The organism is Psychrobacter sp. UBA3068, assembly GCF_002366815.1.
Lineage (GTDB): Bacteria > Pseudomonadota > Gammaproteobacteria > Pseudomonadales > Moraxellaceae > Psychrobacter > Psychrobacter namhaensis.
In genome coordinates, this window is the sequence record NZ_DFBY01000042.1 from 1 (window position 1) to 57,671 (window position 57,671).

Here is a 57,671-nt window from a genome sequence, read left to right on the forward strand (position 1 = left end):
AGGGTTGTTCTTTAAGCCAGCAATTTTATTAACGAGGTTGGTGGCATTGATAAATTCATTTTTAGCAAACATCTCAAATGAGATTGCTAGCATGTGATTCCAAACAAAACGCGCTGAGCCGACAAGATTATTTAGAATAACCGCCTGCTCTGCATTAGGCTCAAGCCTACATTTATACGCTTTGTTGATTTTCATAATGCCAATTCATTTTGTTTTTTTAATATAAGTTCTAAAATTTAGTATAGCTTACTTCAGTACATAATTTGTATGAATATATAATAAACGCTAGGCGAAATTCACCTCCACCCTAATATCGGGTGGAGTCCTCTTTCGCGGTTTTGATAGTGGGCCTTAACACAGAAAAACCGCCAACCAGTCAAAAATCTACTACAGTAAGCAAATCTTAAGAAAGCTGGCGTAAAGTTTAGCAAGATGGATGGTATAAAGAAAGTGAAAAGACGGTCCGGTAAGCCGTTTAAAAAGGCTAGCTGGGTGTTAGACGCTTGACTGGCTATCAGCTAGCCTGCCAAGTCATTCATATTTACAATCGGTAGCATCACTGCCATCACGATAATCATCACCACTACCCCCATCAACACGAGCATCAAGGGCTCAAGTAATGACAGCAACGTACTGATAAAGTTGGTCGCTTCCGCTTCCTGCATGTTGGCGGCTCGGCTGAGCATATTTTCAAGCTCCCCTGAGTTCTCGCCACTTTTAATCATTTGTACCATCATTGGTGGAAAATAGGTCGATTTTTCAAGTTGACTGGACAAACTAGCGCCTTCAGTCACCCTATCAGCGGCGGTAATGATGGTTTGCTTAATGTGCAAATTGGTTGTCACCGCAGCACCTATGTGCAAGGCCTCAATCAAGGGCACACCTGAGCGCACCAATATGGCAAGCGTGCTAGCAAAGCGAGCGGCATTCAATCCTTTCGATAACCGCGCCAATATCGGCAACTTAAGTACCATACTGTCTATGGCCAGTTTACCCGCTTTGGTCTGAGCAAAACGATAGAATAAAAATGCCACCCCTGCTAACACCAATAGCATCAGCCACCACCACTGGGTAATGATGTTTGATAAGGTCAGGACAACTTGGGTAATCAGCGGTAGCGCTTGCTCAGACTGCTCGAAAACCTTGACGATTTTGGGCACCACAAAGCTCATCAAACCCATAATCACCCCGACTGCCATCACCATCAATACAATGGGATAAACCATCGCGCCTTGTATTTTTTTTTGTAAGGCAAAGCGGTTTTCGGTGTAATCTGCCAACTGATTGAGGATTAGATCTAAATGACCGGACTTCTCCCCTGCCGCGATAGTAGCGATATAAAGGGGCGGGAAGCTGGCGGCTTGCTGTAAAGCACGGGCAAGGCTTAGCCCCTCTAAGACATGAGAGCGCACGGCCAGCATTAAGGACTTAATATGGGTCTTTGGGGATTGTTTGGCGACGGCTGCCAACGTTTCTTCAAGTGGAATACCCGCCGCGAGTAAGACAGATAACTGGCGTGTGAGCAGTGCCAACTCATAAGCTGAGGGTTTTTTATAGCGGCTTTTACTTTGACTTTGGCGATCATTAACGGCGCTGACTTCTACTGGTGTCCAGTGCTTATCACGCAGCTGCTGACGCACTTGCCGCGCAGAATCGCCTTCGAGCAAGCCTTTTTGGACACTGCCGCGATCGTCGAGCGCTTTAAAATGATAAGCGGGCATAGCAGCAGATATCCCAAGGTGATCAAAGGTAAAGAGTTAGAAACCAGTGCTTAAAACAATGCTTAAATCAGTGCTTAAAAAAGCGGCGTAGAATCACTACTATCAGGCATTAAACCGTTTAATAACAAAACATCGAGATGCTGCTGCTGTAGTTTTTTATCAAAATCGTTCACCTCGGCGATCAGCATTCTCTCGATACGTTTATCGCTGGCAAAGACACTCAAGCGGGCACAGATAACCGCCAGTTGATAAACACGTTTTTTGCAGTAGCTGTCCAAGCCTTGTAGTAACCTCACCATATGCGGGGTTTCAAGACTGGCGTACTCATAATCAGCAACGGTCTGTTGCCCAAGGGCCGTGACGCCATAGCTGATAGACAGGTGCGCGCAAAAATAACAACTGAATAAATAACCAACCACATGACCGATGTAATAGCCACGATCATAGGTAAAGCTGCTCACACCGAAGTGCCCTAAGACATAGCTATTGAGACTGCCTTGGTCACGAATGAGTTTGCCATGTTTTAGCTTACCCACAGTGGCAAAGCAAAGTGGGTTTCGTCCATCCTGAGTGGTTAGTTGCCACCCTGCTGGCTGCTGCGCTGGCATATGACGCACGATATCTGCGATGATATCATCGACCACATGCAGCTGCTGCCAGAGGCGTTCTAGCCCATCCGTGTCCATCAGGCCGCGCTTATCGAGCTGCTGTGCAAGTTGATATTGCTGATACTCTGCAAACTGAGATTTGAGCGTTTGTACCAAATAAGTGGGACGGGTCTCGGCAGAGGCCACGTACAACAGCCGAGTACGCTCATACTGAGCGTGATAAATTGCCACACGCTGCTCGGCAATACTAGGCCCGCTATTAGTAGTCGCCACACTGTCATCGGTTGAAGCAGCAGACGACGCGTCAGCCGCACCTTTCAACGCCACTTCTTCATCTACAGGATCTTCAGAGGCTAACGTAAATAGGGCCAACAACGCTGCCTTGTCCAGTGTCTCAGGCACCTTATTTTGCTCGTTTTCTACAAGGCGAGGGCTATCTTTGGCGTTGCCTTTAGCACTATTTCCCTTGCTCTTACTTTGTTTTTTAACAGACGCAGCAGAGCCTTGTTGGCTATTGGCTTGTGCGCTTGGCTTTGCAGTCGGTTCAGTCATAACATACCATCAGCAGCAAAAATAAACATCTTCTAGGACATACTATATGGCTAGCATACCGTGAAAAACAATGCGCTATAAATAAGCGTTTGCGCCTAGACGACTCATTATTCCATAGTACCTGAACACAAGCACATTGTCAGCTGTGCATCATCAAAATACCGTCAGTCGAGTGCTGTCAGTAACCCGCTATCGAAGTGCCCTGTTTCCGAGTTAAAAACAAAAAAAGCGTTAAGGACACGATGGTAACCTTAACGCTTTCGACAAAAAGAGTGCCACAACCATAAGCTAAGCGAGATTGTCTTTTTGATATTGTTGGCGGTACGCTTTTGGTGACACGCCATAAACGCGCTTGAACGCCTGACTGAAGGTGGAGTCCGAAGCATAACCCACCAGCTCACTGATTCGGCTGATACTATTTTGCTGCAGGCGTAAATACCGCGCTGCCAAACGCAAGCGGTAATCAATAAGATAGGTCAATGGCGGCATACCCACTGTGTCCTTGAAGCGCTGCGCAAAGCTCGAGCGCGACATTCCTGCTGTCTCAGCGAGCTTATGAATGGTCCAATTTTGGCTTGGTGCTTCGTGCATCGCGGCTAGTGCTTTGGTCAAAAACGGGTCTTTCATGGCTTTTAGCCAATTGTCTGTGGCCTCGGGCAAGCTTTCAATATAAACACGCAAGCACTCAATCATCATAATACTGGCCCAATGATTGATAACCGCTGTTTTGCCCATGCGCTCACGCTCCGCTTCTAACGTCAGCAGCTTAATCTCAACGTCAATAACCTCAAACCTACCATCATCTTCATCGTTGATTTCAGGCAGTATTGATGGCAACACAGACAACAGAGGACGAATCATCTCTTTGTCATACTTGCACTCGATCAATATTAAAGACGAATTGGGATCGCCATTACCATCAATATCCAGCGTATGCTCTTTGCATGTCATCAGCATCTCATCGAGCGGTCTGGCGTCCTCGCCATTATGATCCAGCGCGTAGCTGACATGCCTATATGCATTGGGAATCATAATCATATCGCCAGCGTGTGCCTGTCGCAGACCATCACCAACATCAATACAAAAACTACCAGACATCACTAAGTAAAATAAAATGGTGTCTTTTCGAGTGATTGAATAAGACCAATTTCCAGCACCATTTAAACGATAATACTTGGTTTCAAACAAATAAACGTTTTGTAACAATACGCTTAGTGCGTCCATCAAACACTTCCTCAATAGGCAAAGTCAGTAGCAGCAAATTCCCTTAAAAAATCACACACGTCCCTATTACAGCCTTAGACTGACTGAATATATTCAATCATTATTTTGACTAACTTAAGAATTACCAATCTTCTATTTATAGCTGATGGCTTAAGTGTCAGATAACATCCATAAACTGGCGTTACACGGTACATACTATAAAACAAAAACCCAAAAAGGCTAGCCGTAGGGCAAAAAATAAATGTCCAACACGTTCAAATGGATGGGCACAAACTAGCGCGCTTTTAAGCGTTTAACTATAGTCAACAATTAATAAAATGGAGACACGATACGATACTACGTGACTGGTACAAATTTTTCTTGCTTGCCATGGCTACGCCGATAAGGCGACAAAAATTTATCTCAGCCCTGCTGACTCTCTTTTACATTGAAATAACTATAACAAAATAAGATCATATAACTAAACAGGCAGGCACAAAAAAATGCCAAAATCGGCAAGTATATTATTTATATAAGCTTTTTATAACAAATAGGATGTATAAAGACTAAAGGAAGAGAATGCAGAATAAAATGGGGCGACTGATGGGACTCGAACCCACGACAACCGAGATCACAACCCGGGGCTCTACCAACTGAGCTACAACCGCCATAACTGCTGCCAAGGACTGGCAAAATATGCAGGCTAAATGGTGCGCCTGGCAGGGTTCGAACCTGCGACCACCTACTTAGAAGGCAGGTGCTCTATCCAACTGAGCTACAGGCGCTCTTAGGGGCTTTTTATATATCCAGTCTCGTTTAAAATATAAATATATCAGAAACTAAACCATTATACATAAAAAAAAGCCTGTAAGGCTCTTAAAAAATAGATGGTCGGAGTGATAGGATTCGAACCTACGACCCTCTGGTCCCAAACCAGATGCGCTACCAAACTGCGCCACACTCCGAAATTCTCTATTATCACGATAGCTTGTTAACTACTTCGTTAGTGGCGATGCCGCTAACTTGTTAATGTTCCTCGCTATCGAGGTGCACATATTAAGGGGTAAAGCCGATTCTGTCAACACCTATTTTTGATTAATTTAAAATAATTGCTAACTTATTTCAAAAAGCCCGTATTTCTTATAAAAACAACGGTGACAAAACCTCTTACCAACCTTGATACGTAATACGTAATCACTAGCGGGGTCATTATACTACATTCACTGCTGGAAGCAAGCCACTGTTTATCGTACCGGTAAGGACGTTAAATGGCATCAGCCATAGCGGCGCATGACCTGTTTGATTGTCGGTATGCTCATTATCATAATCATAGCCTCGTTGCTTGAGTGCCACCGGCTGCCTGTCACTGCCTTGTACCGGATAGACCAACCAGACCTGCCCTGCTTGGTAAGCCTGCGCATAACTGACCAATTGATAAGCGTCACTCGCACTGATGGCCGCCGTTTGGGATAAATGCTTCCATTTCATATCGATGACATGACTATACGTTCCTGAAGTGCTCACTTGCGAGGTTTCTTTCGTATTATCCTGATCATGGTGACAATTTTTGTCAGTAGTCACTTTATATATGAGTAAATCAGGGCGTATCGACAAACACGCTTGCCCTTCTGTATCACTTAGCCAAACACGCTGCGTTTGATACAAGGGACGATAGCTTTCGCTCATTTGGGTAAACATTGATGCGATGCGCTGACTTGCCCATTGCTCAAAAGCTTGATTCATATCAATCAACAGGCACAAACGCAGTTGGGAGAGGCTTTGTTTCAATGCGCGGTTTGAGTCAATGCCATTACCCGTTGCTACGTTTGACTGCTGCAATAGCCAATAAGCGCGATCGACTAATTGCTGGCCAGCTTGTAACTGCTGCGCTCGAAGCGGCTGCACCGCTAGCTGACGTTTGGCTTGACCATATATCACCTCTAGCTGAATCATTTCATGCCGAGTCAGCGTGGGCACTGGCTGCCATGCTTGGAGGGTGTTACAGATACTTGACTTAGAGACTAGCGGGGTCAGCAAAACCAGAGCACTCTTAATCAAGCGGTTGCCCAGCATATCCCGGCTTAACATACTGCTCTCACAGACAAATTTATGCGGCTGCATACTGTTGTGGCGCAGCTGCTCTTTGATGAGTAGCCGACCTTGTAGCGAGGCTTGATTGTGAGTTTGCGCCTGATAGTGCTTGGTCGGCTGATAATGAACCAGCCACTGCAAAAACTGCGCAATCAGCCAATCTGATAATGGTAGTGTGGGCAGTGCGGCTGCTGGTAGCGATGCCAGCTGATGACTGAATTGACCTAAGTTTTTTGTATGCGGCAGTTTATGACGGGTACTGCCACCGCTGTTGGTCAAGTCAGACAGCATATGTTGCACCCATTGACGGGTTTGGCTGACGTCATTGTTTTGAGCGGCTTTATGGGATTGCTGTTGACGCTGAGAGCGTGGGTTTTCAGGATTTGCACCCAGCTTTGGTAGTATCTCAAGCGTCATGCCACTCGGCAGTAAAATGATCCCAATATAATGTCCGACCTTTAGCTGCCACTGGCCCTGCTTGCGTTTAAGGGTAAACACCGAAAACTCTTGCGCCAGCAGCCAGTGAAAATCAGCGACGTGCACAAAGTCTTGCGCCGTTAAGCGTTGATGCTCAAACACAGTGATAACGTTCGCATCACGCGCGGCAACATGGCTGCTATCCGTATGACTCAAGACATTGCTCTGATTTTTCTCTTGGCTATTTATCACCGCTTAGCGACCTTATTCATATAAACGTTGATAAACGAAGGGTTTGATAAACTCGCCCGTCTTGGCAATAAGGTCCGTGTTAATCCTATAACTGCCTGCGTTCATAGCCTGCCCGAGAAACGCGCCATGCCCTGAGAACATTTGATTTTGGCCTGCGATGTTATTTTGATTATCCATCTGACTGCTTGGATCGTTATTTATCAGCGCTTGGTTATCGTGGATAAATTGGGCACACATTGGCTGCGACTCATCGTTAAAAATATACTGCAAGACTGCCACTTGTCCGCCAGCCGCTTGCGCTAATTGGGGAATGATTTGTTCAACCAGCACGGACTGCAATTGCTCAAGACTATTAACTGACCAGAAAAACGCATGGCCCAATTGCACATCCGCCCCTAGCGATTGCGTAATACGATGATTTAACCCCATTAGCAATTTGGCCAAATCTATCGTTGCTGCTGTCGCGTCTGCTGCATTGCCAGTGTCTGTCTCTTTGCTAAGACTGATAGTCGGTAACAACTCAGGCTGTGGCGGACAGTCGACAAAGCGAAAACGCCGACGTAATGCCATATCCAGTGGTGCTAACGAATGATCTTGGGTGTTCATGGTCGCATAAATATCGACATTAGCAGGCACACTAAAAGGCCGGCCAGAATACGCCAAATTTACTGTCATCGCGTTTGCCATACCAGCCCGTTTGTCCGGCTCAATCAAACTCAATAACTCACCAAACACGCGTGAGACATTAGCACGATTGATCTCATCAATCAGCATTGCATAACGCTGTTCAGGGTTATTGGCCGCGCGCTGACACAAGGTCAAAAATGCACCGTCTTGAATGGCGTAACTCATCTGAGACGGACTGCTATTGATGTGGCTATTATTGGTTTGCGCGTGGTTGGGTTGGCCATGGTTGGCATGAGTAGAGGCTGCCAGCACAGGGCGAATCCCTTCAACAAACTCTTCATAGCCATAGGCTTGATGAAAGCTGACCATACTAAAGCGCTGCTGGCTTACGCCTTGGTCTAGGCTAGCATTGTTATCACGCTGTGCCTGCTGAAACTCTGCTAGCTGCTGTGATAGCTCATTCAATAGCGATATGCTTTGGGGCAATAAATACCATGCCCCACTAGGATCTTTATCAAAATAGGCTTGGCTGGCACGATTTTTATACGAAACGGTTGTTGAGCTGGCAGGGCTGTGTATTTGCAGCACAGACCATGCCGTATTGCTTAAATTACTGTCACGCGCGTTTTGCGCCGCTTTTGCGAGAAAAAACGCATGATTGACCACTTCAGGCACTTTTACCAAGTCTTGCTTGTTGGCTTGAAAGTCTAAAAATATCAAACACACGACTTCGCGCCAGCTCAAATCGTATAACAACTGGCCCAGCAAATCTTCATCATTCGCTTTAGGCAGATAATCGGTATACTCTTGCGCAATTTGTAGCAAACGGTAGGTTTTACCCGTACCAGCGACACCCGTATAGATGATATTGATCGGCTTGTGAGGAGACATATCCGGCATAGCGTTATCCAGCGTTAAACAGTCGCGTAAAAAATAAATAAATCACGCTACACTCTTATTATAGCGTGGTTCACTCCATAGCATCCAGTAATGCCATCACCTAACCTACAGGCCATTAGACAATGCTTGGTGATCGTCTCCATCACATCATTACGTTACTGTTATTTTATAAGCGCAGCAGTTCATGGTAATAATAGTAGGGACACGTCAGTTAATGTACCATAGGTAAAATAGTGACTAGGGTAAACTAACGGCTAGGATACAGTGGGGGTGTTACTCACGCTTGGAATGATTTTTAGTGGGCAATCACTTGCCAACACCGCTTCTCAATCCTTCATCCTCATGTCATTATCACTGTAAAAACCATCCAACTTAAGGAATTTTGTATGTCAGGATTATTAAAAAAATTGCCTATCAAACTGACCAGCAAATTGCCAGCCAACGTATCTGACAATACCAGACCACCAGTTGAAAAACCGAACAGCACCCTTAAGCCCATTAGCAATCAGTTTACCAAGCTCTTGTCAGTCACCAAGTACTTGCCTGCCAGTGCACGCTCAAGTATTTTATCCAAAGCGTTTGGTAAGGTGGTGCCATACGTGGGCACGACAGGTGTCTATTATGAGACCGTCGAACCCAATCAAGTGGTGGTCAGTTTAAACAACCATAAATCCGTGCAAAACCATATCGGCACTATCCATGCCGTGGCTATTACCTTGCTTGCTGAGACCGCTACGGGCTTTATTTTGGGTTTAAACCTGCCGTCTGATCGTGTGCTACTGATTAAATCTTATTCGGTGAACTTTCATCGTCCGATTAAAAAAGGACAAGTGGCTGCCATAGCGAGCTTAACGGATGAACAGCGCTTAGATATTTTGAATACTCCAAAAGGCGAAATGGTGATTCCTTGTGTCATTCATGACCGTGAGTCTGACAGCGAGCGCGCCCCTATCGTGGTTGAGATGACGTGGGCGTGGATACCCAAATCTGAATTAGAAGCGCGTCGTCAAGGCAAAACCAGCGAAACCACAACAACAACCGAAGCGGCCACTGACCTCAGTGCTGACACTGAATCTAAGCCACACACTGAAACTGAGTCGGACCAGCAAGCAGTGGCTAAAGCTGATACAGTAGAAACCAAATAGCCAGTTGAAAGCTCGTAAGAATCCATGGGCAGTCTACTTTGAAGGCTCGTACGTGTTTGGTCAGATTGGGGTTAGAGACGGAAAATCGATCAAAAATGCCATGAAATCGGATAGACACGTACCATTAGCTAACAATAGCGTCATCAGTCAGGGCGCTTTCTTTGGTCACCCGCAGCACCTCCTCTAACGTCGTCCGCCCCTCTATGACCTTGCGTAGACCATCAGCACGAATTGAGGGTGTCTGCTGGCGGGCGTACTCTTCTAGCTCGTACTCAGCGGTATTACTGTGAATCATGCGGCGTAAGGCGTCATCAATGGGCACTACTTCGTATATCGCTGTACGTCCTTTAAAACCTGATTGATTACACTTATCACAGCCGATAGGTTTGGGCAATTGAATAGATGTTCCTGCCCCCTTCTCCTGAGCCTCAGACCCTGCTTCAATACCAATTTCGGTGAACAGTTTGGCTTGTTGGGTATCCGCTGTCTGCCAGCCATGACAGTGTGAGCAAAGCGTGCGAACCAAACGCTGCGCCACCACGCCAATGAGCGAAGACGATAACAAAAATGGCTCCACACCCATGTCTTGTAAACGAGTGACTGCACCAATGGCCGTATTGGTATGCAGCGTGGATAATACCAAATGTCCTGTCAAAGACGCTTGTACAGCAATCTCGGCCGTCTCTAAATCCCGAATCTCACCAACCATCACCACGTCTGGGTCTTGTCGCAACATCGCGCGCAAGTTCTTGGCAAAGGTCATATCCACTTTGTTATTGACCTGCGTTTGTCCAATACCATCTAGCTGAAACTCAATCGGGTCTTCCGCAGTCAAGATGTTACGGGTTTGATCGTTTAAGTCTGTCAATGCCGAATACAGCGTGGTGGTTTTGCCCGAACCTGTCGGTCCTGTCACCAAAATGATGCCATGGGGACGATGAATCAAACGCTTAAGCTCACTATAGTCATTATCAGAGAGCCCAAGGTAGGTCATATTCAGACGACCCGCTTGTTTGTCCAATAAGCGCATAACGACTCGTTCACCAAAGCTCGATGGTAACGTAGATACCCGCACATCGACCTCACGCCCTGCCAATCTTAAGCTGATACGACCATCTTGCGGCACACGCTTTTCAGCGATATCCAATTTGGCCATGACTTTAATACGTGATACCAATAATGGCGCCAATTGGCGTTTGGGCGTGATGATTTCTTTTAATTCTCCATCGACGCGAAAGCGCACCACCAGGCGCTTCTCAAAAGTTTCAATATGTATATCTGAGGCATTTAAGCGTATCGCTTCAGACAACAGTGCATTGATCAGACGAATAATAGGCGCATCGTCTTGTTGATCCATCAAATCCTCAGTTTCAGGGACACTGTCCGCCAAACTATCAAGGTCGGGATGGTCTTCAAGCCCAGCGGCAATATGCTGCGACTCTCCTGTATTACCAGCGTAAGCCGCGTTCATACGTTTTTCAAAGTCGTCTGAGCTGATACTTTCATAAGTCGGGATAGCGCGCACGCCTTGCTGCTGTAAAAAACGCACCGCCTCATTAATGGCCGATAACGGGGTAGCTTTGGTCAATACCAAAGTCGGTGGCAGCTCAGGATCGATAGCAGGTATGATCAAGAGTTGATGGCGTTTCGCAAAACTGTACGGCAGTTGCAGCATATAGACGGCCTGATAAATAGAGATAACGTCAGAAATAAAATCATGCGAAAAGGTAGCAAACGCACTGTGCTGAGCGGGCTAACCCAAAAAGAGTGCAAGTAAGATTGCATGAGTTTGTTATAATAACATTTTGTTTTAAACGCGTATGATTTTATGTGAGCGACGTTGTAGGTCACTGTCACTATCACTGTCACTCCCATACTTTTTATCGTGTTCATAGTAAAGCGATAGTCAATTCACTATAAAAAAGTACCGTGCTGCTAGGTTAGTTTCTATCGCCTTTGTCGGCACAAGTTGTGAGCAGAGTGACAGAGTGTACTGTCATTGAGACTGCCAACGTAACAGATTTATAATGAATCGACTGTGTCATACGATTCTTATTTTACTGACAGTGCGTTACTATGACTTACTGCACGCGTTTTTATACCACTTGGACTGTTTATTACTATTTGTCTTTCACCTTGCCCGCTCGCTATTAGGATTTGCCGTTATGTCAGAGAACGCTAACACTACTACTCACCCCACTCCACTGTTGCAAGATACGTTTACCGTTGGTAGTCGTACCTTTTCCTCTCGGCTGTTGGTGGGTACAGGCAAGTATAAAGACATGGCTGAAACTGGTGAAGCTATTGCCGCCTCCGCCGCAGAGATTGTGACGGTTGCCATTCGTCGTACCAATATTGGACAAAACAGCAATGAGCCCAATCTGCTTGATGTGATTTCTCCTGACAAATACACCATCTTGCCCAACACAGCAGGCTGCTTTGATGCAGACACCGCGATTCGGACCTGCAAGCTTGCGCGTGAGCTGTTGGGTGGGCACAATTTGGTCAAGCTTGAAGTATTAGGTGATGAAAAAACCCTTTATCCCAATGTCACCGAAACGTTAAAAGCCGCCAAAGTCTTAATTGATGATGGGTTTGAAGTCATGGTTTATACATCAGATGATCCCATCGTCGCCCAAGAGTTAGAGAGCATGGGCTGCGTGGCAATCATGCCGCTTGGCAGCTTGATTGGTTCAGGTCTGGGGCTGCTCAATCGTCACACGCTCAGCTTAATTATCGAAAATGCCAAGGTGCCGGTATTGGTTGATGCCGGCGTTGGCACAGCCTCGGATGCAGCGCTGGCCATGGAGCTTGGTTGTGATGGCGTGCTGATGAACTCAGCGATTGCCAATGCCCAAGACCCAGTCATGATGGCACACGCCATGAAGCATGGCATTTGGGCAGGCCGTGCAGCATTTTTGGCAGGTCGTATGCCTATGCGCAAGATGGCCACGGCCAGCTCACCGCAAACTGGCTACTTTTTTCAGTAGGTTTACGACGCCACGGCCCTAGTAGGTTTACGACGCCACGGCCCTAAATGAAGAACCCGTTATAAAATAATCAGAAAAATATGATTTTTTATCCAATGTATCGTCATAAAAGGATTTATTATGCGACTTCTCACAGCTGTCGACCAGTTGTTTTTACTTCTTGAGACGCGTAAACAACCCATGCACGTGGGAGGATTGTTTTTATTTGAGTTGCCCGAGGCGGCGGAGAGCGATTTTGTCTATCAGTTGGTCAAGCAAATGCAAGACTCTGATGTGGCGCCAAGCTTCCCTTTTAACCAGGTTCTAGAGCATTTGGTGTTTTGGAAAAAAGACAAAAACTTTGATGTCGAACACCATCTTCACCATGTCGCTCTGCCAAAACCTGCCCGTATTCGCGAGCTGTTGATGTACGTCTCAAGAGAGCATGGCCGTCTGTTAGATCGCGCCATGCCGTTATGGGAATGCCACGTGATTGAAGGGATTCAGCCAGAAAACGAAGGTGGGCCGGAACGGTTTGCGTTGTATTTTAAGATTCATCATTCTTTGGTTGATGGCATTGCTGCCATGCGCCTTGTACAAAAATCTCTATCACAGTCACCAAATGAGCCCGTCACTCTGCCCATCTGGTCATTAATGACGCGTCATCGTAATCATGTCAATGCGTTACTGCCGGCTGAAAGGTCGGTCAGACGCATCATCAAAGAGCAAGTGTCTACCATCAAACCTGTCTTTACAGAGCTGCTAGATAATTTTAAAAATTATGGCGATGATGGGTATGTCGGTACGTTTGATGCGCCCATGAGTATTTTGAATAAACGCATTTCCGCCTCCCGGCGAATAGCGGCGCAGTCTTATGATATAAAACGGTTTAACGATATCGCTGAAAGACTAAAAATCAGCAGAAACGACGTCGTACTAGCCGTTTGTGCGGGCGCCATTCGTCAGTACTTAATATCGATGGACGCCCTGCCCAGCAAGCCATTAATAGCGTTTGTGCCCATGTCACTGCGTACCGACAACAGTATATCGGGCAATCAGTTGTCGTTTGTGCTGGCCAATCTAGGCACGCATTTAGATGACCCACTGCGTCGGCTTGAGCTGATTCATCGTAGTATGAATAATGGCAAACGCCGATTTCGCCGGATGAATCAAGCGCAAGTCATCAACTATAGCGTGATCGCCTATGCGTGGGAAGGTATCAATTTGGCCACTGGCTTATTCCCTAAGAAACAAGCTTTTAACCTTATCATCTCTAACGTTCCTGGGTCTGAAAAGCCGCTGTATTGGAATGGCGCACGGCTGCAATCCTTATACCCCGCCTCTATCGTGTTCAACGGCCAAGCGATGAATATAACCTTAGCCAGTTATTTGGACCGGATTGAGTTTTGTATCACTGCCTGTAGTAAAGCCCTACCCCACGTCCAAGACATGCTGATGCTTATAGAAGAGGAGTTAACGTTGTTGGAAACGACCAGTAAAGAGCTTGAGTTTAAAGGGATAACGGTCAAAGATAAAAACGTGAAAACCAAAAAAAAGCTGGCTCCATAATGGAACCAGCTTTTTTTATTTAAGGGTCTAAATGGAACTGCTTAAAAAACATCGCCCCAAGTTGGCACCACAACTTGCATCAACGGTTTTAACAGTTTGACATTACAAGCAAAGATAGAACCTGAGGTCATAGAGTTATGAGCGCCCGTGTGATCCACCACCACACCGCGTGCTTCGGTCACGATAAGCTCACCCGCTGCGATATCCCAAGGCTTAATAGACATCTCAAAGTAGCCATCAAAACGACCAGCCGCCACATAGCATAAATCAAGTGCCGCTGAACCCAAACGACGAACCTGACCGCCTGCCTCAGATATTTTCTGTAAGCTTTCAAAGTGCTGTTTAGCGTAAGAGATGACTTCACCATTGCGCTTGCGCTCAAGCGGATGACCTGTGGTAAATAAACCACCATCCAGCGTTTTGCGCTCGCTCACATTGATACGGCGCTGATTGAGTCGAGCACCTTTGCCTCGACTGGCAGAGAACATCTCATCACGGACTGGATCATAGATAACGCCGTGTTGGGTGACCCCTTTATGCTGTACCGCGATAGAAACACAGAACTGCGGCACACCATGAACGAAGTTTTTGGTACCATCTAGCGGATCGATAATCCAGCACCAGTCAGCATCTTCGCCACGGCCTTCTTGCATACCAAACTCTTCACCTAAGTATGAGTGATCTGGATAGCTGGCTTTTAGCGTTTCAATAGTAAGCTCTTCACTAAAACGATCAATACGGGTGACCAGTCCATCAAGTCCTTTAGATTCAATATCTAACTCGATTTTGTGGCGGTTTTGATGCGCATATAAAATCTCTTTACCAACTTTTTCAGCAGTACGCGCTGCGATGACGACCATGGGTTCCATAAATAACCTATTTGCTTGATGAATGAATATAAAAAATAGTAAGACCAAATCTGTGCCCACAACCTGCCAATCAGCCGCTGCATCACATCGTACCTACCACACACTGTTGCTATGCGATTTAAAAAACGCGCCTATTAAAACGTTCTTCATAAAATAAGAATCGCATTATACTAAAATTGTTCGAGAAAAACGCAAACCATTACGTACGCAAAACCCGCCACTGTTAAACCAACCGCTGTTTTGGTGGTCATCACAAACTGCCCAAGTTGTAAAAAAGTCAGCACCTACGGCTAGCAGGCGTTCGCTCTCGTCATCGAGCTTTATTTGTTCAAACCAATGCTCGATTTGAACGAGCATTATAACGCTTAAAACATTAAAAATATGGCTTACGACAACAGCTGCTGAAGCTGCATGACCACACCATCGATATCTAGACCACAGTCAGCCATTTGCTCTGCTTGCGAACCATGGGCGATAAATCGATCAGGGATACCAATATTACAGATAGCTGGGCGATTACGCTTGAAGGCAGTCGACTCATTGAGCAAATACTCATTCACCGCGCTACCCGCGCCGCCCATGATCATATGCTCCTCTAATGTCGCGATATGAGTGATGCCTTGCGCCAATAACCTTTCTAACAATGCCGTGTCTAAAGGCTTTACCCAGCGCATATTGACAACATGTACCTGACAACCTACCGCGTCATCATGAGTAAGACTTTCTGCCGCTTGCTGAGCCGTGGCCACCATTGTGCCAAACGCCAACAATGCAAGTTTTTTGGGAGCCGCATCACTACCTAAAATGGCTTCTACGGCTGCCTCACCGATTTTATAAGTGTGGGCAGGCTGCTCAATCACTGCCCCTGTACCAACACCGCGCGGATACCGGACCGCTGTGCAACCTTGATATTCATAGCAAGTATTAAGCAGATGGTAGCACTCGTTCTCATCTTTTGGCGCCGCAATCAGCATGTTGGGCACACAGCGCAAAAATGCAAAATCAAATACGCCAGCGTGGGTGGCGCCGTCTTCACCGACCAAACCTGCGCGATCAATCGCAAACATCACGTCAAGATTTTGTAGTGCCACATCGTGGATTAGTTGGTCGTACCCCCGCTGCAAAAACGTCGAATAAATCGCTACAATCGGCTTAACACCTTGCGTTGCCATGCCAGCTGCCAGCGTGACCGCATGTTGCTCAGCGATGGCCACATCAAAAAAGCGCTCTGGAAAATGACGCGCAAAGTCGGTCATCCCTGAGCCTTCTTCCATGGCAGGAGTAATCGCCAGTAGCTTCTCGTCGTGAGCTGCTTTATCGCATAAAAACTGCCCGAACACTTGTGAGTACTTTAAGGCAGGCTTGCTGCTTGACTGTGACGTTTCTTTGTTCGTACTTTGAGTGTCACACTTAATGTCTACTGGTAATTTGCTGATCGCATGATAGCCGACTGGATCTAACTCTGCGGGCGCAAAGCCTTTGCCTTTTGTGGTATAAATATGGACCAAAACAGGGCCTTTTAGACGCTTAGCAAGGGATAGTACACGCAGTAACTCAGGGATATTATGACCGTCAAATGGACCGAAATAGGTAAAGCCAATCGCTTTGAATAAATTGTCTTCTAGCTGCGGGACATCACGCATCTCTTTATGACGTTTACGGCGATCAAAAGCTTGCATATCTGGGCGATGACACAGAATAGGTTCCCCTTTATCAGAGATATCCACCTGATAACCTGATTCCCAAAGCATGGCTAAATGACGGGAGAAACCACCAATAGAACACGATATCGACATATCATTGTCATTTAAAATGACCAGCAGATCAGCATCTTGCTGCACTGCGTCATTCATGGCTTCAAATGCCATGCCGCCTGTCATCGCACCATCACCAATGATACAAGCAACGGTTTGCGCGCGACCCTGATAACGCAGCGCGAGACTCATGCCTAAACCAGCTGAGATTGAGGTCGATGAGTGGCCAACACCAAACGTATCGTAAACCGACTCTGCCCGCTCAGGAAACGCGGTCAAACCATCCTTAGAGCGGATAGTGCCTAACTGCTCGCGGCGACCTGTCAACACTTTATGCGCATACGCTTGATGTCCAACGTCCCAAACGATCTGGTCGTGCGGCGCCTCCAACAAGTAATGGAGCACAATGGTCAATTCCACCACGCCCAAGTTGGCACCAAAATGACCGCCACTTTGGCCTGCTGAATACAACAAAAAAAGCCGTAGCTCATCAGCCAACACAATCAGCTGAGCTGTTGTAAAGGTATTCAAATCCGCTGGTGCAGCAATACTATCAAGTAAAGGCGTCTGCGGACGCACGCGCGGGATCACAGTATAAGTCTGCTGTAAATTTGACAGCTGGGCAGCAGAATCAAAGGCTGACGCAGATACGGACTGAGGCTGTGGGGAATGAATTGACTGCTGCATAAACCGTACGATACCTACTATTCTGCTGACAAGACGTTGCCGGAGCGCGTAACGCTAACTAAGCCACGTCAATAATATCTACATCGTTATGGATGTAATGGATTATATAATAATTATTTAGACAACTTGTATACACATAGCTGCTATCTGCGCTGCGCCTAAGAGCAAATGTGCCGCCGTAATGGACAGCGAGGCTACAGTGCTCAGACGCTTTAATGCCAAGGGCTGATATTATGCCTTATTATCTTGCATCATTATCAGATGTTAGTGACGACATAGTAATGTAAGGACAAAGACTTGTCACTGTATCCGTCAAAATAGTATGGCATAATAGCATTTTTTTTTAATTATCGCTTCAATCATCGTGCGTCGTTTGTGAACTTTGTGTGTTTTTATCATAAAGACAATCAGCACGCTTGGTTTACGAACCGGTTATACTGACATCACCCTAACTCTAATAATATGGCTAGGATGACATGGCTGCTTTATCACAGCCATAACAGACTCTCTACCGCCACCATTATCGGCTTATGCAGGACATTAATGTCATATCAATTTATCACTAGCGCCAAACTACCGACTCGTCACGGCGAGTTTGATATTCATATCTTTGAAAACGATGCGGGTCAAGAGCATGTGATGCTGACCGTTGGTTTGTCTGTGGCTGAGCAAAATACAGATGCCGCGGCTATATCGAGCCAAAATGCGCCGCCGCTCCAAAAGGACGAGACGCTAGTGGAGCAACCAATCCCCTTGGTTCGTATTCACTCCGAGTGTCTCACTGGCGATGCGTTTAGCTCATTAAAATGCGATTGTGGGCCGCAGCTCAATACAGCGATGCAAGCGATACAAGAGACGGGCTATGGTGCTATTTTGTATTTGCGTCAAGAAGGTCGCGGTATTGGCCTGACCAATAAGATTCGCGCTTATGCCCTGCAAGATCAAGGTCATGATACCTTAGACGCCAACCTCATGTTAGGCTTGCCCGCTGATGCGCGCATTTATGATATGTGCGGGCCCATGCTCGCCCATGTTGGTGTTAAGGCGGTAAAGCTCATTACCAATAATCCTGATAAAGTGGCCTATCTGGCTGAAAATGGTATTGAGGTTGTCGAACGCGTGCCATTATTGGTTGGGGTAAACGATATGAATGCTGAGTATCTCGCAACCAAACGCGACCGTATGGGACATCTCTTGGACAAAAACATCAATACCGCCATACACCTTAATAAATAGATGAATATCTTATGAGTATTCCAAATATGGACAACAAACAAGATTTGCCAGCGGCAGATTCAGTAGCGACACCGACCAATACTGACATCACGCGTGTGCGTGAATTTTTAGTCGATTTGCAGGCGCGTATCTGCCAAGCTCTAGAAGCACAAGAGCGTGACGGTGGCGGTGATGCCAAATTTGTCCCTGATGACTGGGAACGCCCTGAAGGTGGCGGTGGCCGCTCCTGCGTGTTAGCAGACGGCAAAGTGGTGGAAAAAGCGGGCGTGATGTTCAGTCACATTCATGTCCACAACTTGCCTGCTTCAGCCACGGCGCGCCATCCCGATATCGCTGGCCGTAAAGCGCAAGCCATGGGGGTCTCACTGGTTGTCCATCCCAAAAACCCAAACGTTCCTACCAGCCATGCGAATGTGCGTTTGTTCGTAGCAGAAGCTGAGGGCGAAGACCCTATCTGGTGGTTTGGCGGTGGTTTTGATTTGACCCCGTTTTATCCGGTGCTCGAAGACTGTGTTCACTGGCATCAAGTCTGCCATGACCTTTGCGCGCCTTTTGGGGACACTGTTTATCCTGACTTTAAGCAATGGTGTGATGAGTATTTCTACCTGCGTCATCGCGATGAGCAGCGCGGTATTGGCGGCTTGTTTTATGATGATGTCAATACTGACAGTCGCGGCTGGGATTTTGAGACGTGCTTTGACTTTATGCAGGCGGTTGGTAACGGTTACCTTGACGGTATCATGCCAATTTTCGAGCAGCGTAAAGACACGCCTTATACCGAAGAGCAACGTGAATTTCAGCTGTATCGCCGTGGCCGCTATGTTGAATACAACCTTGTCTACGACCGTGGCACTTTATTTGGACTCCAAAGCAATGGCCGTATTGAGTCTATCCTCGTCAGTATGCCGCCGCTTGCCAGCTGGCACTATCGCTTTGAGCCTGCTGAAGGGACACCTGAGTTTGAATTGACTGCTTATTATCTAAAACCCCGTGATTGGTTAGCCCTATAGTTTTTTATACACCATAAAATCTATCATTTTTAGAGAATGCCTATTTAGAAAGTGCCTGTTTAGAGAATGCCTTTTTAGAGAATGCTCATAAGGTCAGCCATCGTAGCTGGCCTTATTTATGTCAGCCTTTTAATCTAAAATAGGGAGATCTGAAACGATACACCTTATCGTTACCTTAAATATTACGATGATATAACAACTATACTAACTACCTTGATGTAGATAACCGTTACAATAGAATTTATTTTTAGCAAAACCCGTTAGAAGCGAGTGCGCTTCCAAATGTTTGTTAGGCAGCGTTTTTTATAATAAGACTTTACCATTAGGCCAGCGTCTGCAAACGCCCCTACTATTAGCCAAATTTAAAGGAGTAATTCATATGGCACAGATCCACACCAACAAATCATTGAAATCTATCTTCGGCATCACCTTGATGGCCGCCGCCTTAGGGATGACAGCTTGTAGCAGCCCCACCGACCCTGACGTAAAAGCCCGTCAAGACAGCATGAAAAGCTGGGGTGATGCGATGGGCGTTATGGGTGATATGGCTAAAGCACCTGATACCTTTGATGCCGAAGTGTTTCAAGAGCAAGCTGCATTCTTAGCAGACGACGCCGCCACTCCTTGGAGTCATTTTGCCAACCAAGAAGCAGCCGGCAACGCCACTGAAGCCGTTTGGTCTAATGTCGATGGTTTCCGTGCTGAAGCAGAAAACTTCGAAAAAGTAACCGCTGAACTAAACGCCGCTGCACAAACAGCCACTAGTATTGAGGACGTCATGCCTGCCTTCAGTCAAGTTGGTGAAAGCTGCAAATCCTGTCACACAGAATTTAGAGTAAAGAATGACTAAATAGCCTTGTTTTTACTTTATAAAAAAACCGCCACGTCACTTGATATGGTGGTTTTTTAATCTTTGAGAAACGCTAAAGAACGAAAAGCCGCTTACTCTAGAAGCACTGCATGCGCTAAAGTATGATATCCCGTGACATGCGCAGCCTAGGTTTCATCCACGGCAAATAGGACATTGCGTACCACCGAGCGGGAATCTGCCGATCCGCCAAGCGAGCCTGACAGTATCCCAACGGACGCTAGAAAGGCGGCCAGCCGCATATATGGGCCGCGAAAGAGGCGCCATCCTTATCAGAGGTCCAGGTACTCATCAACGGATCTGGAAACACGAACACCACCACCCCGTACATCAGCACACCAAACATCAGAAACAGACAAATCAAGGTCAGCACCAGTGCTAGGTAAGTGGCCCCAGCCGTGACCACCGAGCTCTCCGATGTCTGTCCTCGCCGCGTCGAGATCAGCCGGAAGGAAAAAGCGCGGTAGAGCACAAAGGTGGCCGTCAGAAAACTGGCAAATACGAAGACTGCCAATTGGCCATAGGACACCGATGCCGCAAAATCCCAAGTCTCCCCGCCAAAGATAAGCACAATGATCACTGAGAGCGCCGTGGCAATCATGGTTGGCAGCTTGGTAGCAATGCGTGCCGGATTGGCCCGGATGGCACCGCGAAGAATACGGGGAAGGTTACCTAGGGTGTGTCGTCCAATAAAAGCGAGTTTGCTGCTCTCAGAATAGCGATCATTGGCTTCTCTCGGCAAGTTTTCAACCATTTTCTGATGTTGTAACTCGGTGAAATGCTGCATGGTGTCGAGGTCATCAGGCACCTGTACGCGGGCGAGATAGTTGGTCGAACCTTGCACGTAGTCTAGGTTCAGTAGGCGCCCGAAGCAATGTAGCATCAGGGTCGTCAGGCGCTTAGTACGGATTTCCTGCTGCGGAAGCTCGTCTTCTCCGTAGGCGATCAATCGGCGCGTGGAGATCACGGCCACATTCGTGAGCTGGGATGGCAGCGCGAGAAGATAGGACATCGACGCGGCGGCAATCTCCACGTCCGTAATGATGAGCAAAAAGGCCAGTTTGCGTTCGGTTTTCTCGTTGATGCCGATTTGTATAAAATCGAGAGCCTGATAGCCGTTCTCCTCGGCGGTCAGGCTGGGTCCTGCGAACGAAAACGACTCCACCTGAATGTCCAGCTTCTGCTGGATGATCTGGTTGAATTCGACCGTAGCAGCCTTGGTCAGAGCCTCCAAGGCACCATCACTTTTCTTTCCGGCTACGTCGAGTTGCATAATGCCAAGGGCAATATTTCTTTCGGGCATGGTCAAAGTGGCCTTAACGTAAGCAAACTATTCTGCTGATTGATTGACATCGACAGCGTGCTGTTCATTCAATTTTTTGACGATGGATTTTACCGAAGGATCACCAAGATCCAAAGTGCGTATAGGAAAGGGAATGTTAATGCCCGCCTCATCTAGCGCGTTTTTAATTTGTACCATCACTTCGTGGATAGAAGCGACTTTGTGCGCCTGCGTGCCATCATCAATAAACCAGCGCACCATCAAATCAATAGAAGAGTCACCAAACCCTGTGGCAATCACGCTGGGGGCTTGATGCGTAGACACCGTTGCCGCTTTGCCAAGCGCTGCGAGAATCTTCGATTTCGCTGTTTCAATATCATCTTCGTAGCCAATGCCTACCGCCACTTGCAGACGGCGCTGCTTATACGCCGTGTTGACAGTCAAGGCCGAGGTGTACAAGTCGGAGTTTGGAATGACCACTTGCCTGCCATCATAAGTTCTGATGGTGGTCGCGCGAATCTTGATGTCTTCAACTGTCCCTTCGTAGTCGCCTGAAATGATCTGATCGCCAATACGAAACGGTTCTGACAACAGGAGCAAAATACCAGAGAGCAAGTTTTGAAAAATATCTTTGAAAGCAAAACCAATGGCAACAGAACCAATGCCTAGCGCCCCAATCAGCTTAGCTGGCGTAAAACCCGGTATGGCAACCACCATCGCAATCATAAAGCCGATGAATAATATCAGGGCGCCGCCGACCCGCTGAAAGACCTTGACCAGATTTTGATGACGCACACGCGCGCCTAAAAATTTGTGCACGACTTTTTTAAATAAAAGGGACAACAGCCAAAAAATACCCAGCACAATGAGGGCTGCCACAAAATAAGGGATACGCTCGATAAAGCCACTCGCCAGATCCTGGGTGGTGTAGACCACTTGTTGATAAATGGTCATACCATCGGCTAACGTATTCGATAGGCGGCTCACGTCAGGGGTGGGCATAAACGAGGTACTCCTACAGCTAGGTTAGCGCGTGTTTATAAACAAAGGGCGTGATGGCTGAACAGGTGAGTGCTGAGCAGTTCATGAATAACCCGCCATTTAGCCCATCAAATCGGCTTGTACAATCTCAATCCAATAGCCATCAACGTCTTTGATGAATGCAATGTTTTTCATACTGCCATCTTCTGGACGTTTTTTAAACTCGACCTCGTTTTTGTCAAACCAAGCAACAGCCTCATCTAGGCTCGGCACACTAAAACAGATGTGACCAAAACCTTGGGGTTCTTGGTTGCCATCATGATAGCTAAAGTCCGCTTTTGTTTCGGTACCATAGTTATGCGTCAACTCCAAGATACCGCGCTGACGAAACGCAAAAATTTCCAAGTCATCACCAGCAGGCAGACTTTCACGCTCACTCTCGGTAAGCTTGGCTAAAAAGTATAAATCAAACCCCATATCAGGGAATTTTTTTACCGCCAGCAAAGTCATGCCAAGAACACCCGTATAAAACGCCAATGATTTGGCCGGATCTTTTACCCGTAGCATGGTGTGATTAAACGTAAAGCCTGTCGTCTGAGCTGAGATGGGCTGTACGCCATCTGTGTTTACGCTGCTCGCAGGCTGAGCTATATTTGAGTCATTATTGTTATGGTTAGATGATAAGTTAGACATAATTATCCTAATGTGTTTCAGAAAATAAAGTGGCAAACAGACGCCCCGCAGTGGTAGTGACGCGACTGCCCCTCTCATCATAATAAAAATTTGTGAAAGGATTGAGAGGTTTTTGTAAGAGCGTATGCGCCATTTAAAATACGAGTTAGCTGTCTAAAAACCTTACTTTTCCTGTCTCTAGATCATACTCTGCCCCAACGACGAGCAATTGACCACTATTGGTTAAGTCCTCTAACGCCCGTGAGCCATGCTTGAGCTGGCTCACTGACATGCGCACGTTGGCACGGATAGCGCGATCGACCAACTCGTCGGCATCGACGTCTTGACCATTGGCGGTCGCCAGCTCGTGCAAGTTATAAACGCTTGGGCGAATGCGGTCAACGATTGACTGCAAATTGGGAGAATAGTTTTGCTCAGGATTGATCAGTGTTTCGACGCAAGCCGTTACCGCACCGCAATGTGAATGTCCAAGCACGACCACCAGCTTGGTACCAAATGTTTCGGCGGCAAACTCAACTGAGCCAATCTGTGATGGCGCAACCACATTGCCCGCGACCCGAATGACAAACAAATCACCCAACCCTTGATCGAAGACAATCTCAACGGGGACCCGAGCATCTGAGCAGCCTAAAATAATGGCGAGTGGGTCTTGCTTACTGACCAATTCAGGGCGTTTTTGCATGAGCGGATCAGCATTGGTCAAGCTATCCACATATCGCTCATTGCCTTCTTTTAGCATGGCTAGGGCTTCTTGACCTGTTTTTGGGCGTTTATCATTGGGCATAGGACATCCTTTATCATCAATAATGTTAGAGTTATAAGCTGCTTTACATCTGTTTATTCAAATACAGGTTGGCTGCACAATTTGTGAGCCCCTATTCAGCGAGCCATTGTTCAGCCAGCAGACTCATGATCTTTGTCTGCCATAAAGGGATTGTATAGGAATAAAGGCGAAAAAATGATAAAAAATTTTGTTTTAATGTCGTTACACCAAGGCAATTATGACCAGCCGCACAAGTTTATAAAACGGCAAGCCATCATTAAAAATAGGTCTGTGCGCCCAAAACACGCATAGGCCACCAAAAATCACAAGCTAAGACTCATAGATAAATAGACCTTAGCAACTTAATGGAGCTGGACGCATAACATTAACGAAGTTGCACTGATTTGTAGCAAGGGTTTGTTATAATACGCGGCGACCAGACTAGGTTTACATTCAGAGCTTATACCCATACCAAGCCACCTTGATGACAGTGCCCCAGATAAATAACTGTACTGAGATGTTGGATGCTGAGGAACACATACTATGACCAATTCACCTCCAACTGCGCATAGAAACTCTGTGTCGCCTGACGATGACAAGGTGCTACTGCAACTGACTGGTCTAAAAAAAACCTATGATCAAACTGAAGTACTAAAAGACATCAACCTTGATATCAAGCATGGTGAATTTTTGACCCTGCTTGGCCCATCAGGCTGCGGTAAAACCACCTTACTGCGCTTAATCGCTGGCTTTGAGCAACCAAACGCGGGCGCCATATATTTAGATGGTGTGCAGATGGCAGGCTTGCCAGCCGATAAGCGTCCGGTCAATACGGTGTTTCAGCAGTATGCCCTGTTTCCACACATGACTGTCGCGCAAAACGTCGCTTACGGGTTGAAACTCAAAAAAGTGCCTAAAGACGAGATTAACACTCGCGTGCGCGAGATGCTCGCCATGGTGCAATTAGAGCATTTGGCCAATCGTAAGCCGCAAGATTTATCGGGTGGGCAGCAGCAGCGCGTGGCGATTGCACGCGCGGTGATTAATCGTCCTAAATTGTTATTGCTTGATGAGCCGCTATCGGCACTCGATCACAAACTGCGTTTGCAAATGCAATCAGAGCTTAAACGCCTGCAACGTGAGCTGGGCATTACTTTTGTCTTTGTCACTCATGACCAAGAAGAAGCGCTCTCCATGTCAGATCGCATTGCCGTGATGAAAGACGGCACGTTTCAACAAATCGGTACGCCGATTGAAATCTATGAAACCCCTGCCAATTTGTTTACCGCTAAATTCATCGGTGAGACCAACCTCTTTAAAGCAGAGGTTCAAGGTGTCTACCCTGAGCAGCCAGACCGTGATGGCAATGTAACCAATGGTCGTATCGAGGTTGAAGTCTGTGAAGCGCAAGCACAAGATGGCCCAACGGCCTTACGTAATTTGCGTCGCCCTAATTTTGCGAACGATGTGCAAGTTGGCGATATCGTCAATTTACTCCTCCGCCCTGAAGATTTGCGGATTTATGATCCCAAAGACACGGCTCATAGTGGCCTACTAGGCCGTGTCATCGAAAGCAACTATAAAGGCAGCACCTTAGATTCGATCATTGAGCTGGCCAACGGTCATGTGATCAAAGCCTCTGAATTCTTTGATGAGGATGATCCAAGCTTTGATTATAAATTGTATGAGGCGGTTAAAGTCGCTTGGGTTGATGGCTGGGAGTGGGTATTGCCCGAAGAAGACGGAGCGATAAAAAGTAGAACGGCGCAAAATGTGACGGCACAAAAGGATGGCAGCTGATGGCACGTAATAGCTTAGGCAGTAAAAGCCCTTTTCGTACTGCCACCCTTTGGCTGATTTGGGGTTGGTTGCTGATATTTGCGCTGTTGCCCAATATTTTGGTGATCGCTGTCAGTTTTTTGACCCCTGATAGCAGTGCTTTTATTAGCTTGCCTGTCAGCATTGATAGCTACGTGCGCATGCTTGACCCGCTGTATTTTGAGGTGTTTGTCCATTCGTTATGGATGGCAAGTATCACGACGGTTATTTGCTTGTTGCTTGGTTACCCTTTTGCTTGGCTAGTTTCCAAGGCAAAAGTGCGCTGGCAACCGCTGCTCATGATGCTTTTGATCCTACCATTTTGGACCAATTCTTTGGTACGAACTTATGCGCTCAAACTGCTGTTTGCCAATAATGGTTTGATCAATAAATCTTTGTTAGCGATCGGGGTGATCGATGCGCCTATAGATATTTTATATACTCAAGGGGCAGTGATTGCCGGACTCACCTATTTGCTGTTCCCTTTTATGGTACTGCCGTTGTATGCGGTGTTTACGGACTTGCGCAACGACATGCTGCTGGCCTCACAAGATTTGGGCGCTTCAAAGACGCAGACCTTTTGGCATGTGGTACTACCATTAACGACGCCTGGTATCATTTCAGGCGTACTTTTAGTGTTATTGCCAGCGATGGGCATGTTCTATGTGGCCGATATTTTAGGCGGTTCACGCAATCTGTTGGTGGGTAATATTATCAAAAACCAATTTTTGGATGCGCGCGATTGGCCGTTTGGGGCCGCCGCCAGCGTGTTACTGACACTGGCGATGGCCGTATTGTTACTCGCCTACCGTGCCAGTAGTCGCCGTATTGGCAAAACTGATTTTAACGAGGTGGCCTAATGTCCAATAATCCACTGAACCATTCCTTAAGTAGCGCCCCGACCAAACCTAAACGCACTATCAAGATTGGCAGTATCGCGGCTAAAGGCTATCTTGGCCTGATTTACGCCTTGCTCTACCTGCCCATCCTTGTCTTGGTGGTCATGTCATTTAATCAGTCAAAAATCGGCTACAACTGGGGCGGTTTTAGCTTAAAGTGGTATGAGTCGCTGTTTAACAACCAAGCCATGCTCGATGCGTTTTGGCATTCGATTGTATTGGGACTGGTCGCTGCGACCGTCTCAACCTTAATAGGGACGCTTACTGCGCTTGCCCTACATCGCTACAAGTTTCGCGGCAAAGGACTATTGAACGGATTGCTCTTTGTGTTGATGATGTCGCCTGAGATCGTCCTTGCTATCTCATTGTTGGCGTTATTTTTATTGATTGGTCTGCAACTAGGCTTTGTCTCGCTGCTATTGGCGCACATTACTTTTTGCCTACCCTTTGTGGTTATCACGGTCTTTGCACGCTTGAGTAGCTTAGATGAGCGTCTTTTGGAGGCCGCACGTGACTTGGGCGCCAATGAATCAACGATGGTACGTACGGTACTTATTCCCGTTATTTTGCCTGCGGTGATGGCAGGTTGGTTGCTCGCCTTTACCTTGTCGCTGGATGATGTGGTGGTTTCAACCTTTGTTACTGGTCCCAGTTATGAGATTTTACCCCTGCGTATTTACTCTATGGTCAGGGTCGGACTCAAACCCGAGGTCAACGCCATCGGTACGCTGCTACTAGTGGCTTCCTTGGTATTGGTCATCATCTCACAGCTCCTGTTACGTCGGCGCTAACTGTCTTTTGTTTATTAATCATAAGCTTTGAGTGAAAGTCAGCGCTATATTTATTATAATGAATTTTTCTCACTTTAGCGGTCAGGTAATACTATGCTCGAGCTCCGCCACCTCAATACTTTAACCGCGCTACGGGCGCACGGTTCATTAGCGGCAGCGGCTGATGAGCTACACGTCACGGCCTCTGCCGTCTCGCATCAGCTAAAAGAGCTGGAGAACTATTACGATATCAGCTTGGTAAACCGCCGCACCCGCCCGCTCACTTTTACGCCAGCGGGCAAAACGGTACTGGCCTTGGCGGATAGCATCATGCCGCAAGTTACCCGTACTAAATCTAATCTTAAACGCTTAGCGCATGGTCAAGCAGGCAGGTTACGCCTAGCTTCTGAGTGTCACAGTTGTTTTGATTGGCTGATGCCGATACTAAACCAGTATCGCCGTGAATGGTCAGATGTAGAGCTAGACTTTGCCACCGGTTTTGAACCCGAACCGCATCATTTATTAATGGAAGGTGATATTGATTTACTGATTACCACCAGTGACTTACCGATAGAGGGAATCAGTTACCAGCCGTTGTTTGAATATGAAAGCCGCTTAGTGCTGTCACCAACCCATGATTTAGCGGCGCAGGACTTTATTGCACCGAAGGACTTGTGTGATGAGACCTTGATTGCTTATCCAGTAGAAGCCAAGCGCCTTGATATTATTGCCAACTTTATGACACCAGCGCAGGTAAGCTTTGAGCGTGTGCGTACGACTGAGTTGACAGCGATGCTGATTCAGCTCGTCGCTAGTGAGCGCGGCGTGGCAGCACTACCTGATTGGGTGGTGGCTGAATATGAGAAAAAAGGCTGGGTGGTCTCACGTCCATTAGGTAGTGGCGTGTATTGTCAGCTGTATGCAGCGACGCGCACGTCTAGTCAAGAGACGGCTTATATGCAAGGATTTGCAAGTTTGTTAGAAGGGATTGTAAAGCCGTTGTAAGACAACATTTTTTAGCTAAGTAACGCTAAATACTTTCTTATACCATGGTTCCCTAGTGAGGACTTGAATCTTTGGCTGTGAGCTAATGGTATTAAGGTTTCAACTTGCTGAGATAGCCACAGTGTACTTCATGATGTACTTACCATAGATATTCTATCTATGATCGGTGCGCTAGTGAGGACTTGAAGAGACCATCCCAGATTCTGTGTAACTGACGTTTAGATTAAATACTTACACAAAATTTAGGAAGGTCTCAAAGCGCCAACTTATCCTTATATTCACACATACCTTTTAATGCATTATCGATTAACGTTTTCATCTTAGACAGTTCTGAAATTTTAATTTCTAGCTGTTTGTTTTTTTCTAGAAGCTTTTCACCCATTTGTGATTGCGTCAGGTTGTTTGAATACAATAGCTCTGTTAGCTCTCTAATCTCTTTTAAGGTGAAACCTAACTCCTTCGCCATAATAATCATATTGAGCTGTTCCACAATCCTGTTATCGTAATCTCTATAACCATTAGATTTTCTAGATGGTGACGAAATTAATCCTTCCCTTTCGTAAAAACGGATCGTATCTCTGCTTAGTCCGACTGTTTCAGTTAATTCTTTTATATTCATTATCGAGCACCCTCAATTAACGCTTGACTATGGAGTAATGTCCATAGTGTATAGTAGGCGTTAATTAACAACAAGTAGGTTCTTTTATGGATATAAATATTCTGACGGACGACAACGTCGAGCTGCGTGCAACCCTCTATAAAGCGAATAACCCTAAGGCCGTTGTTCTAATAAATCCAGGAACCGCTACTAAAACTTCTTATTATTTGCCGTTTGCTAAATACTTAAGAGAGCATGGTTTTCATGTCATTCTTTGGAACTATAGAGGTTTTTGCGATTCTAAAATAAGTCATCTAAAGGAGTGTCATTATCAGTATTCTGATATTGGGCGCTATGACATTCCAGCTGCCATCGATACAGCTAAGCGCCTATTTAAGGATTTACCCTTGTATTGTGTGGGTCATAGCGCTGGAGGTCAACAAGTTGGCCTTGCTCATAATGCTGATCAATTGGATGCTTTAATCGCAGTGGCTGTCTCAGCAGGATACTTTAGCTATATGCCGCTTCGCTATCGCCTTAAAGCCAATTTCTTTTTTCGTTTTTTAGCACCGCTTAGTAATAAAGTCTTTAATTATGTGCCGGCTAAAAGCTTCAAACTCATGGAAGATTTGCCAGCTGGTTTTACAGAGGAATGGGGTGCTTGGTGCCGAGAAAAAGAGCTGTTTTTCTCAGATAAATTCTATGGGAAAACCATTCCCCTTGGTACTTACAAAAATTTTAATGTGCCAACTTTCGTCTTCACTGCCGATGATGATGAAATCTGTACTGAACGCAACCTGCATAATTTTTGGAAAAATGTGACCAGCGATCGACCTATCACTTTTAAACGCTATAGCATTGGCAGGAGCTCAGACCAATCAGTTGGACATTTTGGCTACTTTAGAAGTAAAAACACTCATATTTGGCAAGATATTTTAGAGACGATCAACAAGGTACATCATGATAAACCGTTACAATCACTATAAAACCCTGATTTTCATTGTATTACTTAATGTGTTTTCGAGCATTTTACACTATGTTCATAATGTGATTCATTTCGATCACTATCCTGAGCCTGATTGGTTATCTCCTCAGCTTGTAGATGCCTTCTGGTTCGTCATGACACCAATTGGTATCTATGGCCTGATTGTGGCTGTCAAAAGCCAGATGACCAAAGGACGTTGGTGGCTTTATTTGTACGCCTTAATGGGGTTGTTGTCGTTACTGCACTACAACATAGAGACTGATAATATCATGACTGTTACCATGCACAGTCTTATCTGGTTTCAAGCAATTTGTGCCTTTTGGTTAATCGCCTATGTAACGATGTACTTTAAAAATAAAAGTGGGCATTAAGAGTACTAATTGGTGAAACTTTAGCCTTTATAAAAATAGCCTAACCTCTTATTTATCGTTTTAAGGAATTGAAAATGAATGTCGAAGAAACAATAGCAACATGGGAAGCAGAAGAAGCACGTATTAGAGAAAAGCTAGGTAACGCTGATGTTATTCCATTATCAGACTTAACCACTCGCAGTGGTATGGATATTTTTAATGCTATGTTTGCAGGAGAGCTGCCTCATCCTCCTATTGGTCTGACACTTGACTACACTCCTATCCATATGGAAAAAGGTATTGCCGTTTTTCAAGGGCGGCCAAAGCGTCATCATTACAACCCATTGGGTACAGTCCACGGCGGCTGGTTCTGCACGCTTTTAGATTCCGCTGTTGGCTGCGCTGTCCATACCCTTTTGCCAGCAGGAAAAACCTATACAACGTTAGAGATAAAAGTAAATATGGTGCGAGCTTTGACAGTGGCAACACCTTTAGTACGGGCTGAAGGCAAAGTCATTCATGCTGGTCGGAGAACAGCGACTGCTGAAGGCAAAATTGTAGGGCCTGATGGCAAATTATATGCCCATGCCACCACAACCTGCATCATTCTTGATGTTTAGATAAAATTTTTGATCGTTAATAGCTTTTAAACCAAAGAAAAATGCTAAGAATATAATGGATATTATATGGGTATACCCCAACGGAACCACCCAAACAGACCTAATAAAGCAAAAATAGACCACTTAAAATAGACTGCTACAATGGAACTACTTAAATCAGACTACTAAGTAAATAATTCTATCGAAGGCTAAAAAACCAGCTTAAAAAAGTAAAAACCAAGCGCTGTCGCCAGTAATGTCAGTCCAACATGCAGCCCTATCAGCGCTAACCCTGCCAGCAGTCGTCCATCATGAATAAAACCAAATACCTCTGCGCTGAACGTGCTAAAGGTGGTCAGTCCGCCCAAAAAACCGGTAATCACAAACACGCGTACATTGTCAGACAGACCACTTCCCATACGCTCAAACCACACCAATGCCAGTCCGATCAGTAGTCCACCCAACACATTAGCGCCCAAGGTACCAAGCGGTATCCAACTGTGCACAGGATTAAAACGTGATAGCCACGCGCGCAGGCAGGCACCAAACGCTGCTCCTAAACCGATGGCGAACCACTGCATAAACGATCCTTACGTTAGCAAGATATTAATGGACACATGTTCAAAAAAAACCATTACACCGCCGGCAGCTCAGTCATGGGCCAACGCGGCACGCAGCTGACCGCCAAATCATCAGCCTGTCCCGCTTGCAGGCGCTCATAACCGGCATAGGCAATCATCGCGCCATTATCGGTACATAAAGCAGGCGGCGCATAATGAACCGTGGCATTGATCTTGGCAAGCTCGGCTTCTAATGTTTCGCGCAAATGGGTGTTGGCACTAACGCCACCTGCAATCACCAGTCGGCTCATCTCTGCTTGCTTTAACGCTTTGACGCATTTTTTTACTAGCGTGTCGACCACAGCATGCTGAAAACTGGCGGCGATATCGGCGCGGACTTGTGGATTACTGTCGGAGCCACTCCCTGAACCTTCAGTGTCTTTAATCAGGTTATGCACGGCCGTTTTCATACCACTAAAGGAAAAATCCAAGCCGCGATGTAGCATCGGACGCGGCAAATCATAAGCGCTGGGATCACCATTTTCGGCCAATTTGGCAATGTTAGGGCCACCAGGATAGGGCAAGTTCAGCATTTTGGCGGCTTTGTCAAAGCACTCACCTGCAGCGTCATCTATCGATTCCCCCAGTATTTCATACTGCCCAACCCCGCGAGCGGCGATGAGCAATGTATGGCCACCTGACACCAATAACGAGACAAAAGGGAACGCTGGTGGATTGGCGCCCATCAGCGGTGCAAGCAGATGCCCTTCCATATGATGGACACCAATCGCTGGGATACCTAAGCCATAGGCCAAGCTGCGCCCAAACAATGCCCCTGTCATCAAGGCACCAATAAGGCCAGGGCCCTTGGTGTAAGCGACCGCATCAATCTCGTCCTTACTGATATCGCATTGTGCCAAAAGCTCATTAAATAAAGGCACAAGCTTACGAATGTGGTCGCGACTGGCAAGCTCAGGCACCACGCCACCATAAAGCGCATGCAGCTCTATTTGTGAGTACAGCACTTGCCCGAGCAGACCTTGATTGTCGCTGTCTATTTGCTCACTATCAAAAATCGCTAACCCTGTCTCATCACAAGATGTCTCTAAACCTAATACCTTCATACTGTTGCCTTTATATCGTTTTTTGCCGCGTTTTTTTGTTTTATACGTTTCAAGAAATGTCAGCAGCAGGAGCAAAAATGTCAGTTCGACACTTAGTGGGCTAAATGCGTTTGACTCAGCTCATCACATTTTTGAGATTGGTATCAATAAAAAACGGGCATAAAAAAACCGTCATTGTCAGTCACAATGACGGTCATTTTAGCAAATTTCAATGCCTGATATACTCTATATATACCGTCTCAGCTTACTGACGCTAGCATGTAGTCAACAGCGGCTTTTACTTGCGCTTCGCTGACACCATTTACGGCTTGTGCTGGCATTTTGTTAAAGCCTTTAGCCGAGTGCATGTACAGTGTCTCTTTGTCTTTGGTTAAACGAGCACTCCACGCCGCTGTGTCTCCATATTTTGGCGCATTAAGCAAACCGGCTTCGTGGCAGACCTTGCAGTTTGACTCATACAGTTTAGCGCCTGCATCAGCGGCCAAGACTTCAGGCTCAGCAGTCACTTCTTGCGCAGCCTTTGCGTCAGTAGCCGTTACCTCAGTATCAGTTATCTCAGTAGATTCTGCCTCAGCGATAGGCTCAGGCGTAACCACTTCAACCTCAGCTACGGGCACCTCTTCTACCACAGCGGTGGTTTCGGCAGGCTCATTGACCGCAGCAGAGTCCTCCACCGCTTCGTTATCACCACTGCAAGCACTTAGCACCAACAGGGCGCTTACGCCAATAGCAGATAAAGTAAGTTTATTCACACGCTGTTGTTTATACTTCATGATCACACCTCTACTCGATATTTCATGGGGATGGCGGCTCATGACAGCACAGAACCTCATCACTCTTACCTACCACTTGCCAGCGCTAACCACCGTTAACTGACGACTTATTCAGCCAGCAAGCGCTTATTGAGGCGCCGCACTACTAGTGGCTGCCGTCTCGGCACTATCAGAACCTGCACCCGCCGCACCCGCCGCACCCGCATTGTCAGTAGCAGCCGTTTCTGTCATATCAGCGCCAGTCGTTTCCGCTTCAGTTGTTGTTGCATCAGTTGTTGCTGTTTCGGCCGTTGCCGCGCCCTCTACTGCTGCGGCATCTGTTTCAGCAGCTGGCATCGGAGCTGTTTCTGGAAAATCTATGTCTTCAGCTGGCGGCGCATTTTTGATAGCCAGTGCAGCAGCTTCATCCACGCGATCTTTTGCCAATACTTCGTGTGAGTCATGCTCGTTTTCGCCACCACAAGCGCTAACGCTCACACCCAAAGCGACGATAAATGCTGTGCTTAACGCCGTGTTTAGTACTGTTTTTCTCATTCCAACATCCTCAATAAAATGCCTATAAAACGGGTAATGTGCTTAGTATTCCATACAAATTATCATAGCATAAACTCCGCCCAAACCGTTATAGACAGTAGGGGTTTTTTATTCACACCATACAGCGCTTTTTGGGTCACTGTGCTACCGCTTTTATTACATTGCTGCCCCATAAGTTTGAAACATGCTTATCAGGAGTGCCTGTCTGTCAACACGTCTATTTCATGATGCGATGAATTGATGGGGCACTCTGCAACTTAATGATAAATAGGGATTAATGCGCTAAAATCATTGACTTTGTTGATATTTTTTATTAAAATACCTGCCCTTGTGCTCCTGCGCAATATTATCCTAGTTTGAGCTGATGCCAGTAATCTTGAGATATTACGGCTAAATACTAATACACAGCCAAACTAATGCCTTTGTATCTCATCCTAATCGAGGAGTCTTCATGCCTGCAGTTAAGGTTAAAGAAAACGAACCAGTTGATATCGCTATCCGTCGTTTCAAGCGCGCTTGTGAAAAAGCTGGTGTATTATCAGACGTGCGTAAGCGTGAGTTTTATGAAAAACCAACGCAAGTACGTAAGCGTAAAAAAGCTGCTGCTGTAAAGCGTTATAAGAAAAAGTTACAACGCGAAACTATTCGTACCACTCGTATGTACTAATCGATAATACGATTAGTTAAGTACAAGCGCTACATTAACGCCACTGTTATCCATCGATATCAGTGGCGTTTTTTATGCTACAATTTTTATTATTATTGCTGACACATGCTTTTATGAGAGTCCGCATCAGCAGGCTTTCACCTTAACATTGAACGAATAGCGTTTCACCCATAAAACTTAACGTACAAGGATAATAACCGTGAGCCAACTCAAACAGACTTTATCAGACAATATTAAAACTTCTATGAAAGCTCGTGAGCTTGAGCGGGTTAAAGTCTTGCGCAATGTGCAATCGGTCGTCAAACAAATTGAGATTGACCGTCAAACAGAACTTGATGATGCCCAAGTACTAGAAGTGTTACAAAAGCAGCTAAAACAGCGTCAAGAATCGCTCACTATTTTTACAGAAAATGGCCGCGATGACTTAGCGACCAAAGAGCAGTTTGAGATTGATATCATCAATGAGTTTATGCCAAAACAAATGAGTGATGATGAAATTAGTGCATTAGTCAACGCTGAGATCGCTGAACAGGGTGCGACCTCAATGCGTGACATGGGTAGCGTGATGGGTGTGCTAAAGACCAAAACCGCTGGCCGTGCGGATCCTGCGTTAATCTCTAAACTGGTTAAAGAGGCGCTACAGGGCTAATCGTTTTTTGTGGCGTCATAAATGCTGCATCGATCGCCACCCCCTAAGACAGTGCTTTAAAACCAATCGCCTATCAAAAAAAGCAACCGTCTGTCGAAAAAAGCAACCGCCTAAGGCTCAAAGTCTTTGGCGGTTTTTACCGCCTTGATTTCTGCATTAATATTGGCCAATAGCGGACGCGCACTGCTGGCTTGTGCGGTATTTTGCAGTTTCTCTGTCAGTTGTTTGGCTTGGGTGAGTGAGGTAAGCGCACGATCAAAACGACCACTCCATAGCTGATCATGACTGCGATAGCGTAATGCGTTGATGGTTGCAATCTTGGCCAATTGTGGTGATGTCGTGGTTTTGGCAAGCTTTTCATTGGCCAGTTGTAGACTCTGCCACGCGTAACGATCGCTTGGTTGCTGCTCAGTCAACGGTTTGAGCAACGCTTGCGCTTTCACAGGTTGGTTACTGTTGGTGAGTGCTTCCGCCAAATAAAGGCGCAGGTCACGACGCTCAGGATACAGGCGCTGCTGGCTCTCTAAAATATCAGCGGCCTGTGTCCACCTGCCTTGTTCACTTAAAATCTGACTGTGGGTAATCGATAGCAAAGGCTCTAATCCCTGACGCCGCGCCGCTGGCCACGCTTTAATGTCAGCCAATATCTCGTCGGCGTCTTCAAAGCGCTGCTGCTCACCATACCAGTGCATCAAGGCCAGTTTGGCACCAACGCTATTTTTCGCCGCGGTCGTTAATACTGTCTCAGAGGCGTGCTGACCCGTACTTTGTACGCGCCAATAAAGCAGATCAAATAACGTCTGATAACGTTGCTGCTGGTTTAGTGATAATGAGGGATAGTGCTGCGCGCGACTTTGCGATTCACTCAGTCGCTCATTACTGAGTGGATGCGACCGTACAAAGCTTGGTAAAAATCGATTCTCAACTTGATTGAGCTGGCTTTGTTGATTCATCGTGGCAAAAAACCGTGGCATGGCTCTTGGGTCATAACCCGCTTGGGTCATGATTTGCATCCCTACTCGATCCGCCTCACGCTCATTGCTACGACTAAAAGCCATACTACTGTTCATCGTTGCAGTTTGGCTACCCATCATTACCGCCGCCGCCGCATCACTATCGACAGCTGACGCTGCAATCGCGGCCAGCATACCGCCTATCTGCATCAGTAACGCTTTTTTACGTTCATCTGCCCCATTCTCATAGTGATGTTGGCTGATGTGAGCGACCTCATGCGCCACGACACTGGCAAGCTCATCCATGCTACTGGCGGCCAAGATCGTCCCTGTATTGAGACCAATGACGCCGCCTGGGGCTGCAAAGGCATTGATACTCGGACTGTCAATAATAACCAAACCCATTGGTGCTTGTTGCCGTGCTTGTGCATTCAGCCGCCACGTCATGTCTTTCACGGTTTCATGAATCCAAGGGTCATGCTCCATCTTGATGCGCCCATTGACGTTTCGGAGCGACCACTCGCCAAGCAGTTTATTTTGATACTGCTCAGCAAAGCTTAACCCCTGCCCGCGCAAATTGGGTAAACTCAATTCTTCTGGGTTTTGGGATTGCCACGAGTTGTAGGCAAATGGCGTCGCTTGGCTATTGTTATTGTTACTGTCATTGCTGTTAGCAGCGGTGGTCACCGCCAGCAGCGTAGCGGAAGCCACCAGTTTAAGAGCGCTTGCTACTGAGATAGCGCCGCCCGTTCTTTTTTGCGAATAGAAGGGCGATATCACCTCCAGCGTACGCTTGGCTGTCTTGTCTGTATTCAACTGCTTCATGGTCGCCCTATCAAGCATCGACTGTCTATTAGAGTGGGACAAGTGCTTATCCTATACAAGTATAAGTGAGTGATGACAACATCTTTTTGACTATACGAGCTTATGTATATAAGGTCAATTCTAGTAAGCGTTTGACTACCAATAACCAAGTAGCCCGTCACTGTTGTGAAACATCATTATGTGATTCTAGAGAATCGAACATGACGTTGACTATATTCAACTGCAATTGTCTACTGGCTATTTGATATAATAAGCGTCTACAACGATAGGTTTGGCTCACTAGAAAGTAACAGCTGATCAGTACAAAAAACTAAATAACGAGATGTTGACGCCACCTACTGATAATAAAAACAATATTACCAACCAAAAATTTGATGTTTATAAGGTATATCTTATGTCTGCTGATAGTCAGTCCACCCTCACATACGCACCTTACTCGATAAATTTAGCAGCAACTTTATCTAGCGCTGAGCAACAAGCGGTGAATACCTTGTTAACCTTGTTGCCAGCGAATGATGCGGCAACAACAAGTAGCAAAACAGAAAAAGAGCAATCTACGCTTAATATTGTGCGTTTCGTCGATGGCCGCGGACTTGCTTGTCCCATGCCGCTGTTAAAAACCAAAGTCGCGCTACGCGATGTCACCAGTGGCGAGTCGTTATACGTGGTCGCCACTGATGCCAATTCGCAAGCGGATATCACGGCTTTTTGTCGTCAAAGCCAGCAAACAGACACAGCAAACCAGCTATTACTGAGCCTTCATAGGGTCACTACTCCACCGCCAGATGATAGCGTACCATCACAGCGTTTCGATACAATATATCACTTCATCATTACCAAAACTGATAGCAACTAAGTATCGCTATCCTTTACAATTACAACTATAAAGATTTTATCTGACTATTTGCTTAACTATTTAACCAAGGTCAAGAATATGGCTAATACTTCTAATGATGCTGCGAAAACGAGTAAAAAAGACGATGCAGCGCCTATAAAAAATGAGGCACGGGATGCCGCGTTAAAAGCAGCGGCACAGCGCCCTCCGTATGATTCCAGTGCGCTTGGTGATACCAGCACGCGAGACTTAGTGCCCGCGATGCCCACTCATTTATCAGCGCCAGGGGTCAATTTGGGTGCATATATCAATACCGTTCATCAAATCCCAATTTTGACGCCCGTCCAAGAACAAGAGCTGGCTCATCGCTATTATGACGAGGGTGATGTGGAAGCCGCGCGTCTGCTAGTCATGTCACATCTGCGCTTTGTGATTCATATTGCTCGCAGCTATTCAGGCTATGGTTTACCGCAAGCCGATTTGATCCAAGAAGGTAACTTGGGACTCATGAAAGCGGTAAAACGTTTTGATCCGAATAAAGGCGTCCGTTTGGTGTCTTTTGCGGTGCATTGGATTAAGGCTGAAATTCATGAATTCGTTATTCGTAACTGGCGCATTGTCAAAGTGGCGACCACCAAAGCACATCGTAAGCTGTTCTTTAACTTGCGTAGCCTTAAAAAGACCAATAATCAGCTGACGCTAGAGGAAGCGGATGCCATTGCCAATGACTTAAATGTCACTCGCAAGCAAGTGCTAGAAATGGAATCACGCCTGACTTCCTATGATGCGTCTTTTGAGGCACAGTCTAGCGATGATGACGACGGCCGCTATGCGCCGCAACTGTTCTTAGAAGATGGGATTGATCCTGCTGAGCAGTTAGAAGAAGAGGACTGGGAAGAGAATAATTCTTCAGCCTTAATAGCGGCCATGGGCACGTTAGATGATCGCTCACGTGATATTGTCGAGCAGCGCTGGCTCTCTGAGCAAAAATCCACCTTGCATGAGTTGGCAGCCGTCTACTCCATCTCAGCTGAGCGTGTACGCCAAATCGAAAAAAATGCCATGGATAAGATTCGCGATGCCATGACCATTGATAGCGTGATTTTGCCCGATGACCTTCAATAAGAGCAGCATCCTTTTCGTTGCGATGTGTCTTTAAATAACGCGAGTTTCGCTATGATAAATTGGATAGGTATTGCAGCGACCAATATGGCTATCGCTGTTGGACTAGGAGCGTTCGGTGCGCATGGCCTAAAAAGTATGGTGAGCGCCCAGCAGCTTGCATGGTGGCATACGGCAACCCTCTACTTGTTTGTACATGCGCTGGGCTTGCTACTGGTTGGTTTATTGATTCAGTTCAGATACGCCACACAAACCACGGCGTGGCTACTACAGATTGGCATTCTTATATTTGCTGGTAGTCTATATGCGATGACGCTTGGCGCACCGCGTTGGTTTGGCGCGATTACGCCTATCGGTGGTGGTTTGATGATTATGGGTTGGCTCTGGCTTGCCGTAACGGCTTTTCGTTTGGGTCATTTAGAGACCTAAATGCCAAGCAGGAGATAGTCATTAGTCCAGTAGTCGATAGCGGTAAGTTGGTCAAAAGGATTGTTTAATAATTTAGGAGCGCGTTTTATGAGTACCATTAGCGTCAATGGCAAGAATTTACAAACCACCCATCAGACGGTACAGCTGGTCATCAATGAGCTGGGACTGAGCCAAGGCCGTTACGCCGTAGAAGTCGATGGTGAGTTGATCCCAAAAAGTGAGCTTGCCCAGTTACGTGTCGTCGAAGGTATGAATATTGAAGTGGTACAAGCGGTCGGTGGTGGCTGATGAAGCACGGTGTTTAAAAATAAGACGGCAGCGTCACGTTCGCTTCATTTACTGACGCCCTACCTTACGTGCTAAGACTCGCTTTATTGCTACTCAAGTTTATGGCTCATAAAAAAGACTTCAACGTATGATACGGTTGAAGTCTTTTTTCTTTTTATACGTCATAGTTTAGAAGCAGTAAAATCGAATAACCTAACTATTTATACCTTTATTATTTTATTAGTCGATACTCATTAAATCCTACGCTCACTAAACGTCACTAGCATTATACGGCTGGCGCCACATCAGCGGTGGTGAGGTCTTCATAGCGTCCATCACGCCCTGCACCCTGAGTCTTTTTCCGCTCTTGACGGGTTTTATATTTACGCACCTGTCTATCAAGTTTGTCGGCCATGTCATTAATGGCTTTGTACATATCATCTTCGCAAGATTGGACAAACATTTCTTGACCTGAGACTCGCAAAATCGCTTCCGCTTTGTGGCATTTTTGACCGCCATCGCTCGCGCCGCTGTTGTCTAACGACAAGATCACTTTAATACTTTGTATCTGATCAAAATGACGCTCTACTTTGACAAGCTTTTCACGAACCGCTGTGTCCATAGCTTCGGTAACACTGATATGGTGACCACTGATAGAAACATTCATATTATCGTCCTTTTATTATTACGTACAGTCAACAGATGAGGTGGCATTCCTGCCTTTGTCATCCTGCCTTACCAACAACTGCCTGAGTATTTTTAATAAAAGAGGAACTTATCCTTATATAGCTGCCTTTTTATTAAGTAGTAAATGACTGAGGTAACGTTGTTGGTATGACTCTAATTTGTCATGAAAACTAAATAGTAGCAAGACAAAATATTGTAATTAAATGTAATAAATCCTGTTGTTTCCTAAATGTTTCTATATAATCAAAAAATTTTATTTTTTATATTTATCCATATCGTTTTAACAGCTATCTGACCCTGCTAATGAGTCAGTAAGTCACGACCGTTAATACTTTTGTTTACGCTGGGTAGATGAGCCAATATTCATCGCTTCCCGATATTTGGCCACCGTCCTTCTGGCGATATCGATACCTTCTGCCAATAAACAATCCTTTATACGGCTGTCTGACAGTGGCTTTTTAGGATCTTCATCCGCGATGAGTTGCTTAATCATGGCACTGATAGCGGTTGATGAGATATCCCCATCCGTGCTGCTCACGTGTGAAGAAAAGAAGTGCTTTAAAGAAAACAACCCTTGCGGGGTCAAAATGGTTTTGCTGGTGGTCAGACGCGAGACGGTAGATTCGTGTAACTCAACTTCTTCTGCAATAACTTTTAAGATAAGCGGTTGCATGGCAGTGGCACCGTACTGTAAGAAGTCTTGCTGATAGCGCACAATGCTGGTGGCGACTTTGAGTAAGTTTTGATTGCGTTCTTCGATACTACGAATGAACAGCCGCGCATCGGTGAGGTTTTCACGTAGGTACTGATTGTCAGGGCTGTCATCACCGCGTTTGACTAAGTTGGCATATTCTTGATTGACTCGTAGCTTTGGCAGGGTGTCAGGATTCAGACGCACATGCCAGCCTCCGCCTTGTGTATCAGAGTTGCTATCTCCATCACGGCGACGCATAGGGGTGACGAGCACATCAGGAATATCATAGCTGGCAGGCGGCTGAGTATAGTCAGGCTGATTGCTTTGAAACAGCAGTCCTGGTGAAGGGTTTAAAGTGCGCAATAGATTGAGTGCTGGAGTGATGTTCTCAGGGGCAAGCCCCGTGCGCTCAGTGAGGGCTTTGATATTGTTGCTTACCAAATGCTCGCTTGCTGATAGTAATGCTTGCGCTTCTTTTAAATGCTCAGTGTCAGCCTGTAGTTTAGCTAACTGAATCGCTAGGCATTCACTCAAATTGCGCGCCCCCACCCCCAGCGGGTCGCAAGATTGAATAATACGCAACACCGCCATTATTTCGTCATGTTCAACCCGTGTCTCCCACTGATAAAAGCTCGCCATGGTGTCAAAGCTTTGTAACAGCTCGTCGATATCGAGCCGCACAAATCCCATATCATCCATAGCGTCCATCAGATAGGTGGCAATCAGCGTGTCCGTCTCTGATAGACGCTTAAAGTTTAGCTGCCAGCGCACATGGTCTTGTATAGTGGCGGATGTGCCGCCTTGATAACTATCAAAATCCTCGTCGCTTTTGCTGTTAGCTGACGTGGTAGCAGCAGAGGCATGGTTGCTACTCTCAAAACTGTTGTGGTCAACGTTACTGTCATCCAAACCACTGTCGTCATCGCTATCCGTCGCTTGATACTCCATTGCCCCATTATCAATACTCGCTGGCTGTAATTTGTCGAAACCATCACTAAAATCATCATTATACTCAGAGGTATAATCAGAAATTGACTCAGAACTGTCGGACTCTCCACTAAATGACTCCATGCCCGCACTTTGATTCCAATCATCAAGTGTTAAAGACTCTCCTCTATCATCGGCGTCATATTCCTCTTCGTCATCCTCGATACGTTCTAGCAGAGGGTTACTATCCAACTTGAGCTGAACCTCCTGCGCCAGCTCAAGACTAGAGAGTTGCAGCAACTTAATGGCTTGCTGCATCTGCGGTGTCAGTTTCTGTGAGGTACTCAGCGTGGTCGCCAATCCGAACGACATACTCATGCGTGGTTTATTACACTCCGATGGTGGGGATAGTCTATATATGTAGCCAGTTAAACTAATGATTTAACCTAATCAGGACATGACGATAGCATTTTTTACCGCAATTTTGCTATGATAATTTATACCCTGCCCAGATACGCTTGTTATGTTCTACTTATAAGACCTTTTAAATTTGTTTATTTCGCCATTCATCGCTGCATTACTCATAACAAAAATCTAATCACAATCGTAAGCGTGTTATAAAAAACAACGAGATAATGGTTTAGTAATGCTAGGGTTAATGACATCAGTCTTAAAACCAACAGCTGGGAAGAATACTATGAGTGACACAACAGAGAATCATCCATTTACCACAGCGGCCATTCAAATGAATAGCCAGCAAGATATAGAGAAAAACTTAACGGATATACAAGCCGCCATTATCGAGGCCCATAAGCAAGGCGCGAAGCTTGTGGTCTTACCTGAAAACTGCTGTAGCATGGGGCAACAATTTGCCACCGCTGAGCGCTTTGATGAGCTGTCAGCGACGCTCGCAAACTATGCAAACACGTACAATATTTACGTGCTGGTAGGTTCACTACCTTGCGCCTATCGCCCTGATGGTATGATCGTTCCTAATGGTAGGTTACGACAAGTCAGTCAGCTGTTTGCGCCTGATGGCTCGCGGGTGGCGCGCTATGACAAAATTCATTTGTTTACCGCGACGGTTGCGGACAAACAAGGCAGCTATAATGAAGCGGCAACTTTTGAGCCGGGCACACAAACCGTGATGGCTCCGATTGAAGTCAATGATGCGGTTTATCAATTAGGTATGATGGTGTGCTTTGATCTGCGTTTTCCAGCATTGGCACAACGACTGCGTCAAGCAGGGGCTGATCTATTGAGTGCGCCGTCAGCCTTTACCTATCTGACCGGTCAAGCCCACTGGTCGCTCTTACTGCGTGCGCGTGCTTTAGACAGTCAATGTATGGTGATTGGCGCGGCACAAGGCGGCGACCATGTCTACAAAGACGGTAACATCCGTCAGACATGGGGACACACAGCGATTACCGCTTATGATGGAACGATGATCAACAGTTATGGTCACAGCGAGCTGGATAAACCCACAGGGGCAAAAGCAGACAAGAATTATGCCTTAGTCATGGCGTCATTAGACAAACAGGCACAAGAGCAAGGCCGCCAAAAACTGCCAATCTTTGATTGTCATCGTTTGGCTTAAAATAACTTAGATAATTAGCAGCCTAAATGGTTAGTAGCTTAGATCACTAGGACAATTACTAACTTAGCTGATTGGTAACGTGGCTGAGTAACGCTTAAAGAGCGTCACTATCACTATGGGCGTGAGTCGCGCGTGGATGGGCGCGGTCATAGACCTGTGTCAATTTAGCAAAATCTACGTGGGTATAAATCTGTGTGGTACTGATATCACTATGCCCAAGCATTTCTTGGACGGCACGTAAATCACCACTGCCCGACAGCATGTGAGACGCAAAACAGTGACGCAACAAATGTGGATACATGTTTTGAGCGATGCCAGCACGGGTAGCGGCAACCTTTAAGCGTTGCTGTACGGCTCGCGTGGATAGCCGTGTGCCGAGTTTTTCACTGATAAACAATGCGCTGTCCATCTGCTCCACCCAGAGGTTCCGATGCGGTAGATAGCGCGTAATCGCCTCTGCTGCCTTCGCGCCCAAGGGTATCAAGCGCGTCTTGTTGCCTTTACCAGTCACTCGTACACGCAAAACGGACAAATCTACATCTGCCATATCTAATGCTACCAGCTCGCCCACGCGCAAACCACTACTATAGAGCAACTCAAACATGGCCTTATCACGCAACCACAAGCGAGCTTGCTCTGGGGTGTCAGGAACCTCTTGATCCAGCAGTTGCGTCAACAAATCTACATCGGCAATAGACGGTAGTGGCCTAGGACTACGTTTTAACTGATAGCCGGTGGTTGGATTGATACGTGCTAGGTTTTCTTCAATCAACCATCCATAAAAGTGACGGATAGCCGACAGCTCTTGCTGAACACTGGCGAGCGCCAACTTATCTTCATCTAAGCGCTGGCTGATGTGCTGGGCCAGCTGACGTTTGTCACAGCGCGTCCATGTCAAACGTTTGCCGCGCAAAAACAGCGCCAACTGATTCAGCCCAGAAAAATAAGCCTTTAGCGTGTGTTCTGAGTGATTACGCACTGATAATGTGTTTAGCCAACGATGGACAGGCGATAGTAGTTCACGCAAGGCAGCATCTGCCTCCACAGTGGCTGCCAGCTCAGCTGATAGCCATGATTCCGTCATTGTAGACTGGCTATTTTTACGCGAGATCACCATAAGACCTATCCTGTTATTGGTCTAACAGCACACGTGCACCGTTTACACTATTGCGCCAGACTTTAGCCTTCTGCATTGGGCTTCATACCTGCTTGCGCCATCAGACCGTCGGGGCTAAATACGCCTTCATAGACAAAGGCAGTTGGACCAGTCATCATGACCGAATACCCCGGCTGCCATTTGATAATCATGCTGCCGCCATATAGCTGTGCGCGTATTTCTTCACCTTCATCCAGCCAGCCTTCCCGTATACCGACAGCCACCGCTGCACAAGCGCCTGTGCCACAGGCTTGCGTCTCTCCCACACCGCGCTCATAAACCCGCAGGCGAATATGACGCTGATTCATCACTTGCATAAAACCGACATTCACACGATCTGGAAAAGCAGGATGTGATTCGATGGCTTTGCCCAAGGTTTCGACTTCTGCATCAAGCACATCATCGACTTTGATCACGGCATGCGGGTTGCCCATGTTAGCCACATACAGTTGCACGGGCGTACCATTGACATCTAAATGATAGGCGTTTTGAATCTTAGTCGTGGCTCTGGGCGTAAACGGAATCTCATCCGGCTCAAACTTGGGCTTGCCCATATCGACCTCGACCCAACCATAACGGTCTGTGGTCAATGAAATGATGCCGCTGGCAGTTTCCACCCGCAGACGCTGCTTAAATGACAACTTACGTGCTTGCACAAAACGGGCGAAACAGCGTGCGCCATTGCCGCACTGCTCAACTTCTGTGCCATCGGTATTAAAAATGCGATAGCTAAAATCAACATCAGGACGCATCGGCGGCTCAACAACGAGCAGTTGATCAAAACCAATGCCTAAGTGACGATCGCCCAATAACTGCACCAAATCCTTGGTCAAATCTAAGCGCTGGGTCACCAAATCGATGACCATAAAATCATTGCCCAGACCATGCATCTTAGTAAATTCTATTAGCATACCCTTGATATCCTATCCTATTTTTATGTATGTCTTATATTAGCACGCTGTCAGTTACAATCATAACTATCACTGCTATCAAATACCAAGTGATGTTGACAGCTCAATCTCACTCTATACAATCAGAGTCTGGCACAAAAAAACCCACTGTTATCATCACAGTGGGTTCTCTTTAAGGGTCAAATAAAGAAGTGGTTTTGGCGATGTTACTTGTCTTGCCACAATATTTCATCGACATATAACGCTTCAATTGTTTCGCGCTTACGAATCAATTGATGACGATCACCATCCACCATGACTTCGCAGGCACGCGGACGCGAATTGTAATTGCTGCTCATGGTAAACCCATAAGCACCAGCGCCTGTAACTGCCAAAATATCATCGGTGGCTAAGGATAACAGACGATCCTTGGCCAAAAAATCACCCGTTTCACAAATCGCCCCAACGATATCCCACGCCTGCGTACCCTCAGTATCCAAGCCATTTTTTGGTAGCGTTTCAGGAATCACAGCCATGTCGGCTTGATATAGCGCAGGACGAATCAGATCGTTCATGGCCGCATCGACAATGGCAAAGTTCTTGTGGGGAGTGGGTTTTAGCACATCGACTTGAGTCAATAAGATACCAGCATTGGCCACAATACTGCGACCCGGCTCAAAGAACACCGTCAAGCCAAGCGCGCTAAGCTTCGGTAATAAAGCAGTCGCAAACTCATCGATAGACACCGGCGTCTCATCGATATAACGCACGCCCAAACCGCCGCCTAAATCGATGTGACGCAGCTCAATACCTTGCTCGCGTAGGCTATGGACCAGCTCAATGACTTTATCCAATGCCGCGACGAAGGGTTCGACCTCAGTCAACTGCGAGCCAATATGACAGTCAATCCCAACGACATCGATGTGAGATAAATCCGCTGCTTGCTGATAGACCGCCAGCGCCTCTTCATGGGTAATACCAAACTTATTGTCTTTTAGACCCGTTGAGATATACGGATGAGTCTTAGCATCGACGTTTGGATTGACGCGTAATGAGATTGGCGCAGATTTATCAAGCGTCTTTGCTACCTCGTTGATTAACGCCAACTCACTTATTGACTCGACATTAAAGCAGCCGATCCCTTGAGCAAGTGCAAACTCGATGTCGCTATACGTCTTACCAACTCCCGAAAACACCACACGTGATGCCGCGCCGCCTGCCGCCAACACGCGCATCAGCTCACCACGTGAGACGATATCAAATCCAGCGCCCGCTTGTGCTAATACACCCAGTACAGCCAAATTGGAATTGGCCTTTACCGCATAACATATCTGGTGTTTTAGACTGGCAAAGCTATCGGTGTACGCTTGATAAACCTCTAATATCGCCTGTTTTGAGTACACATAGCATGGCGTATCGTAGTGCTTAACCAGCTCTTTAACACTGACCTGCTCCATATACAACGCCTCATCACGATAATGCAATGCGGGCAAGCAAGCAGTTAAGGCTTTAGGATCGATGTATAATCCTTGTTCGGTCTGGGTGGTGACGGACTCGCCAGCTTGTGGCTCAGAATGACTCATATGAACATCTCTAATGTAATCAGGGTAGCAAGGTTGGAAATCATGTTTTAAAAAAGCAGCAATGCGCTTTAAAAGTAAATGTTTACTCAGTATCAGTAATCGTTGGGATCACTGCTGGGTTCTGGTAACACAAAATCGGACGATTTTTGGCCATCAGTTATGGGTTGATAGTTATCATCATCGATACCAGCAAAAGCGGCGTCTTGTGGATGGCTGGTACTTTCCAGTACAGCTGAACTCTGAATGGTTTGGTTACTAGCATCTGTCAAATATAGATCGCCTTTTTGTCCGCAGCCTGACAAGCTTAGCATCAAAACACTACCCATAAGAACAGTAGAAAGAGCACGGCGACTAATATGAACGGCGTTGGCGTGCTTAGTTTTTAAAGTGCGGCGTATGGTAAGCATAAAATAGATAACCTGTAAGCTTGCAACGGTGTAAGTATAGTAATAAGTACAGTAAAAGAAAGGCAATACGTAAAAACGGCAGATGCGGCTGTTTTGAATCATAACATTATTACATAAAGCTGTGCGCATACTGGAGACGTCTGCCTAATAAATTTAGTAATTATTCAGGTTTACTATTTAAACCGATATAGGACTGCTGGGATGAATTTAGCGCCGCATCTGTCGGCGTAGGCACAGCACGCAAGGTAAATTTATACCCAGGGTACAGCGATGGCGATATTAATGTGTCAATTTCATTTTGCACTCCCCCTATTATTTTGAATTAACCACAGGTGTAGTTGTACACCGTAACCCGCGTGCAAAACGCATTAAGGTTATTTAGAAAAATTTTCTTACAATTTTTATTGGTTCTACTTTTTTGCTGTAGCGCCCGACAAACACTAGCCACAGTCGGTGTACAGTTGTATTCGACAACCCCCCTTCTCTTGCGTTAACCCTTATAGTTATCGTGGTATAGCCACAAAAATATGTTACATTATGCTCTACCTTGAGGCGGTAGTAAGGCGCTAGCATGCGACTTACAAGCACTTATCAGTAGTGCCAACGCAAAAGGGACTGAAATCAGCAATATACTTGCTCACTGTATATCAGCATGGATGTGGCTGATTTTTATGTATTTAACCGGTATTCATCGATGATGAATCACCATTCATAACATATAATCTAAGGATAGAGTATGAGCGCTAGCCCAACCACCACTTTTGATGACCAAAATACTGACACATCAACCCTGACCAATCCTACCTTAGTTCTCAACTGCGGCTCCTCCTCCATCAAATACGCGCTGATTAGCGATGATAACTCTACTCGTATCACTGGTTTGGCCGAAAACCTAGGTCTTGATACTGCTCGTATCAAGCACACCACACTGAATGGTGACAAGCTTGAAATCTCGATCCCAGGTGGCCGTCACAAGTTAGCGCTACAAAAAATCCTTGAGCTATTAGAACAATATCACTTCATCGCGGTTGGTCATCGCGTGGTCCATGGTGGCCGTGAGTACTCTGAAGCTGTCCGTGTCGATGAACATGTACTGGACGAGGTGAAACGCTTAAAAATACTCGCGCCACTACACAACCCTGCCCACGCTTTGGGTATCGAAGCGGTACAGGCGATTTATCCTAACATTCCTCAAGTAGTCGTCTTTGACACAGCCTTTCACCAAACCATGCCGCCAGTTGCTTTTCGCTATCCGCTACCAAAAGCTCTGTATGAAGAGCACAAAATCCGCCGCTACGGCTTTCATGGTACGTCTCATGCCTACGTCTCAGAGCGTGCCAGTGAGATTACAGAGTCTAAAGGCCCGCATGGCTGGCTCACAGCGCATCTGGGTAACGGCTGCTCGGCAACGGCCGTTTATGACGGCAAAAGCTTCGATACCAGTATGGGCCTGACCCCGCTTGAGGGACTCATGATGGGTACGCGTAGTGGTGATGTTGACCCAAGCCTACACATACACCTAAAGCGCCAGCTCGGTATGAGCTTGGAAGAGATCGATGCCATGCTCAATAATGAAAGTGGTCTATTGGGTGTCTCAGGGCTATCTAATGATTTACGTACTGTCGAACAAGCGGCCAATGAAGGCCATCAAGACGCCAAGCTTGCCATCGAGATGTTCTGTTACCGCGTCGGTAAATACCTCGCCAGCTTGAGCTGTGCGCTGCCAGAATTTACTGGTATTGTCTTTACCGGTGGTATCGGTGAAAACTCAGTGACCACGCGTACGAGCATCTTAGAAGTGATGCGTCATTTTGGTATCAAAGTAAATGCGGACAAAAACGCAAGCCTGTTCGGTGGCAGTGAAGGTAGCTTCCACGCCGATGATAGCAGCATCGAGCTATGGGTGGTACCAACGGATGAAGAGTGCCGCATCGCCCAAGAAACTCGTGACGCTTTGGACTTAGTCTAAACACGGCCGTTTTGAGTCGTTGCTTAGATCAGCGCTTCTTAAAAATCAATAAGTAAGAAGCGCGACGTTTTTCTCATTTCAGCAAGGATGACTTGAGCTGTCAGAATATAATAAACCGTAGGATACACTATGCAAACCATTTTACTTGTTCCCATCAGCCGCGGCATTGGTGTCACGTCAGCTGCGCTCGGCCTGATTCGTGCTTTTGACTACAACGGTATAAAAGCGGGCTTTATGAAGCCATTTTTGCAAGACGACACTCTGGATAAGCAGCGCAGCTTAGACAGCTCAAGTGCCTTAACCATGCACGCTTTTGGTTTAAACCCGCCCGAATCCATCAGTCGTCAGCGCGTTGAGCGCATGATTGGTGATGGCAATCTTGATGACTTGATGGAAGAAGTGGTCGTCAATTATCACACGATTGGTGACGGTCATGATGTGGTCATCTGCGAAGGTCTGGTACCAACCACCGAAACCTCGTATGCCTCACAGATCAACCGTGCCATTGCCCATGCGCTAGACGCCAAAATCATCTTTGTCAGCACGGCTGACACCAGCAAGCCTGCCTATCTGGCTGACAAGCTCGATGTCCACGCTCGCGAGTTTGGCGGTATCGCCAATGCTCGTACGCTAGGCGTGATTTTGATGCGGGTGCACGATGTCCCAAATACCTTTGAGACCCAGCCGGTTGCTCCTGGTGAGGCCATCGTGAGCTTGGACGACACCTTCATGCAGGAAGTCCAACGCTTGTCTCCTCACTTTGATACTGAAGCATTTCGCTTAATCGGTGTGGTGCCTTTTAGTGACTCACTGTCTGTGCCTCGCACTTGGGATATTGCCACTGAGCTTGATGCCAAATGGCTCAATGTGGGTGACGCAAAAACGCGTCGCATCAATCGTATTAGCCTAACGGCACGCTCCGTGAACCGCGTGGATGAAGTGTTCAAACGTGGCACCCTAATCGTCGTTCCTGGTGATCGTGATGATTTATTACTGGCCGCTGGGTTGGCATGCATTAACGGCATCCCGCTGGCAGGTTTGGTGTTGACAGGCGGCGTCGAGCCAAGTGCGACGGTTGCTGAGCTATGGCAATCAGCGCTCAAAACGGGCATTCCTGTGATGAGTGTCGAAAGCGACAGTTATGAGACGGTACAGAGTCTGATGCACATGAGCTCTGAGATTCCAAGTGATGATACAGAACGCGCTGAAGAAGTGGCCCGTTACGTAGCGGCGCATTTAAACTTAAGCTGGATTAAAGACTACTTCAGCCGCGATTATAAGCCGCGTCTGTCTCCTTCTGCCTTCCGTCATCAATTAGTCAAAAAAGCGCAGCATGCCAAAAAACGCATCGTACTACCAGAAGGCTCTGAACCTCGTACGGTCGAAGCAGCTTGTATCTGTCAAAGCCGCGGCATCGCCAACTGTGTTCTACTTGCGAAGCGTAGCGACGTCGAGCAAGTGGCGAAAAACCGTGACTTAACGCTACCAGAGGGCCTAGAGATCATCGATCCTGATAGTCTCGATATAAGCAAATATGTCACTGCTGTCGTAGAGCGCCGTAAAGGTAAAACCTCTGAAGATGTCGCTGCTGAATACCTCAAAGATACCGTGTATTTGGGCACCACCATGCTACAGATGGACGAAGTCGATGGCTTGGTCTCAGGCGCGATTCACACCACTGCCAACACCGTCCGTCCAGCGTTTCAGTTGATTAAAACCGCTCCGCAGTACTCACTCGTGTCATCCGTTTTCTTTATGCTATTGCCTGAGCAAGTGGTCGTCTATGGTGACTGTGCCATCAATCCGGACCCGAATGCTGAAGAGTTGGCTGAGATTGCTATTCAATCAGCCCAGTCTGCTGCCGCCTTTGGTATCGATCCAAAAGTTGCGATGATTAGCTACTCTACTGGCTCATCAGGGGCAGGCGCCGATGTCGAAAAAGTCACTCGTGCCACCCAAATCGTACGCGAGCGTGCGCCAGATCTAAAAGTCGATGGACCACTACAGTATGATGCAGCCTCAGTCATGAGCGTGGGTAAACAAAAAGCCCCTGACTCGCCTGTTGCTGGTCAAGCCAACGTCTTTATTTTCCCAGATCTCAATACCGGTAATACCACTTATAAAGCGGTACAACGTAGTGCCAACGTCATCAGTGTTGGCCCGATGTTGCAAGGTTTGAATAAGCCCGTCAATGACTTATCACGCGGAGCTTTGGTCGATGATATTGTTTACACCATCGCCCTAACCGCCATCCAAGCCTATAGCGACCAGATTTAATTGCATTAGAATTTATGCGTCACCGTACTGCATATCACCGACTATCGTCATGATGGTCGGTTTTTTATTATAGGTTTCTGACGATTTTTGCGCGCTTTTAATGACAGGTACCCACGCACCCTCTACAATAACGCTCTTCTCTCACGCTTTTTTGCTCATTTATTTATGCCAAATGCTGCCCATAACCGTCATGATAAAAGTCCTGCGCCCGCCATTCGTGCCTATTTGGGCGGATCATTTGACCCTGTGCACGAGGGGCATTTACAAATGGCAATGGCCGTCTATCAACGTTTGTTGCCCATAGCTAGGCTGCAACAGCGCGACCTGCACGTGTCATTATTACCAAACTCCCGCTCCCCTTTTAAGCAAAAAAGCACCGACCCCGCCCATCGTCTGGCCATGTTAAAGCTTGCGACACTCAACACACCGCTACAGATTAATGAGCTTGAGCTGCGGCAGACGCCGCCTGTCTATACCATCGACAGCGTACGCACGCTAAGAGAACGCTATCCAAATGACAGCTTGATATTTATCATTGGTATGGACAGCGCGCTGAGTTTAGGTCAATGGAAAGAGGGGCTTAGGCTGACTGATTATGTCAATCTCTGGATTTTTAGTCGTCCTAACGTCAATAGCCCGTCTGATATGGATAACACCCTTTTTGCGACTAAAAAAAGTAACACGTCTCAAGATACCCTTGCCATTCAAGCCAAACTACCCATACAGTTGCAACCTCTCGTCATAGATTCACCGACTGATTTGATAACGCCTTCGTCAGACATGCTTAAAGCCAGTAGCCCCTTGAAAAATGCTCACCAAGGCCGCATTTACATAGATACGCGCCCGATCAAAGCAGTATCGAGTACCCAAATACGCCAGCAGCTACAGTCGTCAAAAGAGCGACCCGATATCACTCATTCAGCCGACAGGCAAATGACATCTGTACCGCCAACAAATGATATCATGCGCCCTAATAAATCCAATCCATTGGCTAAATGGCTAAATCCTGCTGTTTATCACTATATTATCGCCCATCAGCTATATTCTGCTGCCCAATTCCGTTAAAATCACCTTATCTTTGTCATTTTGCCCATTTTGTCTTTATACATGACTGACGACACCTGAGCAGTTGGACAATCCAAATTAACGATTTACCCTTTTATTTTAAATATTGACGATTCAAGAGATGAAAATTTATGACCAACACCATGACTGAAGAACGCTTAACCGTGTGCTTAAACCTTGTACAAAGCGCGCTAACTGATATGAAAGCGAAGAACATCACCGTATTAAATGTAGAAGACTTGACTGACGTCACCGAACGTATCGTCATCGCTGATGGTACCTCAAAGCGCCATGTACGCGCGATGGCTGATAGTGTCGGCGCAGAAGCAAAGCAAGGCGGCTTTATGCCACTTGGCCGTGAAGGCGGCATCGACTCTGATTGGACATTGATTGATTTGGGCGCTGTGGTCGTCCATATGATGACGCCACAAGCGCGCGAGTTCTATGACTTAGAAGGCCTATGGTCATCACCTGAGCAGTTGGCTGAGCTGGTCGCCACCCCGCGCGAAAAGAAAACGGCAGGTCGTCGCAACAAAAACAAATAAGCGTATTGCGTGCAGTGAGCTTATAACACTCACTTATCATACTAAAAAGACCAGATGCTGATTCTGGTCTTTTTTTTGACTGTCTATAAGTATCCCCATTTGTATACTCAATATAAATGGGCTGAAAGCGACCTATGATTGCGATAAGATAATGGCAATCATCAAATCGTATTTGCTAAAAAATGAGCAGCCATTAGGAAACGTAATGCACACCAAATCAGCCGATACCAGCGTACAAATCCAGACGGACTTTAACCAAACCCTACCCCTGCATATTGCCAACCTCACCTGTGTGCGTGCTGGCAAAGCCATGCCATTCACCCGTGAGCAAATGAGTGCCATCGATAAAATGCCAATCAAAGCACCCGTCGCCGTCAACTTTATGGGTCTGACCACCGATGAGCAAGCGGATCGTAAGCATCATGGTGGCCCCTTAAAAGCGGTGCATCAATTACCAATCGCGACGTACGAGCAGATTAATGCAGAGTTTGGTTTAAAAGTGCGCATCGGTACACTGGGCGAGAACCTCACCACCGAAGCGGTCAATGGTTTACCAGAGATGGATGAGACGACGGTCTGTATTGGCGATGTCTATCAGTATGGGCAATTGCGTGAAGACAAAATAAGCGGTGAGGATGGCGTACAACTTCGTATCGTCCAACCGCGCCGTCCGTGTTATAAGATCAATGACCAAATCGGCCAATTCACCAAAGTGCCAAATATTGCCGCATGGGTGAGTAAGCAAGGCATTGCTGGTTGGTACTTTCAGGTCGTACGTGATGGCCTGATTCATGCAGATTTGCCCGTTTATTTGGTTAAGCGCCCTTACCCGTTTGCCACGCTTAAGACACTATGGCAACTGGCCAATAGTAAAGAAAAATTCGATGCTGATGTCATTGAGCCGTGGCTCGCGATTGAGTGTTTAGAAGACAGTTGGAAAAAAGTGTTGGCTAAGAAGACTCGGCAAGGTTGAACACAAGTCTTAAAACATTAGACATCATCTAATCGCAATACACACGTAAAATAAAGATGCGTATCCCCCACCTTTATTCATGCAGAGCATTTCATGGCAAAAAATACTGTATCGACGGCATTGGCTTGCGGGCTAACCCTCTCCTTGGTTGGTTGCGTGACAACGCCCCCGCCAGTTGCAACGACCAAAAACTACAGCGTCGATAGTAAAACGTATCAAGCGACTGGCAAAAGTGAGCGTATCAAAACCATCGTCCTGCACTATACGGTCTCAGACAATGAGCGCTCAATCAAAACCTTGACCACGGGCAATGTGAGTGCGCACTATCTGATATTGGACAAAGACGATGATAAAATCTATAACCTCGTGCCAGAGTCCGAGCGCGCTTGGCACGCAGGCGATGGCGGATTCTCAGGCAGAACCATATTAAACGATACCTCTATCGGCATCGAGATCGTAAATAGCGGTATCAAGCCTGAATATCGAGATGCACTCAAAAACGGCACGCTCGATTATCGTCCTTATCATCATTATGTTGAATTTAATGAGTTGCAGATTAAAAAAGTCGCACAATTGGTGCAAGATATCGCCGCGCGCTATGACATCTCACCCAAAAACATCATTGGTCATGCGGACATGGCACCCTCGCGCAAGATCGACCCCGGTGCCAAGTTCCCTTGGGAGCGACTGTACGTCGATTATGGCATCGGCGCTTGGTATGATGAATTTGATAAGCAATTCTTGCTAAATCAAGAAGCGTTTGAATCGGCAACGATACCTGAGATCAAGCAAGCGTTTCGCCAATACGGCTATCAAATCAACGACACTGATACGTGGGATGAAGCCAGCCGTGATGTCATTTATGCGTTTCAGTTGCACTTTCGCCCGCAGCAGCCAACAGGTAACATGGATAGCGAGACCTACGCGATTTTGCAGGCGCTAAATCAGAAGTATGCTGGCAAGGATGATTTTTATTAAACGTTACAAAACAGCAGGAGATATACCATGAGTCACTCTCAAAACGATGAGCAAGACGATCTGCAAAAATACCTAGAAGAAAAAACCAAACAAGCGCAAGAACAGCAAGAGGAGAAAGAGTCGCAACCACTCTCAGCGTATGACGCTTGTGTCTTAAAGGAGAGCGCTAAAATTCATGAGTTGATGGCTCAGGCGCAAGGCAAGACTCCTGATAGCTCGATAGATGAATAGATATCTACCCGTCAGTACTTTCTATAGTCAACGCTGAATGAAACAGATGCATTATATAAATGCACTAGACTGGTATAAGTTTTACTTGCTTGCTGTGCCTACGCCGACAGAGGCTGCGAAAAATTTATACCAGTCTATCTGTATCCCTTTTATAGCGACCTAACTATATCATTGCCATGGTGATTGGCGTCCCTTTTTATCTTGTGTTCGATGCTTTAGTTGATAAGGCGTTGCTTGGGCTACTTATTGCGTTGGGCTAATGATAAAATTGCCGCTTACGGAGTTATAGATTACCGGATGATAGATAGTATCACTGCTCGCACCGTCTCGTTGGTTTTACTGAAAACTAGAGTGATGCGTGGCTTTGATCGTTTGGTGCTATCAGCAGGCCTACTATCTGCATTACTAATATTTGCATGACGTATGCAAACTCCAATAATATTAAAAAAGGAAAATTTATGTATCAAGCTTTTCAAAAACATCTACAACAAGAAATCAGCGATATACGCGCGGCAGGACTGTATAAAAACGAGCGCGTTATCACCTCTCCGCAAGATGCGCTAATCAAGATCGCGGATGGCCGTGAGATGCTTAACTTCTGTGCCAATAATTACCTTGGATTGTCTGACCACCCTGAGATTAAACAAGCGGCGATCAAAGCCATTGAAGACTCAGGTTATGGCATGTCATCGGTACGTTTTATTTGTGGTACGCAAGATTTGCATAAGCAATTAGAGGCGTCGATTTCTCAATTTTTTAATACCGAAGATACGATTCTTTATGCAGCCTGTTTCGATGCCAATGGCGGTGCCTTTGAGCCACTCTTGACCTCTGATGATGCCATTATTTCTGATTCGTTAAATCATGCCTCAATCATCGATGGTGTGCGCCTGTGTAAAGCCGCGCGTTATCGCTATGCCAATGCGGATATGCAAGATTTAGAGACGCAATTGCAAGCGGCGCAAGCACAGCGTTTTCGTTTGATTGTCACCGATGGTGTGTTTTCAATGGATGGCAATGTGGCGCCGATGGATGAGATTTATGCGCTCGCACAAAAATACGATGCCATGGTGATGATTGACGAGTCGCATTCAGCAGGCGTCGTCGGTCACACCGGTGGTGGCGTGACTGAACTGTTTGATTTACGCGGTGATATTGAGCTGATCACGGGTACGTTGGGCAAGGCATTTGGCGGTGCAATTGGCGGCTTTACGACGGGTAAAAAAGAGATCATTGAGATGCTGCGTCAACGCTCACGTCCGTATCTGTTTTCAAACTCCATTCCTCCTATGGTGGCTGCCGCTGGGGTAAAAGCGTTTGAAATGCTGTCGCAAGACAATACCCTACAAGACAAACTGCATGAAAACACTGCCTATTTTGTCAAGCAAATGCAAGACGCGGGTTTCGATATCAAGCCCACCGAATCGGCCATTTGTGCGGTGATGCTGTATGACGCCAATGTCTCACAACAAATGGCAGATGCACTGCTTGAAGAGGGCATTTATGTGATTGGCTTCTTCTACCCTGTCGTACCCAAAAACGAGGCTCGCATTCGTGTCCAGCTCTCTGCTGCCCATACGCGCGAGCAGCTAGACCAATGTATCGCCGCCTTTATCAAAGTCGCCAAGCAAATGAAAGTGATTGATTAAGCGTCGTTCGATATTTATCTAAATTCAACAATGAAATGCAACGCAGTTAAATAAGAGAGAACTATGAAAGCACTGGTTAAAGCC

The 57,671-nt window shown here is 46.5% G+C and carries 54 protein-coding genes and 3 tRNA genes (1 of these 57 running past the window's edge); 29 read left to right on the plus strand and 28 right to left on the minus strand.

The features are described from left to right. The 9 genes from B2P60_RS09870 to B2P60_RS09910 form a co-directional block, all read right to left on the minus strand. Nucleotides 1–195 (minus strand): helix-turn-helix domain-containing protein (locus B2P60_RS09870; RefSeq protein WP_286741131.1); only part of this gene is annotated, 195 nt, incomplete at its 3' end. Nucleotides 196–518: 323 nt separating this feature from the next. Beyond that, a complete protein-coding gene (gene gspF, locus B2P60_RS09875) occupies nt 519–1,721 on the minus strand; it encodes a type II secretion system inner membrane protein GspF (protein WP_286741133.1) in 1,203 nt (400 codons plus the stop codon). A 74-nt stretch (nt 1,722–1,795) separates the two neighbouring features. Beyond that, on the minus strand, nt 1,796–2,881 hold the full coding sequence (locus B2P60_RS09880; RefSeq protein ID WP_286741136.1) for a hypothetical protein: 1,086 nt from the start codon (nt 2,879–2,881) through the stop codon (nt 1,796–1,798). Between the two features lie 288 nt (nt 2,882–3,169). After that, complete coding sequence (locus B2P60_RS09885; RefSeq protein WP_286741138.1) at nt 3,170–4,105, minus strand: helix-turn-helix transcriptional regulator; 936 nt, start codon at nt 4,103–4,105, stop codon at nt 3,170–3,172. Nucleotides 4,106–4,676: 571 nt separating this feature from the next. Next, a tRNA-His gene (locus tag B2P60_RS09890) sits at nt 4,677–4,752 on the minus strand. Between the two features lie 40 nt (nt 4,753–4,792). Then, nucleotides 4,793–4,869 (minus strand) — tRNA-Arg (locus B2P60_RS09895). Between the two features lie 103 nt (nt 4,870–4,972). Further along, nucleotides 4,973–5,049, minus strand: a tRNA-Pro gene (locus B2P60_RS09900). A gap of 244 nt (nt 5,050–5,293) precedes the next feature. Beyond that, entirely contained in the window at nt 5,294–6,844 is a 1,551-nt protein-coding gene (locus B2P60_RS09905; protein ID WP_286741141.1) for an McrC family protein, read from the minus strand. A gap of 12 nt (nt 6,845–6,856) precedes the next feature. After that, entirely contained in the window at nt 6,857–8,371 is a 1,515-nt protein-coding gene (locus tag B2P60_RS09910; protein ID WP_286741144.1) for an McrB family protein, read from the minus strand. A gap of 386 nt (nt 8,372–8,757) precedes the next feature. Between B2P60_RS09910 and B2P60_RS09915 the strand changes: the two genes are divergently transcribed. Beyond that, on the plus strand, nt 8,758–9,516 hold the full coding sequence (locus tag B2P60_RS09915; protein ID WP_193006341.1) for a DUF4442 domain-containing protein: 759 nt from the start codon (nt 8,758–8,760) through the stop codon (nt 9,514–9,516). 124 nt (nt 9,517–9,640) lie between these two features. Here the strand turns inward: B2P60_RS09915 and gspE are convergent, their stop codons facing one another. Next, nucleotides 9,641–11,191: a type II secretion system ATPase GspE gene (gspE, locus tag B2P60_RS09920; RefSeq protein ID WP_286741148.1), complete on the minus strand. Its 1,551-nt coding sequence runs from the start codon at nt 11,189–11,191 to the stop codon at nt 9,641–9,643. A gap of 532 nt (nt 11,192–11,723) precedes the next feature. Between gspE and B2P60_RS09925 the strand changes: the two genes are divergently transcribed. Both B2P60_RS09925 and B2P60_RS09930 read left to right on the plus strand, forming a co-directional pair. After that, nucleotides 11,724–12,506 carry a thiazole synthase gene (locus tag B2P60_RS09925; protein WP_286741200.1) on the plus strand — a complete coding sequence of 261 codons (783 nt, stop codon included), beginning with the start codon at nt 11,724–11,726 and terminating at the stop codon, nt 12,504–12,506. A gap of 120 nt (nt 12,507–12,626) precedes the next feature. Beyond that, the gene (locus tag B2P60_RS09930; RefSeq protein WP_286741150.1) at nt 12,627–14,054 is read left to right on the plus strand and encodes a WS/DGAT/MGAT family O-acyltransferase; all 1,428 of its coding nucleotides are present in this window, start codon (nt 12,627–12,629) and stop codon (nt 14,052–14,054) included. A 41-nt stretch (nt 14,055–14,095) separates the two neighbouring features. Here the strand turns inward: B2P60_RS09930 and B2P60_RS09935 are convergent, their stop codons facing one another. Together B2P60_RS09935 and dxs are read right to left on the minus strand one after the other, a co-directional pair. Beyond that, nucleotides 14,096–14,923 (minus strand): inositol monophosphatase family protein, encoded by an 828-nt coding sequence (locus tag B2P60_RS09935; protein ID WP_193006337.1) that lies wholly within the window; start codon nt 14,921–14,923, stop codon nt 14,096–14,098. Between the two features lie 386 nt (nt 14,924–15,309). Then, entirely contained in the window at nt 15,310–17,364 is a 2,055-nt protein-coding gene (dxs, locus tag B2P60_RS09940) for a 1-deoxy-D-xylulose-5-phosphate synthase (protein ID WP_286741154.1), read from the minus strand. A 543-nt stretch (nt 17,365–17,907) separates the two neighbouring features. Here dxs and ribA point away from each other — a divergent pair. The 3 genes from ribA to B2P60_RS09955 all read left to right on the plus strand — a co-directional run bounded on the left by ribA (nt 17,908) and on the right by B2P60_RS09955 (nt 20,460). Beyond that, nucleotides 17,908–18,600 carry a GTP cyclohydrolase II gene (ribA, locus tag B2P60_RS09945; protein ID WP_230708711.1) on the plus strand — a complete coding sequence of 231 codons (693 nt, stop codon included), beginning with the start codon at nt 17,908–17,910 and terminating at the stop codon, nt 18,598–18,600. An 11-nt stretch (nt 18,601–18,611) separates the two neighbouring features. After that, a complete protein-coding gene (hemF, locus tag B2P60_RS09950; protein WP_198334926.1) occupies nt 18,612–19,610 on the plus strand; it encodes an oxygen-dependent coproporphyrinogen oxidase in 999 nt (332 codons plus the stop codon). Between the two features lie 379 nt (nt 19,611–19,989). After that, a complete protein-coding gene (locus B2P60_RS09955) occupies nt 19,990–20,460 on the plus strand; it encodes a c-type cytochrome (protein ID WP_198334925.1) in 471 nt (156 codons plus the stop codon). 238 nt (nt 20,461–20,698) lie between these two features. Here the strand turns inward: B2P60_RS09955 and B2P60_RS09960 are convergent, their stop codons facing one another. The 4 genes from B2P60_RS09960 to B2P60_RS09975 form a co-directional block, all read right to left on the minus strand. Continuing rightward, entirely contained in the window at nt 20,699–21,781 is a 1,083-nt protein-coding gene (locus B2P60_RS09960) for a hypothetical protein (RefSeq protein WP_286741156.1), read from the minus strand. A gap of 27 nt (nt 21,782–21,808) precedes the next feature. Continuing rightward, on the minus strand, nt 21,809–22,714 hold the full coding sequence (locus B2P60_RS09965) for a mechanosensitive ion channel family protein (protein ID WP_414706659.1): 906 nt from the start codon (nt 22,712–22,714) through the stop codon (nt 21,809–21,811). A 147-nt stretch (nt 22,715–22,861) separates the two neighbouring features. Further along, nucleotides 22,862–23,434: a lactoylglutathione lyase gene (gene gloA, locus B2P60_RS09970; protein WP_193006330.1), complete on the minus strand. Its 573-nt coding sequence runs from the start codon at nt 23,432–23,434 to the stop codon at nt 22,862–22,864. Between the two features lie 145 nt (nt 23,435–23,579). Continuing rightward, complete coding sequence (locus B2P60_RS09975) at nt 23,580–24,218, minus strand: carbonic anhydrase (protein WP_193006329.1); 639 nt, start codon at nt 24,216–24,218, stop codon at nt 23,580–23,582. Nucleotides 24,219–24,740: 522 nt separating this feature from the next. On the opposite strand from B2P60_RS09975, the gene potA reads away from it, so the two are divergent. The 4 genes from potA to B2P60_RS09995 all read left to right on the plus strand — a co-directional run bounded on the left by potA (nt 24,741) and on the right by B2P60_RS09995 (nt 28,689). Further along, nucleotides 24,741–25,997, plus strand: coding sequence for a spermidine/putrescine ABC transporter ATP-binding protein PotA (gene potA, locus B2P60_RS09980; RefSeq protein WP_286741159.1), 1,257 nt, complete (start codon nt 24,741–24,743; stop codon nt 25,995–25,997). Next, nucleotides 25,997–26,875, plus strand: coding sequence for a spermidine/putrescine ABC transporter permease PotB (potB, locus tag B2P60_RS09985; RefSeq protein ID WP_286741161.1), 879 nt, complete (start codon nt 25,997–25,999; stop codon nt 26,873–26,875). Before potA ends, potB begins: the two co-directional genes overlap by 1 nt. Further along, entirely contained in the window at nt 26,875–27,705 is an 831-nt protein-coding gene (gene potC / locus B2P60_RS09990; protein ID WP_286741163.1) for a spermidine/putrescine ABC transporter permease PotC, read from the plus strand. Before potB ends, potC begins: the two co-directional genes overlap by 1 nt. A gap of 93 nt (nt 27,706–27,798) precedes the next feature. Beyond that, the gene (locus B2P60_RS09995) at nt 27,799–28,689 is read left to right on the plus strand and encodes a LysR family transcriptional regulator (protein ID WP_193006326.1); all 891 of its coding nucleotides are present in this window, start codon (nt 27,799–27,801) and stop codon (nt 28,687–28,689) included. A gap of 253 nt (nt 28,690–28,942) precedes the next feature. Here B2P60_RS09995 and B2P60_RS10000 read toward each other — a convergent pair whose 3' ends face one another. Continuing rightward, nucleotides 28,943–29,308 (minus strand): MerR family transcriptional regulator, encoded by a 366-nt coding sequence (locus B2P60_RS10000; protein ID WP_095570545.1) that lies wholly within the window; start codon nt 29,306–29,308, stop codon nt 28,943–28,945. A gap of 86 nt (nt 29,309–29,394) precedes the next feature. On the opposite strand from B2P60_RS10000, the gene B2P60_RS10005 reads away from it, so the two are divergent. The 3 genes from B2P60_RS10005 to B2P60_RS10015 all read left to right on the plus strand — a co-directional run bounded on the left by B2P60_RS10005 (nt 29,395) and on the right by B2P60_RS10015 (nt 31,242). After that, nucleotides 29,395–30,273: an alpha/beta fold hydrolase gene (locus B2P60_RS10005; RefSeq protein WP_286741166.1), complete on the plus strand. Its 879-nt coding sequence runs from the start codon at nt 29,395–29,397 to the stop codon at nt 30,271–30,273. Beyond that, nucleotides 30,248–30,643 carry a hypothetical protein gene (locus B2P60_RS10010; RefSeq protein ID WP_068408614.1) on the plus strand — a complete coding sequence of 132 codons (396 nt, stop codon included), beginning with the start codon at nt 30,248–30,250 and terminating at the stop codon, nt 30,641–30,643. Before B2P60_RS10005 ends, B2P60_RS10010 begins: the two co-directional genes overlap by 26 nt. 74 nt (nt 30,644–30,717) lie before the next feature. Next, the gene (locus tag B2P60_RS10015; RefSeq protein ID WP_031944047.1) at nt 30,718–31,242 is read left to right on the plus strand and encodes a PaaI family thioesterase; all 525 of its coding nucleotides are present in this window, start codon (nt 30,718–30,720) and stop codon (nt 31,240–31,242) included. A gap of 188 nt (nt 31,243–31,430) precedes the next feature. Here the strand turns inward: B2P60_RS10015 and crcB are convergent, their stop codons facing one another. The 4 genes from crcB to B2P60_RS10035 all read right to left on the minus strand — a co-directional run bounded on the left by crcB (nt 31,431) and on the right by B2P60_RS10035 (nt 34,212). Further along, a complete protein-coding gene (gene crcB / locus B2P60_RS10020; protein ID WP_286741170.1) occupies nt 31,431–31,802 on the minus strand; it encodes a fluoride efflux transporter CrcB in 372 nt (123 codons plus the stop codon). Between the two features lie 53 nt (nt 31,803–31,855). Continuing rightward, nucleotides 31,856–32,905: a tRNA (adenosine(37)-N6)-threonylcarbamoyltransferase complex transferase subunit TsaD gene (gene tsaD, locus B2P60_RS10025; RefSeq protein ID WP_286741171.1), complete on the minus strand. Its 1,050-nt coding sequence runs from the start codon at nt 32,903–32,905 to the stop codon at nt 31,856–31,858. Between the two features lie 239 nt (nt 32,906–33,144). Then, nucleotides 33,145–33,678, minus strand: a complete 534-nt coding sequence (locus tag B2P60_RS10030) for a c-type cytochrome (RefSeq protein ID WP_193006319.1) — start codon at nt 33,676–33,678, stop codon at nt 33,145–33,147. A 126-nt stretch (nt 33,679–33,804) separates the two neighbouring features. Beyond that, a complete protein-coding gene (locus tag B2P60_RS10035; protein ID WP_286741172.1) occupies nt 33,805–34,212 on the minus strand; it encodes a hypothetical protein in 408 nt (135 codons plus the stop codon). A gap of 451 nt (nt 34,213–34,663) precedes the next feature. On the opposite strand from B2P60_RS10035, the gene rpsU reads away from it, so the two are divergent. Then, nucleotides 34,664–34,879, plus strand: coding sequence for a 30S ribosomal protein S21 (gene rpsU / locus B2P60_RS10040; RefSeq protein ID WP_010195908.1), 216 nt, complete (start codon nt 34,664–34,666; stop codon nt 34,877–34,879). Nucleotides 34,880–35,078: 199 nt separating this feature from the next. Then, entirely contained in the window at nt 35,079–35,528 is a 450-nt protein-coding gene (locus B2P60_RS10045) for a GatB/YqeY domain-containing protein (protein ID WP_193006317.1), read from the plus strand. A 110-nt stretch (nt 35,529–35,638) separates the two neighbouring features. Here B2P60_RS10045 and B2P60_RS10050 read toward each other — a convergent pair whose 3' ends face one another. Continuing rightward, on the minus strand, nt 35,639–37,348 hold the full coding sequence (locus B2P60_RS10050; protein ID WP_286741175.1) for a M48 family metalloprotease: 1,710 nt from the start codon (nt 37,346–37,348) through the stop codon (nt 35,639–35,641). A gap of 352 nt (nt 37,349–37,700) precedes the next feature. Between B2P60_RS10050 and B2P60_RS10055 the strand changes: the two genes are divergently transcribed. The 4 genes from B2P60_RS10055 to thiS all read left to right on the plus strand — a co-directional run bounded on the left by B2P60_RS10055 (nt 37,701) and on the right by thiS (nt 39,980). Beyond that, entirely contained in the window at nt 37,701–38,162 is a 462-nt protein-coding gene (locus B2P60_RS10055; protein WP_286741177.1) for a sulfurtransferase TusA family protein, read from the plus strand. Between the two features lie 240 nt (nt 38,163–38,402). Continuing rightward, complete coding sequence (gene rpoH / locus B2P60_RS10060; protein WP_198334935.1) at nt 38,403–39,266, plus strand: RNA polymerase sigma factor RpoH; 864 nt, start codon at nt 38,403–38,405, stop codon at nt 39,264–39,266. 51 nt (nt 39,267–39,317) lie between these two features. Then, entirely contained in the window at nt 39,318–39,692 is a 375-nt protein-coding gene (locus B2P60_RS10065; protein ID WP_286741178.1) for a DUF423 domain-containing protein, read from the plus strand. A gap of 87 nt (nt 39,693–39,779) precedes the next feature. Then, the gene (gene thiS / locus B2P60_RS10070; protein ID WP_286741179.1) at nt 39,780–39,980 is read left to right on the plus strand and encodes a sulfur carrier protein ThiS; all 201 of its coding nucleotides are present in this window, start codon (nt 39,780–39,782) and stop codon (nt 39,978–39,980) included. A gap of 265 nt (nt 39,981–40,245) precedes the next feature. On the opposite strand, the gene hpf is transcribed toward thiS, so the two are convergent. Both hpf and B2P60_RS10080 read right to left on the minus strand, forming a co-directional pair. Further along, nucleotides 40,246–40,626 (minus strand): ribosome hibernation-promoting factor, HPF/YfiA family, encoded by a 381-nt coding sequence (gene hpf / locus B2P60_RS10075; RefSeq protein ID WP_193006312.1) that lies wholly within the window; start codon nt 40,624–40,626, stop codon nt 40,246–40,248. Between the two features lie 345 nt (nt 40,627–40,971). Continuing rightward, nucleotides 40,972–42,645, minus strand: a complete 1,674-nt coding sequence (locus tag B2P60_RS10080; RefSeq protein WP_286741182.1) for an RNA polymerase factor sigma-54 — start codon at nt 42,643–42,645, stop codon at nt 40,972–40,974. A 319-nt stretch (nt 42,646–42,964) separates the two neighbouring features. Here B2P60_RS10080 and B2P60_RS10085 point away from each other — a divergent pair, with 319 nt between their 5' ends. Next, complete coding sequence (locus tag B2P60_RS10085) at nt 42,965–43,864, plus strand: nitrilase-related carbon-nitrogen hydrolase (RefSeq protein WP_286741184.1); 900 nt, start codon at nt 42,965–42,967, stop codon at nt 43,862–43,864. A gap of 94 nt (nt 43,865–43,958) precedes the next feature. Here B2P60_RS10085 and B2P60_RS10090 read toward each other — a convergent pair whose 3' ends face one another. The 4 genes from B2P60_RS10090 to lptM form a co-directional block, all read right to left on the minus strand. Further along, a complete protein-coding gene (locus tag B2P60_RS10090; RefSeq protein WP_286741185.1) occupies nt 43,959–44,981 on the minus strand; it encodes a tyrosine recombinase XerC in 1,023 nt (340 codons plus the stop codon). 62 nt (nt 44,982–45,043) lie between these two features. Further along, nucleotides 45,044–45,931, minus strand: coding sequence for a diaminopimelate epimerase (gene dapF / locus B2P60_RS10095; RefSeq protein WP_193006308.1), 888 nt, complete (start codon nt 45,929–45,931; stop codon nt 45,044–45,046). A 206-nt stretch (nt 45,932–46,137) separates the two neighbouring features. After that, nucleotides 46,138–47,493, minus strand: coding sequence for a diaminopimelate decarboxylase (lysA, locus tag B2P60_RS10100; RefSeq protein ID WP_286741186.1), 1,356 nt, complete (start codon nt 47,491–47,493; stop codon nt 46,138–46,140). A gap of 92 nt (nt 47,494–47,585) precedes the next feature. After that, on the minus strand, nt 47,586–47,900 hold the full coding sequence (lptM, locus tag B2P60_RS10105) for an LPS translocon maturation chaperone LptM (RefSeq protein ID WP_193006306.1): 315 nt from the start codon (nt 47,898–47,900) through the stop codon (nt 47,586–47,588). 736 nt (nt 47,901–48,636) lie between these two features. Between lptM and B2P60_RS10110 the strand changes: the two genes are divergently transcribed. From B2P60_RS10110 to tdh, 9 genes are all read left to right on the plus strand, one after another. Beyond that, nucleotides 48,637–49,869, plus strand: a complete 1,233-nt coding sequence (locus tag B2P60_RS10110; protein WP_193006305.1) for an acetate/propionate family kinase — start codon at nt 48,637–48,639, stop codon at nt 49,867–49,869. A gap of 129 nt (nt 49,870–49,998) precedes the next feature. After that, the gene (pta, locus tag B2P60_RS10115; protein WP_286741189.1) at nt 49,999–52,146 is read left to right on the plus strand and encodes a phosphate acetyltransferase; all 2,148 of its coding nucleotides are present in this window, start codon (nt 49,999–50,001) and stop codon (nt 52,144–52,146) included. Between the two features lie 165 nt (nt 52,147–52,311). Then, the gene (locus B2P60_RS10120) at nt 52,312–53,211 is read left to right on the plus strand and encodes a nicotinate-nicotinamide nucleotide adenylyltransferase (protein ID WP_286741191.1); all 900 of its coding nucleotides are present in this window, start codon (nt 52,312–52,314) and stop codon (nt 53,209–53,211) included. A 131-nt stretch (nt 53,212–53,342) separates the two neighbouring features. After that, nucleotides 53,343–53,756, plus strand: coding sequence for a ribosome silencing factor (gene rsfS, locus B2P60_RS10125; RefSeq protein WP_193006302.1), 414 nt, complete (start codon nt 53,343–53,345; stop codon nt 53,754–53,756). Nucleotides 53,757–53,961: 205 nt separating this feature from the next. Beyond that, nucleotides 53,962–54,729: an MOSC domain-containing protein gene (locus B2P60_RS10130; protein WP_286741193.1), complete on the plus strand. Its 768-nt coding sequence runs from the start codon at nt 53,962–53,964 to the stop codon at nt 54,727–54,729. A 93-nt stretch (nt 54,730–54,822) separates the two neighbouring features. Beyond that, nucleotides 54,823–55,707 carry an N-acetylmuramoyl-L-alanine amidase gene (locus B2P60_RS10135; protein WP_286741195.1) on the plus strand — a complete coding sequence of 295 codons (885 nt, stop codon included), beginning with the start codon at nt 54,823–54,825 and terminating at the stop codon, nt 55,705–55,707. Nucleotides 55,708–55,734: 27 nt separating this feature from the next. Beyond that, nucleotides 55,735–55,938 (plus strand): hypothetical protein, encoded by a 204-nt coding sequence (locus B2P60_RS10140; RefSeq protein ID WP_286741196.1) that lies wholly within the window; start codon nt 55,735–55,737, stop codon nt 55,936–55,938. Nucleotides 55,939–56,396: 458 nt separating this feature from the next. Next, nucleotides 56,397–57,587, plus strand: a complete 1,191-nt coding sequence (gene kbl / locus B2P60_RS10145; RefSeq protein ID WP_286741197.1) for a glycine C-acetyltransferase — start codon at nt 56,397–56,399, stop codon at nt 57,585–57,587. Between the two features lie 63 nt (nt 57,588–57,650). Next, nucleotides 57,651–57,671: the beginning of an L-threonine 3-dehydrogenase gene (gene tdh / locus B2P60_RS10150; protein WP_286741198.1), read on the plus strand. 1,005 nt of this gene lie beyond the right edge of the window; 21 of the gene's 1,026 nt are visible here — the first part of the coding sequence; the start codon lies at nt 57,651–57,653; its stop codon lies beyond the right edge, outside the window.

What these genes read in the sequence shown, in the direction of transcription:
- hpf (WP_193006312.1), bottom strand. Translation starts at nt 40,626, where the DNA reads ATGAATGTTTCTATCAGTGGTCACCATATCAGTGTTACCGAAGCTATG.
- dapF (WP_193006308.1), bottom strand. Translation starts at nt 45,931, where the DNA reads ATGCTAATAGAATTTACTAAGATGCATGGTCTGGGCAATGATTTTATG.
- rsfS (WP_193006302.1), top strand. Translation starts at nt 53,343, where the DNA reads ATGACCAACACCATGACTGAAGAACGCTTAACCGTGTGCTTAAACCTT.
- B2P60_RS10120 (WP_286741191.1), top strand. Translation starts at nt 52,312, where the DNA reads ATGCCAAATGCTGCCCATAACCGTCATGATAAAAGTCCTGCGCCCGCC.
- B2P60_RS10030 (WP_193006319.1), bottom strand. Translation starts at nt 33,678, where the DNA reads ATGAAGTATAAACAACAGCGTGTGAATAAACTTACTTTATCTGCTATT.
- B2P60_RS09935 (WP_193006337.1), bottom strand. Translation starts at nt 14,923, where the DNA reads ATGGAACCCATGGTCGTCATCGCAGCGCGTACTGCTGAAAAAGTTGGT.
- lptM (WP_193006306.1), bottom strand. Translation starts at nt 47,900, where the DNA reads ATGCTTACCATACGCCGCACTTTAAAAACTAAGCACGCCAACGCCGTT.
- gloA (WP_193006330.1), bottom strand. Translation starts at nt 23,434, where the DNA reads ATGTCTAACTTATCATCTAACCATAACAATAATGACTCAAATATAGCT.
- B2P60_RS10130 (WP_286741193.1), top strand. Translation starts at nt 53,962, where the DNA reads ATGCACACCAAATCAGCCGATACCAGCGTACAAATCCAGACGGACTTT.
- potC (WP_286741163.1), top strand. Translation starts at nt 26,875, where the DNA reads ATGTCCAATAATCCACTGAACCATTCCTTAAGTAGCGCCCCGACCAAA.
- B2P60_RS09910 (WP_286741144.1), bottom strand. Translation starts at nt 8,371, where the DNA reads ATGCCGGATATGTCTCCTCACAAGCCGATCAATATCATCTATACGGGT.
- crcB (WP_286741170.1), bottom strand. Translation starts at nt 31,802, where the DNA reads ATGCAGTGGTTCGCCATCGGTTTAGGAGCAGCGTTTGGTGCCTGCCTG.
- rpoH (WP_198334935.1), top strand. Translation starts at nt 38,403, where the DNA reads ATGCCCACTCATTTATCAGCGCCAGGGGTCAATTTGGGTGCATATATC.
- potA (WP_286741159.1), top strand. Translation starts at nt 24,741, where the DNA reads ATGACCAATTCACCTCCAACTGCGCATAGAAACTCTGTGTCGCCTGAC.
- B2P60_RS10080 (WP_286741182.1), bottom strand. Translation starts at nt 42,645, where the DNA reads ATGAGTATGTCGTTCGGATTGGCGACCACGCTGAGTACCTCACAGAAA.
- dxs (WP_286741154.1), bottom strand. Translation starts at nt 17,364, where the DNA reads ATGCAGCAGTCAATTCATTCCCCACAGCCTCAGTCCGTATCTGCGTCA.
- B2P60_RS10090 (WP_286741185.1), bottom strand. Translation starts at nt 44,981, where the DNA reads ATGGTGATCTCGCGTAAAAATAGCCAGTCTACAATGACGGAATCATGG.
- potB (WP_286741161.1), top strand. Translation starts at nt 25,997, where the DNA reads ATGGCACGTAATAGCTTAGGCAGTAAAAGCCCTTTTCGTACTGCCACC.
- B2P60_RS10085 (WP_286741184.1), top strand. Translation starts at nt 42,965, where the DNA reads ATGAGTGACACAACAGAGAATCATCCATTTACCACAGCGGCCATTCAA.
- lysA (WP_286741186.1), bottom strand. Translation starts at nt 47,493, where the DNA reads ATGAGTCATTCTGAGCCACAAGCTGGCGAGTCCGTCACCACCCAGACC.
- B2P60_RS10055 (WP_286741177.1), top strand. Translation starts at nt 37,701, where the DNA reads ATGTCTGCTGATAGTCAGTCCACCCTCACATACGCACCTTACTCGATA.
- B2P60_RS09885 (WP_286741138.1), bottom strand. Translation starts at nt 4,105, where the DNA reads ATGGACGCACTAAGCGTATTGTTACAAAACGTTTATTTGTTTGAAACC.
- kbl (WP_286741197.1), top strand. Translation starts at nt 56,397, where the DNA reads ATGTATCAAGCTTTTCAAAAACATCTACAACAAGAAATCAGCGATATA.
- B2P60_RS09995 (WP_193006326.1), top strand. Translation starts at nt 27,799, where the DNA reads ATGCTCGAGCTCCGCCACCTCAATACTTTAACCGCGCTACGGGCGCAC.
- B2P60_RS10035 (WP_286741172.1), bottom strand. Translation starts at nt 34,212, where the DNA reads ATGAGAAAAACAGTACTAAACACGGCGTTAAGCACAGCATTTATCGTC.
- B2P60_RS10010 (WP_068408614.1), top strand. Translation starts at nt 30,248, where the DNA reads ATGATAAACCGTTACAATCACTATAAAACCCTGATTTTCATTGTATTA.
- gspE (WP_286741148.1), bottom strand. Translation starts at nt 11,191, where the DNA reads ATGCTGCAACTGCCGTACAGTTTTGCGAAACGCCATCAACTCTTGATC.
- tsaD (WP_286741171.1), bottom strand. Translation starts at nt 32,905, where the DNA reads ATGAAGGTATTAGGTTTAGAGACATCTTGTGATGAGACAGGGTTAGCG.
- B2P60_RS10065 (WP_286741178.1), top strand. Translation starts at nt 39,318, where the DNA reads ATGATAAATTGGATAGGTATTGCAGCGACCAATATGGCTATCGCTGTT.
- B2P60_RS10110 (WP_193006305.1), top strand. Translation starts at nt 48,637, where the DNA reads ATGAGCGCTAGCCCAACCACCACTTTTGATGACCAAAATACTGACACA.
- B2P60_RS10015 (WP_031944047.1), top strand. Translation starts at nt 30,718, where the DNA reads ATGAATGTCGAAGAAACAATAGCAACATGGGAAGCAGAAGAAGCACGT.
- pta (WP_286741189.1), top strand. Translation starts at nt 49,999, where the DNA reads ATGCAAACCATTTTACTTGTTCCCATCAGCCGCGGCATTGGTGTCACG.
- B2P60_RS10005 (WP_286741166.1), top strand. Translation starts at nt 29,395, where the DNA reads ATGGATATAAATATTCTGACGGACGACAACGTCGAGCTGCGTGCAACC.
- gspF (WP_286741133.1), bottom strand. Translation starts at nt 1,721, where the DNA reads ATGCCCGCTTATCATTTTAAAGCGCTCGACGATCGCGGCAGTGTCCAA.
- B2P60_RS09955 (WP_198334925.1), top strand. Translation starts at nt 19,990, where the DNA reads ATGGCACAGATCCACACCAACAAATCATTGAAATCTATCTTCGGCATC.
- B2P60_RS10000 (WP_095570545.1), bottom strand. Translation starts at nt 29,308, where the DNA reads ATGAATATAAAAGAATTAACTGAAACAGTCGGACTAAGCAGAGATACG.
- hemF (WP_198334926.1), top strand. Translation starts at nt 18,612, where the DNA reads ATGAGTATTCCAAATATGGACAACAAACAAGATTTGCCAGCGGCAGAT.
- B2P60_RS10135 (WP_286741195.1), top strand. Translation starts at nt 54,823, where the DNA reads ATGGCAAAAAATACTGTATCGACGGCATTGGCTTGCGGGCTAACCCTC.
- ribA (WP_230708711.1), top strand. Translation starts at nt 17,908, where the DNA reads ATGTCATATCAATTTATCACTAGCGCCAAACTACCGACTCGTCACGGC.
- B2P60_RS09965 (WP_414706659.1), bottom strand. Translation starts at nt 22,714, where the DNA reads ATGACCATTTATCAACAAGTGGTCTACACCACCCAGGATCTGGCGAGT.
- thiS (WP_286741179.1), top strand. Translation starts at nt 39,780, where the DNA reads ATGAGTACCATTAGCGTCAATGGCAAGAATTTACAAACCACCCATCAG.
- B2P60_RS09975 (WP_193006329.1), bottom strand. Translation starts at nt 24,218, where the DNA reads ATGCCCAATGATAAACGCCCAAAAACAGGTCAAGAAGCCCTAGCCATG.
- B2P60_RS09915 (WP_193006341.1), top strand. Translation starts at nt 8,758, where the DNA reads ATGTCAGGATTATTAAAAAAATTGCCTATCAAACTGACCAGCAAATTG.
- B2P60_RS09930 (WP_286741150.1), top strand. Translation starts at nt 12,627, where the DNA reads ATGCGACTTCTCACAGCTGTCGACCAGTTGTTTTTACTTCTTGAGACG.
- rpsU (WP_010195908.1), top strand. Translation starts at nt 34,664, where the DNA reads ATGCCTGCAGTTAAGGTTAAAGAAAACGAACCAGTTGATATCGCTATC.
- B2P60_RS09880 (WP_286741136.1), bottom strand. Translation starts at nt 2,881, where the DNA reads ATGACTGAACCGACTGCAAAGCCAAGCGCACAAGCCAATAGCCAACAA.
- B2P60_RS10140 (WP_286741196.1), top strand. Translation starts at nt 55,735, where the DNA reads ATGAGTCACTCTCAAAACGATGAGCAAGACGATCTGCAAAAATACCTA.
- B2P60_RS09960 (WP_286741156.1), bottom strand. Translation starts at nt 21,781, where the DNA reads ATGCCCGAAAGAAATATTGCCCTTGGCATTATGCAACTCGACGTAGCC.